This window comes from Candidatus Accumulibacter phosphatis (genome assembly GCF_012939955.1).
Classification (GTDB): Bacteria; Pseudomonadota; Gammaproteobacteria; order Burkholderiales; family Rhodocyclaceae; genus Accumulibacter; species Accumulibacter delftensis.
In genome coordinates this window covers 1-56,982 of sequence record NZ_SPMY01000061.1, presented here as the reverse complement: position 1 = coordinate 56,982, position 56,982 = coordinate 1, and the positions used below count along the sequence as shown (strand labels likewise).

The window sequence follows — 56,982 nt, the reverse complement described above, 5'->3', positions numbered from 1 at the left end:
CAGTACCGGTGCTGCGGCGATGACGTCGCCGGCGGCGTTGCGGGCGCGCCAGAGATCGGCCGGGCGGTCGATCTGCGCCACCTCAGCGGCGTAGTGGGCAGTGATGGCTGTGGCGTAGCGGGCGAGATTGGCGCGGCACAGCGACCCCGGATCGACCCAGCCTCCGCCGGGGAACCACCAGCCGCCGCTGGCCACCGGCCAGGCGGCGAGTTTCCGCGCCTGCTGACGATCGACGAAGTAGAGTTGATCGGCTGCCGCCTTCCGGATCTCGACGACCCGTTGCTGGGTGGCCGCGTGCGTTTCGTCGCGGGCCAGATGCAGGACGCCCGTCTGTCCCCAGCGCAGGGCTTGGCCGGCGGCGGTCAAGGCTGCGAAATGGCGGCAGGCGTGTTCGAAGCCGGCCCGGGTCAGGCGCGCCAGGCGGTTATCGTCGAGCGAGGGCAGCGGGCGCAAGACGCCGGCGACGTTGCCCGAGGCGCCCTGGGCGGGCGCGTGGGCGCGCTCGATGAGGTCGATTTTCCAGCCGCGCGCGGCCAGGCGTTCGGCGGCGCTGCTGCCGGCCAGGCCGGCGCCGATGACGATTGCGTGCTGGTTCATGGCCGGCTGGGCAGGCGATCTACTCGGGTCGCATTTGCGGGAAGAGGATCACGTCGCGAATGTTCGCCGAGTCGGTGAGCAGCATGATCAGGCGGTCGATGCCGATGCCGCAACCGGCGGTTGGCGGCAGGCCGTATTCGAGCGCGCGGACGTAGTCGGCGTCGTAGTACATCGCTTCCTCGTCGCCGGCGTCCTTGGCTTTGGCCTGTTCGAGAAAACGGGCTGCCTGATCCTCGGGGTCGTTCAGCTCGGAGAAGCCGTTGGCGATTTCGCGGCCGGCGATGAACAGCTCGAAGCGCTCGGCGATTTCCGGGTTGCTGTCGCTGCGTCGGGCCAGGGGGCTGACCTCGGCCGGGTAGTCGATGATGAACGTCGGGTCCCACAGGCCGGCTTCGGCGGTCTCTTCGAAGAGCAGTAGCTGCAGGGTGCCGAGGCCGGCGCTAGCAGCCACCTCGACTTTCATCGCGCTCAGCTTCGCGCGCAGCCAGGCGGCGTCGTTGAGCTGCTCGACGCTGTAGCCGGGATGGTCCTTGCGGATCGCCTCGATGATCGTCAGGCGCGCAAAAGGCTTGGCGAAGTCGAGGGTCCGGCCCTGGTAGGCGAAGATTTCGCTGCCCAGCGCCTCGCGCGCGCTGTGGCGCAACAGCCCTTCGGTGAAGTTCATCAGGCGGCGATACTCGGAGTACGCCTCGTAGAACTCCATCATCGTGAATTCGGGGTTGTGCCGCGGGCTGATGCCTTCGTTGCGGAAGTTGCGATTGATTTCGAAGACTTTTTCGAGCCCGCCGACGACCAGGCGCTTGAGGTATAGCTCCGGCGCGATGCGCAGGAAAAGCTCCATGTCGAGGGCGTTGTGGTGCGTCTTGAAGGGTTTCGCCGAGGCCCCGCCGGGGATCGGATGCATCATCGGCGTTTCGACTTCGAGGAACCCGTCGTTGACCATGTAGCTGCGGATCGACTGCACGATGCGACTGCGTACGGCGAAAGTGAAGCGTGAGCGCTCGTTGGTGATCAGGTCGACATAGCGCATGCGGTACTTCTGTTCCTGGTCGGTCAGGCCGTGGAACTTCTCCGGCAGCGGCCGCAGCGACTTGGCCAGTAGCCGTACTTGCGAGCATTCGACGGTCAGTTCGCCGCTGCGGGTGCGGAAGAGGGTGCCGACAGCGCCGACCATGTCGCCCATGTCCCAGCGTTTGAAAGCCGCGTAGGCTTCTTCGCCGATCAGGTCGCGGCTGACGTAGGCCTGGATGCGTCCCGAAAGGTCCTGCAGGGTGATGAACGAGGCCTTGCCCATCACCCGCTTGAGCATGATGCGACCGGCGACGCGTACTTCGACCGGCAAGGCGGCGAGCTCTTCGCGGTCTTTTTCCTCGTACAGTGCGATGATTTTGCCGGCGGTGTTCTCGCGCGCGAAGTCGTTCGGATAGGCGCTGCCGGTCTGCCGCCATTCGGCGAGCTTGGCGCGTCGTTCGGCAATGATGCGGTTTTCGTCGTGCTGCGCGGAGCTATCCTGCGCGGTATCGGTGTCGGGCATGATGGCGGTCGGTCTCGGGTGATCAGCGGGTTATCACTGTTTTACGGGGTTGGCCAGGGTCTGCGCATCGGTGGCTGCACGCTCGAGCAGGAAAGCGCCGATGGCCTGGGCCGTGGCCTTGTCGGCAGGCATGCCGTACCAGCGTGAAAACGCGGTACGCGTGTCGCCCGGATTGTCGCTCGCTGGCGGCAGGTAGAAAAGGCCGCTGGCGCGCCCGCTTTGCGGGTCGAAGAGGATGTAGAGGTGTTCGTCGAGGCAGCCGGCGGAGCTGCACGCCGAGGTCAAGATGTAGCCGGTGCCGTTGATGTCGACGCGCTCGGCGCGCTTGCCGGCAGCGAGTCGCTGCGTCCATGCCGGGAAGTCGAGTTCGCCGACCGCGCTGCGGTAGGCTTTGGCAAACTCCGGCTTCGCCTTGAGCAGCGCTTCCGGCTGCTGGCCGACATAGGCGTCGAGCGAGCTGTCGACCGCGGCGGCGAAGTTCGGCACGAAGCTTGGCACAAGCAGCAGGCTGGCCAGGGCGATGGTGAGGAAGGGTCGTGGCATGGGTCAGACTCCCTGTTTGAGGCTTGCTTCGATGAACTGATCGAGGTCGCCGTCGAGCACGCCCTGCGTATTGCCGACCTCGACGTTGGTCCGCAGGTCCTTGATTCGCGACTGGTCGAGAACGTAGGAGCGGATCTGGTGGCCCCAGCCGATATCGGACTTGGCGTCTTCGAGTTTCTGCTGCTCGGCCTGGCGATTGCGCATTTCAGCCTCGTAGATGCGCGACTTGAGCATGGCCATTGCTTCGGCCCGGTTGCGGTGCTGCGAGCGATCGTTCTGGCACTGGACAACGATATTCGTCGGCAGGTGGGTGATGCGTACCGCCGAATCGGTCTTGTTGATGTGCTGGCCGCCGGCGCCGGACGCCCGGTAGGTATCGATGCGCAGGTCGGACGGGTTGATGTCGACCTCGAAGGAATCGTCGATTTCCGGGTAGGCGGTTACCGAGCAAAAGCTGGTGTGGCGGCGGGCGTTCGAGTCGAAAGGCGACTTGCGCACCAGACGGTGAATGCCGGTCTCCGAGCGCAGCATGCCGTAGGCGTACTCCCCGTTGAGCTTGATGCTGGCCGTCTTGATGCCGGCAATGTCGCCTTCTGACTCCTCGAGCACTTCCACCGCGTAGCCTTTGCGTTCGCCGTAGCGCACATACATACGCAGCAGCATGGCCGCCCAGTCCTGCGCTTCGGTACCGCCGGCGCCGGCCTGGATGTCGACAAAACAATTGAGCGGGTCGGCGGGGTTGTTGAACATGCGCCGGAACTCAAGGCCGGCGACATCCTTCTCGATGCCGTCGATGTCGGCCGTAATCGCCAGCAGCGTTTCGTCATCATCTTCTTCGCGGGCCATGGCGAACAGTTCGCCGGCGTCGCGCAGGACCTTACCGACCGTATCCAGCGTCAGCACGATATTTTCGAGCGAGCGCTTCTCGCGGCCCAGTTCCTGCGCGCGCTCGGCGTCGTCCCAGACTTTCGGATCTTCGAGTTCTAGAGAGACGGCCTTGAGTTCATCGGCTTTCTGATCGTAGTCAAAGATACCTCCGCAGTTCGGCGGCCCGCTGACCGAGGTCGTCGAGTCGGTTTTCGATGAGGTTGAGCTGTTCGGCTTCCATGTTTTCTCTGATCGCTTGAAGAATGAACCGCCCATTATATACGTCCGCCGCCAGCTGCCGGGCGGCAGCTTCGGCGCGTGGGCGCGCGACAGCTTCGCCGCTGTTCACGAGTGGTGGTGCGTCAGGGCACGCTCGCCCTGCTTGGCCACTTCGCTTGCGCAGGGCAAAGCAAGCCCCGTCTTGTGCCTGGACGAATATGGTTTGAGTTCTGATATTAGTGGGATTTCTTGTTATCCTAAGGCGCGGGCCGAAGTCGGGACGTCTCGCTGTGGTCGGCTCCACCACGCTCTTGACGATGCACTACGAACTGCGTGCTCTGACATTCAGAGTGGTCAAGAAAAAGAAACTGATCTCGGGAGGAAAGCATGTTGATCTGGCTGATTGTTCTTTCTTGCGTGCTTGGCGTCGTCGCCTGGTCTCGACGCGCGCGCGCGCGACCGACGTCGACAAGGGAAAAGTCAGTGCCCTATTCCCAGCTGCCCTTCCGTGGCGTCGTGATAAGACAGGGGAGCCATACCTGTGCCGCGGTACGGAAACTTGCAGGGACACGATTTCTCGCCAAAGAGGCGCCGCGTTTGCCGTTAAATGACTGTAACGTGGTAGCTTGTCAATGCCGCTTCGCCCACTTCGACGACCGCCGTGAAGACGATCGCCGACGGACACACGCCTTGCAGCGCGGCTTCGTGGACGCCGTGGGAAAAAGCGAACGTCGCGCCGACACTGACCGCAGAAGCGCCGTGGAGTGCGCCTGAGCTGTAGCTATTGCTGCCTCGGCGGTCGCGGTCGCGTCGCGAGACCACGGGCAGACTGGGCCAGCGCGCCGCCGCGCCTGCTCGTCCGCGGCTGGTTCACGCCGAGGGGTTCTCGATATGCTCGATCATCAACTGCGGCGTCTGCACGCCGTTGTAGTCGTTGATGGCCAGCCGGTAGGCGGCGCGGATGGTGTTTCCCGGGGTGTGGGAAAAGTTGAACTGGATGGCGTCCAGCCTTTGTGCGCCTTTGCGCAGGCGCAGCTTGAGATGCTTGTCCTTGAGGATGCGCTGGCTTTCGACGACGAAATCGTCCTCGAACAGCGGTGGCGGGAAACCCTGGCCCCAGACTTCGGCTTCGAGCAGGCGGGCAGTGGCGATCGAGTAGTAGCCTGATTCGAGGCCGCCGTCGGTTTCCAGGGTGCGCGTGCGGTCGGCCGGGGCCAGCAACTCCTCGGCGACCTGCGCGAAGAGTTCGCGAAAACGCGGCAAATCGCACTCCTTGATGGTCACGCCGGCGGCCATGGCGTGGCCGCCGAAGCGTAGCAGCAGGCCGGGTGCGCGTTTGCCGACCAGGTCGAGCGCGTCGCGCAGATGCAGACCGGGGACCGAGCGGCCAGAGCCCTTGATTTCGCCACCGTCCCCCTCGCCGCGGGCGAAGGCGAAAACCGGTCGGTGCAGCCTTTCCTTGATGCGCGCGGCGACGATGCCGACGACTCCCTGGTGCCAGTCGGCGTCAAAAAGCGAAACGCCGACTGCTGCCGAGTGCGGGTCCGCAGGCATGGTGGCCGCGGCATCGGCGCCGGCTTTTTCGATCAGCAGCAGCGCCTGCTCCTGCATGCCGGCCTCGATTTCGCGGCGCTCGCGATTGAGGGCATCGAGTTGCTGGGCGATATTCATCGCCCGTCCCGGGTCGTCGGTGATCAGGCATTCGATGCCCAGCGACATGTCGGCAAGGCGACCGGCGGCGTTCAGGCGCGGGCCGATGATGAAACCGAGGTCGCTGCTCGAGGCCTGTGTCGGGGTGCGTCCGGCGGCACGAAAAATGGCCGCGATGCCGGGCGTCAGCCGACCCTGGCGGATGCGCTGCAGGCCCTGACTGACCAGCACGCGGTTGTTGTGGTCGAGCTTGACGACGTCGGCGACGGTGCCCAGCGCGACCAGGTCGAGCAGGGTCGCCAGCTTCGGTTCGCGGCGGCCGCTGGCTGCCGCGAACCAGTCGCGCTGGCGCAACTCGGCGCGCAGCGCCAGCATCACGTAGAACATTACGCCGACGCCGGCCAGTGCCTTGCTCGGGAAGTCGCAGCCGGGCTGGTTGGGGTTGACGATGCATGCGGCGGCGGGCAGTTCGTCACCTGGCAGGTGGTGATCGGTGATCAGCGTGGCAATGCCCAGTTCGCGGGCGCGGGCGACGCCGTCGACGCTGGCGATGCCGTTGTCGACGGTGACGATCAGGTCGGGACTGCTTTGCGCCGCCAGGTCGACAATGTCCGGCGACAGGCCGTAGCCGTAGGTGAAGCGGTTGGGGACCAGGTAATCGACGCGGGCGCCGAAGGCGCGCAGCGCGCGGATGCCGACCGCGCAGGCGGTCGCGCCGTCACAGTCGTAGTCGGCGACGATGAGAATTTTCGCTTGCCGGGCGATGGCGTCGGCGAGCAGGACCGCGGCCTGGGCCGCGTGCGTCAGGCGCGTGGGTGGCAGCAGCGACGGGAAGTCGTAGTCGAGTTCGCTGCGCATGACGATGCCGCGCGCCGCGTAGATGCGCGCCAACAGGGGGTGCAGGCCCTGTTGTTCGAGTTGCCACTGGACGCGCGGCGAGACGCGACGGCTGTGCAGGGTGGTCATCACTTGCCCCGGGCGAGCGCTTGCGCGGTTGCCGCCAGCGGCTGCGGACGACGCCACAGTTGCCATTGCTCGCCGCGGCCGCTTTCCCAGGCCAGCGCCGCGTAGGCGGTCGCGGCTTCAAGGCGCAGGCGTTTGAGCCTGCCGCTGGCGAGTGCTTTCTGCACGGGCGCAAACCAGTGTTTGTCGAGCCTGGCCAGTTCTTTGCCGTAGGCGTCGGCGTCTTCGTACTGCACGGGGCGTTGCAGCGTGTCGAGAATCACCAGTTGTCGGCTGCCGGCCGGTGCTTGCGCGAGCAGCGCGCCGAGGTCGGCGGGCAGTGGCTGCATCGGGATGCCGTAAGCGCGGCCCAGGCCGCAGGCCAGTACGTCTGCGCCCCAGATACCGGCGAAATTGCCGGCACCGGCGCTGCTGTTCGCTGCGGCTTGCGCGCCAGCGCCCCACAACCACAGGCTGTTGATCGTCGAGCGGCCGGCCTCCTCGCGTTTTTCGTTGGCCGGCTGCCCGTAGAGAACCATTTGCACTTCGTTGAGCAGTTGCCGCAGGTGGCGCGCCTCCGGGGTTTCCGGCAACTGCCGGCCAAGCTTGCGACCGGCGACGACCGACAGCGGCGGGACGTCGAAATGGCCCAGATCGGTTTCGCCAGCGAGCTGCAGATACCAGCGATCGGCCGTGGCGACATGGAAAGTGCCGACATCTGCGAACTGGCGATTGAGTTCGGCGATGAGTTCCCGCGCCTCGTCGAGGCTGATGTCGAGACTGCTACCGTCGGCAAGAATGAGTTTTTCCTGGTGCAGGCGCAGATGTACCGGGTCGGCACAAAGCCAGCACGGGTCGGCGCCGGCGGCGGGCGGTGCCTGACTCTCGCCGAGGATCCGGAAAGCCGCCCAGGGAACGCTGCCGCTGAGGCCGAAGGCGTCGCCGAGCGTTGCTTCGAAGGACTGTGGCGCCCGTCGCTGCAGGCGACTGCGCGCGATCAGCGTGTTCAGTCCGGGGCAGGCGAGGGCGTCGAAAGTTTCGCGGTCGTCGGGTTCGGGCCAGACGAGTTCGGGGACGACAAGAGTGAGCTGCATGCGGGTGGGCCGGAGGAGGCGAGACAGTGGAGGAAGCGCTGGGCGAGAAGGCGGGCGAGACAACGGACGGATGGCGTGAGCGCGGCCAGCGTAGCCCGAGGAGTGTGGAATGCTTGAATGCTTGAACGGGCAGCCGCTAGCCGAAAAAGTGTAGCATAGCGGCTTTGCCGTTTCGGCGCTTCGCAGCACCAACCTGAGATGAGTTCCCGCCGCTGATGGCCCTTCCTTACGAGCTGCTGATCGGCCTGCGCTACACGCGCGCCAAAAAGCACAATCACTTCATTTCCTTCATCTCGCTGATTTCCATGCTTGGCATCGCCCTCGGGGTCGCCGCGCTGATTGTCGTGCTGTCGGTGATGAACGGCTTTCAGACCGAGCTCCGCTCGCGCATTCTGGCCGTCGTCTCGCACGTCCAGATCACCGGCGGCAGCGGCGAAATGGCCGGCTGGCAAGCGGTCGCCGAGCAGGCAGCCGGACAGCCACACGTGCTCGCCAGCGCGCCCTTCGTGCAGGCACAGGCGATGCTTACCTCCGGGCAGGCAGTGCGCGGCGCCCTGGTGCGCGGCATTCTGCCCGACCAGGAAGACCGGGTCGCCGATTTTCGCCCGCACATGAAGAGCGGCAAGCTCGACGATCTGACTCCCGACAGCTTCAACATCGTCCTCGGCAGCGAACTGGCGCGCGCGCTCGACGTCCGCGTTGGCGACCGGGTGACGCTGATCGCACCGCAGGGCGTGGTGACGCCGGCCGGGGTGATCCCGCGGCTGAAGACTTTCAACGTCGTCGGCCTGTTCGAAGTTGGTATGTACGAGTACGACAGTGGCCTGGCGCTGATTGACCTCGCCGACGCACAGCGTCTGTATCGCATGGACGATCGTGTTTCCGGCGTGCGCCTGAAGCTCGACGATCTGTTCAAGGCGCCGCAGGTGTCGCGCGCCCTGGCCGGTTCCCTGCCGATCAACGCCTTCATCAGCGACTGGACGCGCAGCCACGCCAATTTCTTTCGCGCCGTACAAATCGAGAAAAACATGATGTTCATCATTCTCTCGCTGATCGTCGCCGTCGCGGCGTTCAACATCGTGTCGACGCTGGTCATGGCGGTGACCGACAAACAGGCCGACATTGCCATTCTGCGCACCCTCGGTGCCAGCCCGATGAGCATCATGATGGTGTTCATCGTGCAGGGCGCGCTGATCGGCTTCATTGGCCTCGGCCTTGGTGTCGCCGGCGGCGTTGCCCTGGCCCTCAACGTTGATGTCGTGGTGCCCTTCATCGAGCGCCTGCTCGGCACACAGTTTCTCGCCAAGGAGGTTTATTACATCTCGAACCTGCCCTCTGAACTACAGTGGAGCGATGTGACGACGATCGTCGGCGTTGCTTTCGTGCTCGCACTGGTGGCGACGATCTATCCGAGCTGGCGTGCGAGCCGGGTCAATCCAGCGGAAGCCCTGCGTTATGAGTGAGCCGGTTCTGGCCTGTCAAGGGCTGAGCAAGATCTATCGCCAGGGCGATAGCGAAGTCGAGGTGCTGCTCGGCGTCGATCTTGAGATCCAGGTCGGCGAACGCGTGGCCATCGTCGGCGCCTCCGGTTCGGGCAAGAGCACCCTGCTGCATCTCCTCGGTGGCCTGGACGCGCCGAGCGCTGGCAGCGTGCAGTTGATGGGTAAGGATCTGAACAGCATCAGCGACGCGCAACGAGGGACGCTGCGCAATCACCACCTTGGTTTCGTCTATCAGTTTCATCACCTGCTGGCCGAATTTACTGCCCTCGAGAACGTCGCCATGCCGCTGATCATTCGCCGCCTGCCGAGGGCGGAAGCAGAAGCGCGGGCCGCAGCGATACTCCGCGAAGTCGGTCTCGGCCACCGCTTGCAGCACACGCCCTCGGAACTGTCCGGGGGTGAGCGGCAGCGGGCGGCGATCGCCCGCGCGCTGGTTACCGAGCCGGCGTGCGTGCTCGCTGACGAGCCGACCGGCAACCTCGATCGGCAAACCGCCGCCGGCGTCTTCGAGCTGATGCTGGCGCTCAACCGCTCGCGGCAAACCAGTTTCGTCGTCGTCACCCATGACCCGGCACTTGCCGGCCGTGCCGAACGCATCCTGACCCTGAACGACGGCCGCTTGCAGCCCTCTGACGGCTGAGATTCTGCCTGGCGCGCCAATCGCCTAAAGTTTCGGCGCCTGCTGCCGTTAAGGGTCTTGCGGCACCTTTTGGAGACGGATCATCATGCAGACCCTGTTCGCCCCGGCCATTGCCCTGCTCAACCGCCTTGGTTATACGAAGAAGTTCACGGTGATGGGGATGCTGGCGTTGATCGCGATCGGTCTCCTCGGGGCGAATCTCTACCGTTCCGAGCAGCGGGTAATCGACCGTTCGCAGCAGGAGTTGGCCGGTCTTGAAACGATCAAGCCGATCGCCATTCTGGTGCAGCATCTGCAGGTCCATCGCGGGCTTTCGTCAGGGGTTCTCAATGGCGACGAGAGGATGGAATACCGGCGCGCAGGCAGGGAAACGGAAGTCAAGGAAGCGCTGCAGGCCGTCACTGCGAGCTTGCCGCCACAATCGGCCGCGTCTGCTTCATGGCAGAAGCTCGTCGCCGCGTGGGGGACCATCCAGCAAGGAGGCCTCAAGCTGGGGGTACGCGAGAATTTTCTGCGCCACACCGCGCTGATCGATGAACTTGCCCGCTTCCAGCGCGCCATCGCCGATCAGAATTCCCTGACCAACGATCCTGACATCGACTCCAGCTATCTCATTGATACACTGGTTGACGAGTTGCCGCTGGCGCTGGAGAACATGGGCCAGCTGCGCGCCATGGGCACCGGCGCCTTGGCCCGGAAAGAACCGCTGGCGATGGCGCAGCGGGTCGAACTGGCCGCAGCACTGGGCAGGCTCAATTCAGCCGTGGATGGTCTGCGGCGAAATATCGCCAAGACCTCGCACTACAATCCCGGCTTGCAGTCGGCGCTCGACGCTGCGGCTAAGGACATGGGCGCGGCGGCGGAAGAGTTCGGCACCATGGTGAACGACGACATCCTCAGCGAGCGCTACGAGATGCTGCCGGCGGTCTATTTTGCGGTGACGACGCGGGTGATCGAGAAGGGTTACAAGGAGATGTTCGACAGCCTTTTCCCGACCCTCGAACAAGTGCTGCAGCAGCGCCTACAGCGAGCACAGCGGGAATTGGGCATCAGTATTGCCGTTACCGCGCTCATTCTGCTGATCTACGCTTACGTGTCGATCGCTTTCTATTTGGCGACGATTGGCAGTATCAAGCGCCTGGCAGCGAATGCGCGAATGATTGCCACCGGCGATCTCAGCGTCAGGGTGGATCTCGGTACTCGTGACGAGCTGAGGCTGGTTGGCGACAGCCTGAACGAAATGACCGAGGGTTTTCGTGTCCTGATCCAAAAGGTCCAGCGCAGTGCCGGCGAGGTGCTCGGGGCCACCCAGAACCTTGCTGCCTCGGCGGGGAATATTACCAGCAGCAGCACACAGCAGAGCGATGCCGCTTCGGCAATGGCGGCGGCGGTGGAAGAAATGACGGTGGGCATCGAAAACCTCTCCGCCAGTGCCCAGGACGCCAATCAGCTGGCCAGCCGCGCTGGCGAGCTGGCGACCGACGGCAGTCGCGTCGTCGGTGACGTAGTGCACGAGATCGAGCGCATTGCGGAGATCGTGAACCACGCGGCGTCGGTCATCGCCGACTTGGGTGGGCGCTCGGAGAAGATCTCGGCGATCGTCAATGTGATCAAGGAAATTGCCGATCAGACCAACCTGCTGGCGCTCAACGCGGCGATCGAAGCGGCGCGCGCTGGCGAGTCGGGGCGCGGTTTCGCGGTCGTCGCCGACGAGGTGCGCAAGCTGGCCGAGCGGACGACGCGCTCGACGAAGGAGATCTCGAGCATGATTGACGCCATTCAGAACGGCTCTCGTGATGCCGTGAGCAGCATGCAGCTGGGCGTTAGCCGTGTCAGCGCGGGCGTCGCGCTGGCCACGCAGGCCGGCGACGCGATCGGCGAAATTGGCGGCAATGCCAGCAAGGTGGTGGACAGCGTGGCGCATATCTCGAGCGCACTGCGCGAACAGAGCGTCGCCAGCGCCGAGATTGCCCGCAACGTCGAGCGTGTTGCCCAGATGGCCGGGGAGAACTGCGCGGCGGTGGCTGGCAATGCCGGTACAGCGGCACAGCTGGAAAGCCTTTCGCAAGGCCTCGACGCCGAAGTTCGCCGCTTCAAACTCGCCTGACTCCCCTTGAAGTGCGCGCGTGACGGCAGTTTTCCGTTCTAATGGCGCATGCGCGCCAACATTCTCGCCTTCGCCATGGGGGTCGGGCTTCTCCAGACCCGGGGAAGTTTGCCGCCTTTCGCGCTGGTCGTGGCGATGTTTTTCGGCGCTTCCGCCTGGCTGATCTGGGCGGGTGCTCGTCGGCAGCTGGCACCGCTTGCCTGGCGGAGCATTTCGGTTCTGGCCTGCGCCGTGCTGGGTCTGGCGTGGGCAGCACTGCTCGCCGAGCAGCGCCTGCAGGAGCGCTTGCCGGCCGAGTGGGAAGGTCGTGACCTGCAGATCGTCGGGGTGGTCGCCGGCTTGGCACAGGACTTCGAGAACGGCGAGCGCTTCGCTTTTGTCGTCGAGTCGGTGGAGTCGGTGGAGTCGGTTGCCTCGCCGCAGGCACGGGTGCCGCCGCGAATCATGCTCTCCTGGTACCACGGCCAGCGCGCCGACGAGCGCTACGAAGCGCTGACCGCAGTGCCCGCCGCAGTGCCCAGCACTCGTCCGGGCGAGCGCTGGCGGTTCACCGTGCGCCTGAAAAAGCCGCACGGCAATGCCAATCCGCACGGTTTCGACTACGAGGCCTGGCTCTTCGAGCGCGGCCTGCGGGCGACAGGCTATGTGCGCCCGAAAGGCGTGGCGCAGCGCCTCGATGACTTCGTTGTCGGGCCGGGCTATGCGATCGAGCGCCTGCGCGAGCGGATTCGCCGCTCTTTCCGCGCGGCCTTGCCGGAGGCGCCCTACGTGGGGATTCTTGCCGCGCTGGCGATCGGCGATCAGCAGGCGATTTCGACAGAGCAGTGGCACGTCTTCCGGCAGACCGGCGTCACCCATTTGATGTCGATATCCGGGCTGCACGTGACCATGGTCGCCGCGCTCTTTGCGGCACTGGTCGGCTGGCTCTGGCGGCGCAGCGAAGGCTTGATGTTGTGGCTGCCGGCAGCGAAGGCAGCGATCGCCGCCGGCTGGCTGGCCGCTTTCGGCTACGCCCTGCTCGCCGGTTTTGCCGTACCGACGCAGCGCACGCTCTACATGTTGAGCGTGGTGGCGCTGGCGCTATGGTCGGGGCGTAACCTCGGCGCCAGCCGCAGCCTCCTGCTGGCCTTGTTGCTGGTACTGGTGCTTGATCCCTGGGCGGTTCTCGCGCCGGGTTTCTGGCTTTCGTTCGCGGCGGTGGGGGTGCTCTTTTTTGTCGGTACGGCGCGGCTCGGAGCGCGGCCTGGCTGGCGTGCGACACTGGCTCGCTGGGGGACGACGCAATGGGCGGTGACGGTCGGTACGCTGCCCTTGTTGTTGCTCCTCTTTCAGCAATTTTCGCTGCTCTCGCCGCTGGCCAATGCCCTGGCCATCCCGGTGGTCAGCTTCCTGATCACTCCGCTCGCCCTGATCTATGCCCTCGTCCCCTGGCCGCCGCTACTGCAGCTCGACCACTGGCTGTTGTCGCTGCTGATGATCGTTCTGGAATGGCTGGCGCGCTGGCCGCTCTGGCAACAGCCGGCACCGCCGCTGCTGGCCACGCTGCTGGCCCTGATCGGGGTGCTGTGCCTGCTGCTGCCGCGCGGCTTTCCGGCACGCTGGCTCGGTTTCTGCCTGCTGCTGCCGGCGGTGTTCTGGCCGGCAGCACGACCCGCGCCCGGCGACGCCTGGGTCGATGTGCTCGATGTCGGCCAGGGGCTGGCGGTTGTCGTGCGCACCGCCGAGCACACCCTGCTCTACGATACCGGGCCGCTGTACAGCGCCGAGTCCGACGCCGGGCAGCGCATCGTCCTCCCCTACCTGCGAGCGATCGGCGTCGACCGGCTCGATGCGCTGATCGTCACGCATCGCGACAAGGATCATTCGGGCGGCCTGGTCGCCATCCGGGAAGCCTTGCCGGTCGGCCGCCTGCTCAGCTCGCTGCCGGAACTGGACGGTGAGCGCTGTGCGGCCGGCCAGAGCTGGGAGTGGGATGGCGTTCGCTTCACGATGCTGCACCCTGACGCCGCCGCTTACCAACTCCAGAGCGCCAAAACCAACAACATGAGCTGCGTGCTGCGCCTGGAAAATGCCTCCGGGAGCATGTTGCTCAGCGCGGACATCGAGGCTCGCGACGAGCAGGAACTGCTTGATCGTGCGCCCGAGCTCTTGCGCAGCGAAGTCCTGCTGGTGCCGCATCACGGCAGCGGCACCTCGTCGACGCCGGCGTTCATTGCCGCCGTTGGCGCCCGTGACGTGATCATTCCCGTTGGCTACCGCAACCGCTACCAGCATCCACGGCCGGATGTCCTTGCGCGCTATGCCGGAAGTCGCGTGTGGCGCAGCGATGCCGACGGCGCGGTGCGCATCGAGCTTGCCGGCGGCGTGGCGCTTGCCGCGTATCGCAGCGAACATCGGCGTTACTGGTATGGACAGTGAGCAGAATGGGCAGCGCACAGCCAGCTGACCCACGGCTGCTTGTCGCCGACCTGCTTGCCAAGCCAGAGCACTGACCCCGGTAGGGTCTTGGCGGCTACAATGTGGCATGTCTGCGAGATCACCATTGCCCGGAGCGTGCGCGTCTGTTCGCTCACCCCGTAGCGCCGCCCGATGAAGCTGCTGGGGCTCTTGCTGCTCACCGTCACGGCGCTGCACGCCGACCCCCTGCTTCCCCTCAACGTCGACAATCCGCTGGCCGAGCCGCGTTTCGAGTCGGTGGGGGTCGGCATCATTCCGCGCGCTGTCGTGCCGACGATGGTCCAGGACCGGGCCGGGTTCTTGTGGGTGGCGACCGGCGACGGTCTGGTGCGCTTTGACGGTTATCGCTTTCGTGCGCAGGAGCGTGAGAGTGCGGACCCGGCGGCGCGCAACCTGGGCTGGATCCGCGCCCTGCTCGCCGGCAGCGATGGTCGTCTGTGGGTAGGTACCGAATGGGATGGCCTGGCGGTCTATGACCCGGCGACCGAGCGTGTCACTTCCTGGCGCGGCGACAGCAAGCAGAACGCCGGCGTGCTGCCGACCATCCGCGCCCTGGCCGAGGATCGCGACGGCAGTATCTGGGCGGGTAGCGAGGGCGGCGGCCTGGATCATTTCGAGCCGAGCAGCGGCCGTATCGTCAACTACCGACATTCGCCGCAGCCGGGAAGCCTGCCCGATGATCGCGTGCAGGCACTGCTGATCGACGACCAGGGCTCGCTATGGGTGGGTACCTGGGCCGGCTTGAGCCGCCGCAAGGCGGCTAGTGATCGCTTCGAGGCGGTCTTCTCAAGCGACGGGGACGGCCATGCGAGCCTCGCCGGGCGCATCGTGCAGGCCTTGTTCCAGGCATCGGACGGGCGTATATGGGTGGGCACGCAGCAGGGCGATGTGGCGATCGTCGACCCGGCGACGGACAAGGGCCTGTTCCTCGACTACGCGCAGGACATTGCCAACCAGGGCGCCGTTTCCAGTCTGGTCGAGGCTTCGGGCGGGCAAATGTGGGGTCGGTCGATCGACCGGCATCGATTTGCACACGGTCGCCGACGGCCGTCTTGTGCAGCGCTTGCGGCACGATGCGCGCCAGCGCTCGGGTCTGGCGGGCAACGAAGTGACGGCGCTGCTCCGCGATCAGGCCGGCCTGATCTGGGTGGGCGGTTTTGGTGTCGGTCTGCAGCGCCATGATCCGAATAACCAGAGCATCTGGTTGCGCGGCGCCGATGCGCAAGTCGGTAGCCCCTTTTTTCAGGCCGACGTGCGCAGCCTGCTGCAAGTCGATAATGGCGAAATCTGGGCGGCGACCAACAAGGGCGGCGTGGCGGTCATGGACAGCCTGCTGCGGGTGACCGGCGCGCTGTGGCCGCGGACGCCGAAACAGGCGCTGGCGGCCAGCCAGGCAGAAGGGCAGCCGTCGCCGCCGGTACGCGTCGAGGCCATGGCCCAGGCCGGCGATGGCAGCGTCTGGCTGGGGGCCGATTCAATGCTCTATCAGTTCGGCCAGGATCATCGGCAACTGCAAACGCTGCCGCATGCTGGCGGCCTGGTACGACGTTTGCTCGCCGCCAGAGATGGCTCACTTTGGGTGGCTACGCAGGATGGCGTCTTCCGCTGGCGGCCCGGTTCCGCCGAAGTCGTGCGCATCAGTCAGCCGCAGGGGCAAGCGTTGCGCGCCGATATCAATGCCCTTGCCGAGGCGTCTGATGGGAGCGTTTGGGTGGGTAGCGGCAAGGGGCTGTTTCGCGTTGCTGCTGGTGGCGACGAGCTGTTGCCGGTCGAAGCGCCCGCCGGCGCCGGCCTTGGCAACCCTAGTGTCATTGGACTTCTCTTCGACAGCCAGCAGACGCTGTGGGTGGACACGGCCGTGAGTGGCCTGCATCGGATGCGCAGTTGGGATGGCCGGCAGGCAGTTTTCGAGCGCGTCAGCGAACGCCATGGCATCGTCGGCCGGCCGTTTGGTGGCAATTTGCAGGAAGATGCGCGCGGACGCATCTGGACGCAGATGTACGTTTACGATCCCGCCAGCGACCGGCTCGACGAGTTGACTGCCGCCGACGGTGCCGATCTGGGCACCGGCTGGTTTCTATCACGGGCCAAGACGCTTGATGGGCGACTACTGTTTGGCGGCAGCAAGGGCATTCTGGTGGTCAGGCCCGAGCGCTTCGACGCCTCGGCCTACGCACCGCCGTTGTTGATCGCCGAGTTGACCATCAACGGCCAGCGCCAGTCGGCCGGAGGAATCCTCGACGGCATCGAACTGGCGCCCGAGCAGCGCAGCTTCAGCCTGGCCTTTACGGCGGTCGATTTCAGCGACTCGGGGCGTGTGCGCTATGCCTACCAACTGCAGGGTTTCGATCCTGACTGGATCGAAACTAGCGCCGATTCCCGGGTCGCCAGTTACAGCAATCTGTACCCTGGTGATTACCTTCTGCGCGTGCGCGCCAGTAATCGCAGCGGCGCCTGGAGTCCGCATGAACTGGCGATCAAGGTGCATGTGCTGCCCGCCTGGTGGCAAAGCTGGTGGTTTCGGCTGCTCGTGCTGGGCCTGCTGCTGGCCATGGTGAACGCGCTGGTGCGCTTGCGAACCCGTCATCTGCGCCTGCACGAGATGGAACTGACACAAATGGTGCACGCGCGCACGGCCGAACTGGAGGCCCTGGCGCTGGCGCTGCAGCGAAAGTCGGTCGCCCTGGAAGAATCGAGCCTGACCGACCCCTTGACCGGTTTGCGCAACCGCCGCTTCCTGACTCAGCACATCGAGGCCGATGCCGCCCTGGCGGTGCGCGAGTACGAGAGTCACTTCAAGTACGGAGCAAAGTTGCGGGAGGATGCCGGCTTGATATTCTTCCTGTTCGACATCGATTGCTTCAAGCACGTCAACGACCGCTATGGCCATGCCGCGGGCGACGCGGTGATCCGGGAAATGAGCGCGCGATTGGTGCGCGTATTTCGCGACACCGATTACCTGATTCGCTGGGGTGGTGAAGAGTTCCTCGTCGTGGCGCGAGCGACACCGCGCTCGCACGCGGCCGAACTTGCCGAGCGGGCGCGGGCGGCGGTGGCCGATCAGGCTTTCCAACTGGACGACGGCCGCTTCCTGTCGAAGACCTGCTCGATCGGCTTCTGCTGCTTTCCACTGTCAATCCAGCATGCCGCCACTCTGGACTGGGCTAGCGCCGTCAATATCGCCGATGCGGCGCTCTACGCCGTCAAGGGCGCGGGTCGCAATGGCTGGCTGGGAGCGCTCAGCGCCGGTGGTGAGTCGGCCGAAGCCTTGCTTGCCCGGTCGCGCAGGCCTCTGGCTGAGTGGACGCGCTCGGGTGGCTTGAAGCTCGTCTGCTCGCCGCATCACGACGGTCTGCGGGCAGCCGGTTTTCCGAACACGCTGTCCTCGACCGAGATCAACTCAGCTGCCGCCGTGGAGTGAGCCTGGGCTTGTCGGCGCGCTTGCGCAAGAGGGGACTAGTGGCTGCGATTGGATTGCATCTGGCGTCCGCCGCTTGCCGCCTGCAGGCGCCACTGCTGACGGTACTGCCCGGCGTTGGCCTCGATCCATGCCAGCGCCTGGGAGTCCCTCTCGTTTGCCGGGAAGTGCTCCACATACGCTTCGATCACGGCGTATTGCTGCTGGAGAAATTCCGCTTCCGAGAAATGCGGTTGCGAAAAATCGCGGACGAGATCGCGAAAGAACTGCAGTACGGCGTCATCTGAAATGTTCATGGGCTGCGCTCCTTGAGGAGAGTATTACTGGCCGCAATGATCTGGCTGATACCTCTGCAACGGCCATCCTGTGTCGTTCTTGAAGCGTTTCTTGGGTCCAGCGTTCGAGTTTCAGAGTCTATGAGGTGATAAGCGACTTTAACTGTAGTCGCTAAGCTTCTGTAAGCTCGGCTTATTGTTTTCCATGGCTGGGGGGTGTTGTCAAGCCTGATCCGACGCTGACAAGCGTTTGTCGCCACGCGTGGTACAAAACTGACACAGGTGCAGATTCGTGCAGGGTTGCTATGGTACTGACCGCGTTGGGTCCTTGGGCGCGGATTCCAGGCCTGTGCTAGAGTTTCGCCCTTCTCCCCGCAGCAAGCGCTGCAGGCGGCAGGCACGACGCAAGCTCGAGCGGCAGACTAGGCAGGGGAAATGAAACTTGCAGGGAGATTTACCAGATGAACATCCGCGCTGACTTCTCACCGTGGCTCATTGGGCCGACGCCGGGAATCGTTGAACGTGAGGTGTGCTGTGCCTCAGCCGCCGGCTTGCATCGCATGGCCTATACCGAGTGGGGTGAGCGCGACAATCCGAAGGTCCTGGTCTGCGCGCATGGCCTGACCCGCAATGGACGCGATTTCGACGCTCTGGCGCGGGCGATGGCTGCCGACTACCGCGTCATTTGCCCCGATGTTGTCGGGCGTGGGCGCAGCGATTGGTTACGCGACTCGGCGCACTACGTTTTTCCGCAGTACGTGGCCGACCTGATGGTTCTGCTCGCGCGCCTCGATGTCGACAGGGTCCATTGGCTGGGTACTTCGATGGGCGGGCTGCTCGGCATGTGGATTGCCAGCCAGGACGATTCGCCGATTTCCCGCCTGGTGCTCAACGATGTCGGCCCACTCATTCCCGTGGCCTCGCTACAACTGATTGGCGACTACGTCGGTCGGGCACCGAAGTTCGCGACCTACGAGGACGCCGAAAAGTATGTGCGCCTGGTCAGCGAGCCCTTTGGCCACCTGACTGACGCGCAGTGGCGCCATCTTACCGAGTACAGCCTGCAGCGGGCCGACGATGGCCGCCTCGAGATGCGCTACGACCCGGCAATCGGGGACCCGTTCCGGCGCCAGATCAGCGCTGGCGACGTCGACCTGTGGCCGCTCTACGATGCCATTCGCTGCCCGACACTGGTCGTTCGTGGCGCTGACTCGACTGTCCTGACGCACGCGACGCTGCAGGAAATGGCGAACCGCGGTCCGCGCCCGCAGACTGTCGAGATTCCCGGCGTCGGACACGCGCCGACCTTTCTCGACGCTCAGCAGATCGCTGCGGTGCGCGATTTCCTGCTGGTCGTCTGAGTCAGCTGAACCTGCCCTGCGTCGATCGCGCCGCTCGCGCGGAGAGGGCCTTGGGGTAGAACGCAGGCCCCGATCCCGGCAATCGCCATTCCAGCCGAGGCTTGCTCTTGTGGCCGATCGCCGATCAGCCGCCGATCACGCCACATGCGACGCGAGCGCCGCCGCCGCCGAGTGGCGCCGGGTGGTCCGAGTGATTGTCGCCGCCGGCGTGCACCATCAGCGAGCGATTGCGCACGTCAGAGAGCTTCAGCCTTGGTGCCAGCACCGGGGTGCTGGCCGTTCCGTCGGCGGCAACGTAGAGCGCTGGCAGATCGCCGAGGTGCCCGTCGCCCCACGGTTCGCCGTGCCGCTTCGTTTCTTGTGGGTCGAAGTGCCCACCCGCCGCCAGCGCTGCGACTGCCACGCCCTCCTTGTCCGCGGGGGTGCAGGCCGGCTTTTCGTGTACGTGGAAGCCATGCAGACCAGGCGGCAAGCCCTTGAGCTCGGGATAAAACGCCAGGCCGTACGCTGTTTCGACGATGCGCACCGTTCCCACGGCAGAGCCGACACCCTGGCTGCTGGCCAGGTTCAGAGTGACGCTTGTCTCGGCTGCGAAAACGAGAGCCGGGCACAGCAGACAGGCTACAACGCTAAGGGGAGCTTTCATGGGTGACTCCTTGGGTGGAAGAGCGGTTCACTCGGCGGGCAGTGCTTGTGAGCAGCCTTGTCGAACGCTTTGCGCCAGCAGCGGCGCGAAGGGATGGCGACCGGTCACGGTGCGTGAGGCCGCCAGGACTGGTCGTGCGGCCATGATAACGACTTGCTGAAGCCGAGCGCAAGCCCGCGCGGGGGCAGGTGCTTTTTCGGCCGCGCTTCAGTCCCTCTTAAGATTGGCCTTGCACTATCGTGCGCCAAGCTTTCTTGTCGAGGTATTCCGGTGACACAAACTCAGCGCGCACTGCGGCGCTTCTACCTGCTCATCTTCGTTGTGCTGTGCCTGCTGCTGGTGCAGTTCTGGCCGTACATCGAGGCTCCCGAGCCGACTGTTCTCCTCTTCGCTGCGCTCTCGTCGCTTACCTACGCGGCGATCTTTCTGTCGCCGGTGATGCTGACTGGCTGGTCGCTGGAAATGCTCGTTCGCCCCCGCGGCGAAGCCATTCCACGCTGGAAGCTGGCGCTGGTCTATGGGGTTGTCTGCTTGCTCGGCCTGATTGTCGTGTTGCTGGTGTTTATCGATCTACAACTCTTCAAGCTTTACGAGTACCACATCAACGCTTTCGTGTGGAATCTGGTGACCACGCCAGGGGGGCTTGCTGCGCTGGGAGCGAGCCAGGAAACGATCTCTACTGTCGTCGTCCTGGTCGCTGTCGCAGCACTTGTGCTCGCCGTTCTCCTGCTGTTGCTGCATCGCGTGGCGGCCAAATCGCCTGCCGAACCGGGACGTCCGGTGCCGCGCATGGCAGCAAGCCTGGCCGTGCTTCTATTCCTGACCTTGCTGGTGACCGAAGGGGTCTATGCCTTCAGCGCTTACACCGGCAAGGAGTCGTATTTGCAGGCAGCTTCAGTGCTGCCGTTACATCTGAATACCAGTGCCACCAGCTTGTTGCGCCGACTCGGCGTGGCGCCGGCGGAAAAATCAAATATCCTGAAACTGGCCGAGGGCAAGATCATCTATCCCTTGCAGCCGATCACCGCGACGGCCCGCGACAAGTACCCGAACATCATCTGGTTGACCGCTGAGTCGTTTCGTTGGGATCTTTTCAGCGCGGAGATTACGCCGAATCTCTGGGCGTTCGCCAAGACGTCGCTGAGCTTCAAACGTCACTACAGTGGCGGCAACCGTACGCGCATGGGTATGTTCTCGATGTTCTACGGCTTGCACGCACCCTATTGGTACGCTTTCCAGAAGCAGCGGGTGCGGCCGGTGCTGATCGACCTGCTGATCGATAAGGGCTACCTGTTCTCATTGCGTACCAGCCAGAGTTTTACCTATCCGGAGCTGGACGATACCGTTTTTGCCGACATGCCCGCGGGGACCCTGATGCAGGCTTTGAACGAGGGTGAGCCGTGGCGGCGTGACGAGCAGAATATCGATAACCTCCTCGCCGAACTGGCGGGCGCCGACGGCACCAGGCGGCGTTTCATGTTCATGTTTTTCGAGGCCACGCACGCCCCGTACACCTTCCCCGAGTCGGCGGTCATTCGCCCAGACTACCTGCACGAGGTGAACTACGCCAAGCTGGATTTGCTGACCAACGTCGATGCCATCCACCAGCGCTATATCAACGCCGCCCACTTCGTCGATGCGCAGGTCGGGCGCATCCTGGACGCCCTGCAGGCCAGCAAGCAGTTGGATAACACCGTGGTGCTGTTCACCGGCGACCACGGCGAGGAGTTCATGGAGAACGGCCATTGGGGGCATGGGCACGGCAACTATTTTCCCGAAGAGCAGATCCGGGTGCCGCTGCTGCTGCACCTTCCCGGTTACCCGGCGCAGTCCTTTGAACATCCCACCTCGCACCTGCAAATCCCGAAGACGCTGATGGAGTACCTGGGTGTCTCGACCCCGGCGCAAGCGTATACTCTGGCCGGCGACCTGTTCCAGAGCGAGGACTTCCTGGTCCTTGGCAACTACAACTTCATGGGCATCAAGAACGGTGACAGCAAGCTCGTCTTCCCTTTCACCGGCAGCGAGTTCTTCCGCTACGATGTCTATGATGGGCAGGACAAGAGGCTACCCAGAGATCAGCGCCAGCCGGTAATCGACGCCAGTAGCGCCGCACTCAAGCGAGTTATTGCGGAGGACCGTCGCTTTGTGCAGTAAAGGCCGGTATTTCGAGGGGCTGGTAGCGACGACGCAGCTGTTTCAAGGAGCAAGATGAAAATTGCAGTGATGGGCGCCGGTGCGGTTGGCTGTTACTACGGCGGCATGCTGGCCCGTGCGGGACATGCGGTGCTCTTGATTGGCAGGGCGCCGCATGTGGCTGCGGTGTCGCGCGACGGGCTGTTCATGGATACGCAGTCCTTTCAGGCGCAGGTGCCGATGCAGGCCAGTACCGACGCGAGTGCCGTACGCGGTGCGCGGCTGGTGCTCTGTTGCGTGAAGTCGCCCGATACCGCAAGCGCCGCCGCAGAAATGGCCCCACATCTGGACGCCGATGCTTTCGTGCTGAGTCTGCAGAATGGCGTCGACAACGCCGAGCGGCTGCAAGCCGCGCTGCGCCGGGAAGTCGCTCCGGCCGTCGTTTACGTGGCCACCGAAATGGCCGGCCCTGGCTGCGTCAAACATCATGGGCGAGGAGAGCTGGTCATCGGACCGTCGTCATTCAGCAAGAACCTGCTGAAGCTGTTCGCCGACGCTGCCGTGCCGGTCACCATTTCCGACAACGTGGCGGGTGCGCTATGGGCCAAGCTGATTCTCAACTGCGCCTACAATGCCCTGTCCGCGATCACGCAGATCCCCTATGGCCGCCTGGTACAGGGTGACGGTGTCGAGGGCGTGCTGCGCGACGTGTTGAGCGAGTGTCTCGCCGTGGCGCAGGCGGAAGGGATCAGCGTCGCCGGCGACACCTGGCACGCCGTCCAGCAGATCGCGCGCACCATGCCCGGCCAGCTCTCGTCAACGGCCCAGGACCTGGCGCGCAAAAAGCCCAGCGAGATCGACCATCTCAACGGCTACGTGCTGCGCAAAGGCGAGGCACTGGGCATCGCGACGCCGGTCAATCGCGCCCTGTACGCCATTGTCAAACTGCTTGAAGCACGATAGAGGCGCCCGTACTGTGAAAGTCGCGCAAGCGACTCACGAACCTCCATTCTCCCCTTGCCGGAGAAGGGCCGGGAGAAGAGGGGTGTCAGTAACGCGCATCCTTCGGTTTGCCGCCCTTGAGCCAATCGTTTTCCTTGCCGGCAAGGTCTGGGCGCGGTTGCGTGGTGAAGAAGGCGGCAACGTCGTAGGCTTCCTGGTCGGAGAGCGTGCCACCCTGAGCGAGCGGCATGTTGGCTTTCACAAACGCAGCCGCCGTGTTCAGTCGCGCCATGCCGGCGCCGATATTGAACGCCTTCGACCCCCACAGTGGGGGGAACATATAGCTGCCATCGGGCTTGTTGAGGCCGGCGCCGTCAGCAGCGTGGCAGGAGGCGCACTTCTGCGCATAGATGCTCTTGCCTCTGGCCTTGTCCGGCGTAGCAGGCGCAAGGATTTCCTTGAAGCCGCGCCCGGCGCTATCCATCCCGGTAGGGACGCCTTGCGAAAGCCACCACACATACGACAGCACGCCGATCATTTCGGGGCTTTCCTCGGGCAAAGCCTTGCCGTTCATCGAACGCTCGAAGCAATCGTTGATCCGCGTCTGCAGGGCGTTCACGCTGGCGCTGCGCGAGCGGTACTCGGGAAACACGCCCCACAGGCCGACAAAGGGTGCAGCCCCCGCAACCGTGCCGCCATTGAGGTGGCAAGAAGAGCAGTTCAGCCCGTTGCCGACGTAAGCCTTGGCATGGTTCTGGGTGTCGGTCACCACCTTCTGCCCAAGCTTGATCGCCTCGCCCAGCGGGCCGGCAGGGATGGTTGATTCGGCCGGGACGCTGAATGGCCAGGCCTGCGGCGCATCGGCAGCCTCTGCTCGCTGCAGTGGCGCAAAGGCCAGGAAAATCGCTACGGCGGTTAGTGCGAAAAGTCTGTTCATTCCTTGTTTCTCCTCTCGTTGAAGGGCAATCCGTGCGACTTTTCCAGCCGACTTTTCCAGCCATTCAACCTGGCTGTTGCTGTGGCGAAACTCGCAGGCAGCTACTGGTCAAGAGCTTCATGATAGGCGCTGTTGCGGCAGGTGATGAGCGTTGGGCAGGAAGAAATCGGCCGTCTCGAATACCTGACGAGGAAAGCGATGCCCCTTCCAGACCAGATTGCGTTTCAGCACCAGGTCGAAGAGCAGGGGGTTGTGTTTCTGGATCTCCGCGACGACGTCGGCCGTCTGTGGATCGAGTAGCCCAAGTCGCTCCAGTTGATGCAAGGAGAACAAGGGCAGGATACCGGTCAGGGGATAATCGGAGCCGTTGAGCAGACGGTGGTGCAGATCTTCGGCGAGCAGCAGCGTCTGTAGCGCCTCGGGCGCGCGGTTGATCTGGGTGACCGCGGACAGATCGCCAAACAGCAGTTTCTCGTACGCGGGCTCACGCATCATGCCCAGGAAAGCCTGGAAGTTGGTCAGGCCTCGGGAGGGTTTGCCGCTCTCGCCACCCTTCGCGGTTTCCCCCAGTGATGCGCAATGGGCGACGATCACGCGCACGCCCTGTTCCAGCGGGCGCCGCAGTCGCAGTGGATCGCCATAGTCCTGATGTCCGCCGCCCTCTGCCGCCAACTCATCACCGCCGTGTGTCAGCAAGGGCAGGTTCAGCCGCTGCAGGGCCTGGTAAAAGCGGTCGCAGCGCGGCGACGCGGGATCCATTCCCATCGCCGGTGGCAGCCATTTCACCGCCCGCGCACCGTGTGCGGCGGCCCAATCCAGGGCCTCGAGCGCGTCTTCACGATAGGGATGAACCGAGCAGATCCATTCCCAGTTGCTGCGCGCCGCCGCCACCGACTGGGTGTACTCATTGGCGACGAAAAAAGTACTCAATTCCGGGCGCCGCCGACCATCCACACCGTGGTTGTAATCGAAGGCGAGCAGCATCAGGCGCATCCCGCTTGCCGGGTCGATCAAGCTGGCCAGGCGTGCGAGGAAGGACGCGTCGCCGCCGACCGCCTCATCAACGCAGGCGGCGTTGGTGTACAGCCGTTTTTGCAGGAATTGGGAAGGGTGCCAGATGCTGTCGAGCGCTGGATTGACCCATACCTTTGCCGGATCCGAGTCGCCGGTGCCAACCAGATGCACATGGCAATCCCATAGCTTGGCCGGATCGAGACCGGCCAGGACATCCCTGACGACAGGGTGCTCGGCCAGTCGGTCGGGCAAGCGTGGCGCCAGGCAGGGATTGCGCAGGCCGCGCAATGGTAGCCAGTCGCGTCCCAACCACGCCGCACCGGCAGCGAAACTCAGGGCGCTAGCACCAAGAAACAGACGCCTGCTCATCCGGGATTCGATGATTTCCTGTCCATACTCACCGCGAGATCATAGCCGGCAGATTCCGGCAGTGTGTGCGGGCGGGGCTCGTAGCGGACCCAGGCGGACACGACGCTCGCGAACCTTGACCAGGTTGCGGCAAGCTTCCCGGGAACGATTTCGCCACGCCAGCCCGGGCGCTGGCAATGCTCACGGAGGGCAAACAGCGCTGCGCATTTACTGCAGGCGATTCGCCGGTAGCATGCGCGCTGCCGGGTCCTGGCGGTAGAAAGCTGCGAGCTGTTCGTAGAAGGCCGGAAATTGCGCGCGCAGGGCTGCCGGCATCTCGAAGAATGCCTCGCTCATGACGGCGAAGAACTCGCTCGGATTCTCTGCCGCGTAGGGATCGAAAACGGTGTCCTGTGCGCTGGCTTCCGCTTCGTCGACCTGCGCGCAGAAGTCTTCGTAACTGGCGAGCAGAATCTGCTGCCAAGCGGCTCGCGAGATTTCCGGTGGCAGGGCCGGGACACCGTTTGCTTCGCCACTGAGCATGTCCAGCTTGTGCGCGAACTCATGGATCACGACGTTGTAGCCGGCGCCGGCCATTTGCGCGTCGCGCCAGGAGATCAGCAGCGGCCCACCGGCCCAGGCTTCGCCCGAGGCCAGTTCCTGGTATTCATGGACAACGCCGAATTCGTCCTCGACGCTGCGCGGGATGACGAACTCGTCAGGGTACACGACGATGCCGACCCAGCCGCGGAAATAGTCGAGGCCAAGTTCGAGAATCGGCAGGCAGCCCTGAGCGGCAATCGAGACGCAGATCTCGTCGCTGAGTTGCAGGCCGCCGGCGACGGTGAACTCCTTCTCGGCGAGAAATTCCTGGGCCAAGGCGCGCAGCCGCTGCTGTTCGTCGGCGTCGAGCGCTCTGAGAAAAGGCAGCGCCGAAACGATTTCCTGCCACAGGGAATCGGGAATCTCGGCGGCCTGCGGTTGTTTTCGCAACCAGCCGATGAGCTTGCCGATCATGACGCTTTCGCCTTCCCGGGAGCTGCGGTGGTCAGGTAAATGCCGGTGAAGATGAGGGCAATGCCGAGGTAGTGGTAGGAGCGCGGAATCTCGGCGAGGAAGATGGCCGCCAGGAGAGTGCCGAAGACCGGCATCAGGTGGATGAACAGGCTGGCCTTGCTAGCGCCGACTTCACCGACGGCGCGGTTGTAGAAAACGTACCCGAGAAAGCCCGGGAAAACGCCGGTATAGGCGATAGCGGCCAGCGAGCTGGTCGAAATGTCGATCGTCTTGCCCTGGGAAATCTCCCAGGCATAGGCGGGGGCGAGGGCGATCAGGCCGACGACGATGAATGCGGCGAGGAGCAACATCGGGTCGACACCGACTGGCCGCCACTGTAGTCCGATGGTGTATAGCGCCCAGGTGAATACGGCCACCAGCATCCACAGGTCGCCGATGTTCAGACTGAGATTGGCCAGTGTCTGCACCTCGCCGCGACAGACGATGATCGTCACGCCGACGAACGAAAGCAGCACTCCGAGCCACTCGATGCCGCGCAGGTGCTTCTTGAGGAAGGCCCACGACAGGGCAATGGTGGCGATCGGGATGAACGAGTTGAGCAGTACGGCGTTGGTCGCCGCGGTGTAGTTCAAGGCCACGTAAGCCAGCGTGTTGTAGCTGCCGACGCCAAGCAGGCCAAGCACGACAACCGGCTTCCAGCCGCGCCGCAGCAGTGGCCACTGTGCGCGCAGATGCGGCAGGGCGAGCGGCAGGACCAGTGCCAGAGCAATCGCCCAGCGCCAGAACGCGAGTGACAGCGGCGGCACCTGGTCGCGGATGGCGCGGCCAAGAACCATGTTTCCGGACCAGAACAAGACGGTCAGCGTGAGTAGCAGGTAAGGGTTTTGCAGGCGGGCGAACATCGGCGGCAGGGGGCGACAAAGGCGCATTATGCCTGATGCGCGGGCGAGTCCATTATAATTGCCTTATGGTTTCAGTTACTCATTCGGTCGCCGCTCAGGGCGACTTCGAACATTCCCTGCAATCCCTGCTTGAGGGAGTGCCGGTCGCTGACGGTGAGCGAATTCGACGCGCGGTGGAGTTTGCCCGGTCGTCCTATGCCGTGCGCCAGTTGGGCAGTGGCGAAAGCGTCTGGGGGCACGCTCTGGGGATGGCTCTGATCGTTGCCGGCCTCAAGCTCGACGCCGATGCACGTTTGGCGGCGCTGCTCTTCGCGCTGCCGGCGCAGCAGGAGCATGGCCTGGCGCTGATCGAAAAAGAGTTCGGGCGCAGCGTTGCGCATCTGGTGGACGGTATTTCGCGTCTGAACCGCGTGCGACCGATCACTCGCGGTTTCGTCGCTCATTCGTCGGAAAGTGACGACAAGAAGCCGCAGGAAATGAAGGCGCAGGTCGAGGTGCTGCGCAAGATGCTGCTGGCGATGGTCGAAGATATTCGCGTCGTCTTGCTGCGCCTGGCCTCGCGCACGCAGACCCTGCGCTACTACGCCGTCGAGCCCGATCCGCTGCGTGCGGCGGTGGCGCGCGAGACGCTGGAACTGTATTCGCCCTTGGCCAATCGGCTCGGCCTCTGGGAGCTGAAGTGGGAGCTCGAGGATCTCTCCTTCCGTTTCATGCATCCGGCGATCTACAAGGATATTGCGCAACACCTGGACGAGAAGCGAACCGAGCGTGAGCAGTTCATCGTGGACGCGGTCGATCGCCTGAAGCGCGAGTTGGCTGACGCTGCTGTCGGCGATGCCGAGGTCTACGGCCGACCGAAGCACATCTTCAGCATCTGGAACAAGATGCGCAAGAAGGATGTCGCTTTCTCGGAGGTCTACGACGTGCGCGCGCTGCGCGTCATCGTCAAGGACGTCAAGGACTGCTACACGGCACTGGGCATCGTGCACCATATCTGGTCGCCGATCGCCAGTGAGTTCGACGACTACATTGCGCACCCGAAAGGCAACGACTATCGTTCGCTGCACACGGCCGTGCATTGCCCGGACGGACGCGCGCTCGAGGTGCAGATCCGGACTCCCGATATGCATAAGCATGCGGAGTTGGGAGTTGCCGCGCACTGGCGGTACAAGGAGGGCAGCCAGGCGACCCCGGAAGACCGCTACGACGAGAAGATCGCCTGGTTGCGGCAACTGCTCACCTGGCGGGACGAGTCCGTCGATTCGTCGGACTGGGTCAGGCACTACAAGAAAGCGGCCTTTGACGAGACGATCTACATCCTGACCCCACAGGGGCGCGTCGTCGACCTGCCGCGTGGTGCGACGCCGGTGGATTTTGCCTACCGCGTGCACACCGACATCGGCCATCGCTGCCGTGGCGCCAAGGTCGATGGCGCACTGGTGCCGCTGAATACGCAACTGGCCACCGGACAGCGCGTCGAAATCGTTCTTGCCAAGCACGGCGGCCCGTCACGCGACTGGCTCAACAGCGCGCTGGGCTACGTGTTCACCCATCGCTCGCGCGCCAAGGTCAGGCAGTGGTTTGCCAATTTGGCGCTCGAGGACATGCTCGCCGAGGGGCGGGTGGTGGTGACGCGCGAACTGCAGCGCATGGGGCAGTCGAGCGTCAGTCTCGACGAGCTTTCGGACCGGCTCGGCTTTGCCCGCCCTGACGACCTGTTCATTGCCGTTGCCCGGGCCAAGCTGAACATGCGCCAGTTGCAGCTGGCGGTGCGTGGCGGCGAGGCGCCGCTGGACGAAGACGATCCCGCCGAGTTGGCGGTGTCCAGGTTGCGGCCAAGCGATGACGCCGAGAAGGGGATTCTGATCGTCGGCATGGGGCGCTTGCTGACGCAGTTGGCGGGTTGCTGCAAGCCGGTGCCACCGGATCCGATTGTCGGCTTCGTCACCCGGGGCAAAGGCGTGTCGGTGCATCGCGCCGATTGCAGCAACTTTAGCAACATGCGCGCAATGAATCCCGAGCGGGTGATCGAAACCACCTGGGGTGGTGGCGAGGAGGAGGGCATTTTTGCCGTCGATATCGTCATCGACGCTCACGATCGCCAGGGGCTGTTGCGCGATGTCTCCGACGTGCTTGCCCGTGAAAAACTCAATGTCATCGCGGTCAATACGCAGTCCAGGCAGGGTAAGGCGCTGATGCGCTTCACCGCTGAAGTTGGCAGCATCCCACAGCTCAACCGCACGCTGAGCTTGCTGCACGGTGTCGAAGGCGTGGTGGCCGCAAGGCGCGCCTGAGTCGCACCGGCCTGGTGGGTTTCCCAGGCCGGCGCTTACGACGTCTCCAGCTGCTCGTCAGTCCTTCAGCAGTTCGATCAGTTCGGCTTGCGACGAATGTGGGCTGGTCCGTGAGCCGCGCCGCTGATGATAGCTGCCATCCGCTCCGAGTTCCCAGGCCAGGGTATTGTCGGTGAGGTAGATCTGCAGCCCCTCGGTGATTACCCGGCGCTTCAGCTTGCGGTCGAGGATCGGAAAGGCGAGTTCGATGCGGCGGAAGAAATTGCGGTCCATCCAGTCGGCGCTCGATAGATAGACTTTTTCTTCGCCGTCGGCGAAGAAATAGAACACCCGATGATGTTCGAGTTGCCGACCGATGATCGACCAGACGTTAATGTTCTCGGACAGGTCCTTGACGCCGGCACGCAAGCCGCAGACGCCGCGGACGATGAGGTCGATCTTGACGCCGGCCTGCGAGGCTTCGTAGAGCGCAGCGATGGTCTCCGGTTCGAGCAGCGAATTCATCTTGGCGATGATTCGTGAACGCTTGCCGGTGCGTGCTGCCTCGGCTTCGGCACGGATCCCGGCGACGACATTCGGTTGCAGCGAGAAAGGCGCTTGCCAGAGGTGCTTCAGGGTCTGCGCGCGGCCGAGGCCGGTAAGCTGCTTGAACACCTCGTTGGCATCGGCACCGATATCTTCGTTGCAGGTGAGCAGACCAAAATCGGAGTACAGGCGGGCCGTCTTGGGGTGGTAGTTGCCGGTACCGAGGTGCACGTAGCGGCGCAGGAGGCTGCCGCCGGCCTTGCTTTCCTCGCGGCGGACGATCATCAGCATCTTGGCGTGCGTCTTGTAGCCAACAACGCCGTAAATGACGTGCGCGCCGACTTCTTCAAGCTTGGTCGCCCAGCCGATGTTCGCTTCCTCGTCAAAGCGCGCCATCAGCTCGACGACCACCGTGACTTCCTTGCCGTTCTGTGCCGCGCGCAACAGCGACTGCATCAGCACCGAGTCAGTGCCGGTACGGTAAACGGTCATCTTGATGGCCACCACCTGCGGGTCGGCGGCTGACTGATCGAGTAATTCGATGACCGGATTGAAGCTCTGGTAGGGATGGTGCAGCAGGATGTCGCCGCCGCGGATGGCGTCGAACACGTTGGCATTCTTCTGCAGAACTTTCGGTGTGCCGGGTTTGAAGGGTTGGAACTTGAGGTTGTCGCGCAGTACCCAGTCGGGAACCTGCATCAGGCGGACCAGATTGACCGGCCCGGCGACGCGGAAGAGGTCGCGCTCGGTGAGGTCGAAGTGGCCGAGCAGGAACTCGGCCATTGCTTCCGAGCAGTTGTTGGCGACCTCGAGGCGAACCGCATTACCAAAGTGTCGCTGCGGCAATTCGCCCTGGATCTTGGCGCGCAGATTCTTGACCGCTTCTTCGTCGACGAACAGGTTGCTGTTGCGCGTGACGCGGAACTGGTAGCAGCCAAGGACTTTCATGCCGGCGAACAGCTCGTGGACGAACTCATGCAGGATCGACGACAGGAAGATGAAGCAGTATTCGCTGTCACCAAGTTCGCGTGGCAGCCGGATGACGCGTGGCAGAACACGTGGCGCCTGCACGATGGCCGCGTTCGAGCTGCGCCCGAAAGCATCACGACCTTCGAGTTCGACGGCAAAGTTGAGGCTCTTGTTGAGCACGCGCGGGAAGGGGTGCGAGGGGTCGAGGCCGATCGGGGTGATCACCGGCATCACTTCGCGGAAGAAGAAGGCGCTGATCCATTCGCGCTGGGCGGGGCTCCAGTCGCCGCGCTTGAGGAAGCGAATGCCTTCACTCGCCAGCTGCGGCAGGATCTCTTCATTAAACAGTGCGTACTGTTCCTTGACCAGGGCGTGCGTTTCGTCGCTGACCAGAGAGTAGACTTCGCGTGCCGTCTTGCCGTCGGTGGTGAGCGCTACCGATCCCAGTTTGAGTTGCTCCTTGACGCCGGCAACCCGGATTTCGAAGAACTCGTCGAGGTTGCTGCTGACGATGCACAAGAAGCGCAAACGTTCCAGCAGTGGGGTTTTGTGGTTCTTGGCCTGCCACAACACGCGCCGATTGAAAGCAAGCAGCCCCATCTCGCGATTCTGAAAGTAGTCCGACGGGAAGCCGTCAGTGGCCTTGGAGGGAGGGGTTTCGGTGGGTGTGGCGGCGGTGTTCATGGGTTCCTTCCGTAAAAATTGATGGATCAGGCAGGCGTGCTGACGACAGCAAACATATTACAACCATCACCCTGCCGCTGCTCGGTAAAAGCCCTATTTTGTCCTTACAAAGCTACTGTGCGATCGGCTGTCGCGCGCTGCTCGGGCGGCCGGCGGTGGTAACATGGGCGTTCTGAAAATTGCCTTTGCCGTGCGGCGAGAAAAAGAACGGGCATGAGTTACGAGCTAATTGCCGGCGTCGATCTGGGTTCCAACAGCTTTCGTCTGCAACTTGGGCGTATCGTTGGCGATCGGATTCACCCGCTTGAACACCTGAAAGAGCGCGTTGGCCTTGCTTCCGGCCTGACCAGCGAGAGAATTCTCGACCATGCCTCGCAGCAACGCGCGCTCGCCGCCCTGCACCGCTTTGGTGAGCAGCTGCGGGGCTTTGCGCCGGAGCAGGTGCGCGCGGTGGCCACCGACGCGATGCGCGTGGCGCGCAATGCCGACCTCGTTCTGCAGCAAGCCGAGGCCGCGCTCGGTTTCCCGATCGAAATCATCGGCGGGCGCGAGGAAGCCCGCCTGATCTTCATCGGTGCCGCGAACGCGCTACCGCCTGCGACGCATCGGCGTCTGGTGGTCGATATCGGCGGTGGCTCGACCGAGTTGGTCATTGGCCAGGGAATCGAACCCCTGCTGATGGAGTCGCTATTCATCGGGGGGATCAACTTTCGCCAGCGCTTTTTCCCGGATGGCAAGGTGGACGGGAAGCGCTTCCGCGCTGCCGAAGTGGCGGCGGCTCGGCAAATCGAAGCGGTGGTTACCGACTACCAGCGCTGCGGTTGGCACGAGGCCGTCGGCTCGTCGGGTTCGGCGCAGGAACTTGCTGGCGTGCTCGAGCTGAACGGTCTTAACCCTGAGTGCGGCGCTGGCATCACTCGCCAGGGGCTGGCCCGTCTGCGGGCGATGATCATTGCCGCTGGCGCGGCGGAACGGCTGCCGCTGAAAGGCCTGCGCAGCGACCGCCTGCACATCTTCCCCGGTGCTCTGGCCATCATGTCGGCGGTGTTTTCCTCGCTCGAACTCGAACAAATGACCTATTCGGAGGGGGCTTTGCCACTCGGTGTCCTGCACGATCTGCGCGGCCGCTTCGAGCATCATGACACGCGCGACGTGACGGTCGTCCAGTTCATGCGCCGTTATCAGGTCGCCGAGGAGCAGGTCAGGCGTGTCGAGCGCACCGCCCTGGCCCTGCTCGGACAACTCATCCAGCTCGATTCTCCTGAGCACGAGCGGGAAGTTCACTTCCTGCGCTGGGCCGTCTCCCTGCACGAGATCGGCATTTCGGTGGCGCACGGCGGTTTCCACAAGCATGGTGCGTATCTGGTGACCAACGCCGACATGCCGGGTTTTTCGCAGCGCGATCAGTCGCGTCTGGCGCTGTTGCTTCTCGGTCAGCGCGGCAGGCTGCAGAAACTGGCCTCGCTGCCGGCCGGCGATGCGAACTGGCGGCTACTCTTCTGTTTTCGGCTGGCAGTCTTGCTGCATCGTTCGCGTGACGATCAGGCGCCCCCAGAACTGGCGATCCGTGAGTCGCCTGTGGGTTTCCAGCTCGATGTTTCGGCTGCCTGGCTGGACGGCAATCCGCTGGCTCGCGCCGCTTTGCGCGAAGAGTCGCTGCTCTGGGAGCGTATCGGCAGCCAGCTGCAGCTCAGAGCCCTGCCGTCTGGACGGATGTGGCAGTGAGGCCGGGGTGAGCGTCGCCGCGATCGAGCTGCAGCAGCAGCCAGGTGTACGGCAACTGCGCCTGTCCGGGGATTGGACGCTGGCGACCATGCCGCAGCCGATTGTCAGCTTTGAGCGGCGCCTGCGCGAGCTGGCAGCCGGCAATCCGGCGTGGGACCTGCAGTCGATTGCACGCCTGGACAGCGCCGGCGGGATTCTGCTGTGGCGCGCCTGGGGCCAACAGTGGCCGGCGTCGCTGGCCATTTCCAGCCGCCATCGGGCGGTGATTGCGCGTATCGAGATGATGCCGCTTGAGCGGCCGTCGGAGCGCTCGAGAGAACGTTTGTCGCTACTGCTCGTCATCGGTCGGCCGGCTCTCGCCGTGGCCAGTCACTTCACTGGCCTGGTGGCCTTGATCGGCCAACTGATCCTGGACCTGATTTACCTCTGCCGACATCCAGGGGACATACCCTGGCGAGAGTTTTCGGCAAACCTCTTCAAGAGCGGCGCGCAGGCCCTGCCGGTGACGGCCTTGATCGGTTTCCTGATCGGTGTCGTTCTTTCCTACCTTTCGGCCTTGCAGTTGGCGAACTTCGGTGCCGACGTCTTCATCGTCAACCTGCTCGGCATCAGTATCGTTCGCGAACTGGGCCCGGTGCTGGTCGCCGTTCTCGTCGCCGGTCGTTCGGGGTCGGCAATGACCGCCCAGATCGGCGTCATGCGCGTCACCGATGAGATTGATGCGCTGGCCACGATGGGCGTTTCGCAAAGCCAGCGCCTGGTCTTGCCCAAGGTCGCCGCGCTCGCCGTGGCGATGCCGCTGCTGGTGCTCTGGTGTTCAGCGGCGGGGATCATCGGCGGCATGGTTTCGGCCAATCTGCAGATGGACCTGTCGTATGGCTTTTTCATTGATACGCTGCCCAAGGTGGTGCCGGTCGCCAATCTGTGGATTGGCATGGGCAAGGGCGTTGTTTTCGGTTTTCTGATTGCCTTGATTGCCTGTCATTTTGGTCTCAGAGTCAAGCCAAATACCGAAAGTCTGTCCGCGCAGACGACCGCTTCGGTGGTGACGGCCATCACGGTGGCGATTCTGGTCGATGCCGTTGCTGCGATTCTGACCCGCAGAATCGGACTGCCGCTGTGAGCGCGGCCGCAGAGGTGGCCCGAACAAGGGTGCCGGCCATTGAAATTCGCGGCTTGTGTACGCGCTTCGATGAGGTGGTGATTCATCGCGACATCGATCTTGAGGTCGAAGCCGGGCAGATGCTGGGTCTGGTCGGCGGCTCGGGCAGCGGCAAGACGACTTTGTTACGCGCGATCGTCGGTCTGTTGCGGCCCAGCGCGGGGACGCTTAAACTCTTTGGCCAGACGCTGTTCGACGGCGATCACGAGCAGGGGCGAGCGCTTCGCCGTCGCTTCGGAATGCTCTTTCAGCAAGGCGCACTCTTTTCGGCGTTTTCGGTCTTTGACAATATCGCCTTTCCGCTGCGCGAACTGCGCACACTCGACGAAGCCATGATCCGTGATCTGGTCTTGCTCAAGTTGGCGATGGTCGAACTTGAGCCACGCCATGGCCGGCTGATGCCCGCGGAATTGTCTGGCGGGATGATCAAGCGCGTGGCACTGGCGCGTGCGCTGTCCCTGGAGCCCGAACTGCTGGTCCTCGACGAACCGACGGCCGGGCTCGACCCCGATCGTAGCGAGAACTTCATCAAGTTGCTCAAGCTGCTGCAGCGGGAACTCGGCTTCACCGTGGTCATGGTGACGCACGAGCTCGATACCCTGCTCGGCCTGGCGACGCGTCTGGCAGTTCTCGCGGATCAACAGATCGTTGCCTGCGGCACGCCGGCCGAAGTGCTGGCCGTCGATCATCCCTTCGTGCGCAACTTCTTTGCTCCGAAGCGCGCCGCGGCAGCGATTCGACACGAGGCGAGCTAGCCATGGAAAACCGTTCGCACGCGCTGCTAGCCGGATTGTTCACCCTGTTGCTGGGAGTTGCGGTAGTGCTCTCGGTGTGGTGGATCGGCGGCAAGCACGAGAGCAGCCGCGACTACACCGTTGTTACGCGGCAGAACGTTACGGGACTGAGCCTGCAAGGACAGGTCCGCTACCGCGGCATTCGCGTCGGCAAAGTGCAGACCATTGAGCTCGACCCGGATGATGTGCGCAACATCCTCGTTCGCATCAGCGTAAACGATTCGGTACCGGTGACCCGTGGGACGGTTGCCAAGATGGGCTATCAGGGAGTGACCGGCATTGCGCATGTCCTGCTCGAAGAAAGCGGCGCCGATCCGCAGCCACTGCCGGGTAATGCCGGGGAGGCCTCGCGAATTCTCATGCGGCCATCGCTGATCGAGGAACTGTCCGATGCCGGCGGTGCCACCTTGCGCGCGGCGGGCGAGTTTCTGGGCAATGCCAACAAGCTGCTCGGCAGCGACAACCAGCAACGTTTCGCGAGTATTCTCGGCAATCTCGAAGCGACCACCGCGAACGCCAACGAAGCCATCAGCCAGTTTCGTCAGCTGTTGGCGCAAACTCCCGAAAGCCTGCGCCTGCTCAACGCCACGCTGGCTCGCGCCGAGCAGGCGGCGGGCCATGCGACGCCCTTGCTGCTCGAAACACGTGAACTGGTCGTGCGTCTGCAGGCGGTCAGCGAGCGCGTCGATGGCTTGCTTGGCGACCCGTCGCCGAGCGGGGTCGCCGCACTCGCGCCACGCCTCAACGAACTCGGTAGCGAGTTGTCGGCCAACTCGCGACAATTGCAGCGGGTGTTGCAGATGCTCGAGGATGCGCCACAAAGTTTCGTTTTTGGCTCGCCAAAGCATTCTCCCGGACCCGGCGAAGCCGGTTTCGTAGCCCCACCAAAGCGTGAAGGATCTCCATGAAGAGACTGTCGATCTGCCTTGCAGCGTGCCTGTTGCTCGCCGCCTGCGCGGGCGGAGCACGCACCGCCACCCAAGCCGAGGTCTATGACTTCGGTTTGCCGGCCGCGCGTCTGGCCGAAGGCCCCGGCTGGTCGAAGCTGGCTCTCGAGATTCGCGCACCGTACTGGTTTGACTCGCTGAGTATCGAATATCGCCTGCTCTACGACGACCCTCTGAAGTTGCGTAGCTACGCAGCCAGCCGCTGGGCTGGCGCGCCCGGACTGCTGCTCGCGCAGCACCTGCGGCAGCAGCTGGGTGTGCTCAGCGGCAGCGGGCGCACGGCGGTTGGCTGCCTGCTGCGTCTGGAACTGCAGGAGTTCTCGCAGCTTTTCGATACGCCGCTGCTGAGTCGTGGCGTGCTGCAGGGAACGGCCAGCGTGCTCGACGCCAGGCGGCAGATCGTCGCCGAACGCTGGCTCAGCATCGAGCAGCCGGCAGCCAGTGCCGATGCCCCCGGTGGCGTGCGCGCCCTGGTTGCGGCCAGCAACGAACTCGGGCGGCAACTCGCTGGCTGGTTGCAGGAAATCGAGCGAGATGGCCAGCTGAAGCGCTGCCCGGCAACGATTGCTGGTTGAGGGGCGCCGCCCGTAGCCGCGCAGAACCGGTTTTTTTTTGGTAGTGATAGATCAAGGAGGCAAGAATGAGCACCGAGATGCCGATTCAGGACGACCCTTACGTTGTGCGCAGCGACAAGCAGGGCGTCGCCACGCTGACTCTGAACCGTCCGCAGCAGTTCAACTCGCTGTCACAGGCGATGATCGCCGCCCTGCAGGCGCAGATTGACGCCATCGCGCCTGATCCCGCCGTGCGCGTGCTGGTCATTGCCGGGGCCGGCAAGGCCTTCTGTGCCGGACACGACCTCAAGGAGATGCGTGCCAATCACAACAAGGCTTTCATGCAGGACCTGTTCAAGCGTTGCGGCCGGATGATGATGGCCCTGACCCAGATGCCGCAGCCGGTGATCGCGCGCGTGCATGGCATTGCCACCGCGGCTGGCTGTCAGCTGGTCTCGATGTGCGACCTCGCGGTTGCCGCCGACAGCGCGCGCTTTGCGACTTCGGGAATCAATGTTGGCCTGTTCTGCGCGACGCCGGGTGTCGGTCTGTCGCGCAACCTGGGTCGCAAGCAGGCGTTGGAGATGTTGCTCACCGGTGATTTCATCGATGCACGGGCCGCTCTACAGCAGGGGCTGGTTAATCGCGTGGTGGCTGGCGACGTGCTCGATGCCGAGATCGACAAGCTTGCCGGCTCGATCATCGCCAAATCGTCGGTGGCCATTGGCATGGGCAAGCAGATGTTTTACAAACAGCTCGAAATGGGTCTCGAAGGCGCTTACCAGTACGCTTCCGAAGTGATGGCCTGCAACATGATGACCGAAGACGCGGGCGAGGGAATCGATGCCTTTATCGGCAAACGCAAGGCGGAGTGGACGGGCCGCTAGTGTAGTTTTGCGTCACAGGGCCCTGGCGCTGGCCAGAGCACCTGCCGCCGCGAAAAGGGCTTGCTGGCCGGAGGCCCCTGGCGACTCAGACGACTGCCAGTTGATCGGGGCCGCTGGCTCGGGCAGCGTGCAGTGCCTCGATGGCCCGCTTCAGGACGTCCTCGAACGAGTGGTCCGTGGCACCGGCCTGGCTGGCACCGACACTGACCGTAAAGTGGACGGTGCCGTTCTCGGTCGGGATCGAGATGTCGGCAACCGCCGTGCGGATGCGCTCGGCCACCGCGATCGCTGCGCTGATATCGGTGTCGAGCAGGAGCATGGCAAACTCACCGGCACCGAGTCGCCCGATCATATCCGCGCCGCGTAGACAGGTGGTGGCCACCTCGGCAAACGAGATCAGCGCCTGGTCACCGGTGGCGTGGCCATAACCATCGTTGATGCGCTTGAAGAAATCGATATCGACCAAGAGGATCGAGAGCGGTCTCTGCGCAGGGTCTGCTTGCTGCAATTGCGCGTGGAACGCCGCGACGAAGTGCTGCCGGCTACTGACGCCGGTCAGCCGATCGGTGGTCGCCAGATGTTGCAGCGCGGCGTCTTGATTGGCCAGCGCGCGCAGCAGTTGCAAGGATCGAAAAGCCACCACGGCCAGCGGCACGGTGACGCTGATGGCCAGCATGAGGACCCACAGGGTTTGTTTGTGCCACGGCGCAAGCGCCTCATCGTAGGGCACTGAGACGGTCACCAGCAAGGGGAAATCGGGGACCGACGAGTAGCTGGCGAACTGTCGCCGCTGCTTGTCGCCGCCCTCCTCGAACACCACCGCCTGTCCTTGCGGCAAGAGCTGCGCGCCGGGAAGCGTGACGCCGGTGATCGCTTGGCCGAGCAGTCGCGGGTCGTCGGGCGCTCGCGCCAGAATTGTGCCGTCAGAGCGGAGGAGGGTGATTACCCCGCCCGGCTTGCGGCGCTGCTTCTCGTAAACGGTCGTCAGCTTGCCGAGGTCAATCACCGCGACCAGGATTGGGAAAGCCTGCGTGGGCAGACGGCTGGCGATGGGTAGTTCGGAATTTCCTGCCGGCGTTCTGCGTGTCGGGGCGCCGATGAACAGGCCGCCTGCCGGCGTGTTTCTGAAGTAGTCGCTGTCGGCGACGTTTGCCAATGGCTCGGAGGAGTCGGAAAGTGGGTCTATCGCCGTGCCGTCGGCAGCCAGCAGACGGATCTCGATGGTGGCGGCAGTGCGGTCGCGAAAGTCCGCGAGCAAGCGCCGAAAACCGGGGGCGCTGGCTGGGTCGAGGTCGGGGTTGGCCGCCAGCCAATTGGCACACACGGCAAGAATGACCTCGGCCAGACGAAACTGCCGGCGCGTCTGGTCTTCGACGGCGTGGGTCATGCGCTGCAGGGATTCGCGAGTCGCAGCGACGCGTTCATCGCGAGCCGAGTCGATCCAGAAGCTCACGGCAGCCCACAAGGCCGCGACGAACAGCAGCGAGAAGACGATGACCGTTCGCGGGCTCGCCCATTCCTCAAGATGTTTGCTGGTGGCCTTGACCATGCTGTCTGCCCCTGTCACACATGGAGAGTCATTCTAGCAGCGTAGTCGCGCTGACGGACAAGCGAGCTGGCGCAGTGGCTGTGCTAACGGTCATGACATGTCGAGATACCCCGGATCATGAAAGTCATGACCGTTTCCCCCTCACTTGCAGTGCGCATTCCGGCTTACACGCCGGAATCGTTCGCCGGGCAGGGAGCATGCTCCCCGAATTCCCCGTCTCACCCCCGGCCCTTCTCCCGCGAGGGGAGAAGGGCGTTTCGTGAGTCGCTGGCGCGACTTTCACATTAACGCCGCCAGCGGCGCTCGTCGTCGACGTCCCACTCGGCACGGTCGCTGCCCACCTGGGCGTCCTCGGCCTCAACATCGATGACACCGGCGAAGAACTCGATCGCCGTGTCGGCAACCTGCGCGGTGTCGTAGTAAGCGTAGGCGCCAGCGCCAAGCGCGCCAAATACCGGTATCCAGCGCGAAATCCCCTTGCCGATCAGCCTTTGCGCGATGTGCATGCCGATCTTCAGCACCACCGCCTGGACCTGCGGGCGGGAGGCGCGTTGAACGACAAAACGCTGGCCGATCTGGGCGACCAGATCGCGAACCGCTTGCGCGTCGGTATGCCTGAAAAGGCAGTAGATCATCTCCTCGCGGCCCAACTCGGCAGTTTTTCCATAACAACCGGCGATGTCGGCGACCAGCTGGGTCTGCAGTTGCCACAGCGAGCGCAGTTCCGGAAGCAGGGTCAGCCAGCCGAGCGGGCCGGGCGGCAGGCTGAGTCCGCTGGAGGTCACAGCCGCGCGTCGTGCTGCGGTGGCGGCAATCGCGCGCGCGCGAAGTTCCGGTTTGCGTGCTTCAAGTTCCGTACTGACCGGTGTCTGGCCGACGAAGTCGAGAATCGCCTCGGCGATTCGGGGCCCTGCCTTGAGCTGCGCGTTGCGTTTCGAGAAGCGTCTATCTTGCATGGTCAGAGTGCCATTTAATGTGAAAGTCGCGCAGGCGACTCACGAACCTCCCTTCTCCCCTCGCGGGAGAAGGGCCGGGGGTGAGACGGGGAATTCGGGGAGCATGCTCCCTGCCCGGCGAACGATTCCGGCGTGTAAGCCGGAATGCGCACTGCAAGTGAGGGGGAAACGGTCATGACTTTCATGATCCGGGGTCTCCCGACGTGTCATGACCGTTACCGTGAAAGTCGCGTGCGCGACTCACGGACAGAAAAGTGCCCGTCTGCCGTTTTACGGAAGAAAGCGCCATTTTGCTTCATGCGCTGGTCCGACGCCAGACGCTCGCCAGCCAGGGTTGCTGCGCGCACGGCAGGCCGGGCGGACGATAATAGTGTTCGATCTCCACATAGCCTGCCGCCGCCATGTGTTCGCGCCAGGCGGCGAGGTCGTGGTAGCTGGCGTAGCGGCCACTGCTCCAGCCTTCCTCGTTGTTGCCACGCGGGTTTGAGCAGAACAAGACGCCGGCGGGCTTGAGGGTGGCGCGCAATTGCCGCAGGACGCGTAGCAGTTCCTGGCGTGGGATGTGGAACAGCGAGGCATTGGCGTAGACCCCGTCAAAGTGTGCTTCAGGCAGATCGAGCTTGAGGAAGTCCTGCTGCCAGACTGTACAGCCGCTGTCCTGGCGTGCCATGTCTACGAAGTTCTGCGAGCCGTCGAGTCCGATCGCCCGATGGCCTAGCTGGGTAAGCGCTTTGAGGTCGCGGCCCGGCCCACAGCCGAAGTCGAGAACCGTGAAGGGTGCCTGGCCGTGGATATGGCGCAACAGTGCGGCGATGTTTTGCGTCACGTCGTGCTCGCGAGTGCCGGCACGGAAGTCCTCGGCGCGCTGGTCGTAATGGGCCAGGGTCTGCGTCGTGATAAGCTCGAGATCGTCAGGGCGTAATGGCATGGCTGGTTGGGGCGGCTGGGTTTTCGGCAGCGGGCAAGATGGCGGAACGGAGGTGGTGTGTTCACTGATGGTAAACCATAGGCCCGCCATTCGGCTCGACAAGCTGCGTTTGCGGGCCGACCAGGTCACATTGGCGCGGCCGGCCGCCGGAAACAGGAAAAGAAATACTCCTGTGCTAATCTACGTGACGGCGCGCGGCCATGCCGGGCTCGTTGCAGCAGGAGCGATGACGGGCTGGCGCCAGGGGAGACGACATAATATGACCCGGGGAAGGCATGCCTTTCCCGCCACGAGGGTTCGCCATGGCCACTGAAACCGAAATGAAGCTATCGCTGTCGGCGCGCGCGGCCAGCCAGTTGCGCCGCCATGTCTTGCTGTCGGGCGTGCCGTCGCAGCGGCAACTGCTGATCAATACCTACTACGATACGCCCGATTGCCGCCTGCGCAGCGAGCGGCTGATCGTGCGCTATCGTCAGCAAGGGGGCGACTGGCTGTTGGGCGTCAAGACTGCTGCTCAACTCAGCGGTGGGCTGGCCGAGCGCCAGGAGTGGGAGTGCCCTGGTCGGCCCGGCGAGTTCGACTTTTCGCATGTCGACCAAAGCGCTGTTCGCGATCTTCTCGAGTCCTTGCGAGATCAGTTGCAGCCGGCGTTTGTCACCCGCTTCCAGCGCCACGCCTGGCTGCTGGAACCGCGCGCGGGCGTGCGCATCGAACTGGCGCTCGACTGCGGGACGATTGAGGCCAGCGGTCGTCGCCAGCCAATCCGTGAGGTCGAGCTTGAGCTGCTGTCCGGCGCCGTTGGCGATCTCTTCGACCTGGCCGTTGCGCTGCAGGCCAGCCTGCCTTTGCATCCGGAAGCTCGCAGCAAGTCCGATCGCGCCTATCGCCTGATGCTCGACACGCCGATGACCGCGGCCAAAGCGCTGCCGGTTGCGATCGACGCCAGCTTGGCGAGCATCAGCGCATTTCGTCGCATTGCCCTGTCCTGCGTCAACCAGTTGCAGAGCAATGAGCAAGGAATTCTCGCGACCGATGCTCCCGAGTTTGCGCACCAGGCGCGCGTCGCAATTCGCCGCCTGCGGTCGGCCATACGTGTCTGGCAGCGCCACCTCCCGGCGCCATTCGTGGCCCGTTTTGATCCCCTCTGGCAAGAGCTCGCCAGGCGTCTGGGGGGAGTGCGCAACTGGGACGTCTTCCTGGCCGATACCGCGCCGCTATTGAGTGCGGCCTTTGCCGACCGGGCAGAAGATCAGGCGAAAGTCGAGTCCTTGTTCCGCTACGCCCGGCGGCGCTGCACAAGCAATCGCCGGGCCGCGCGAGCCGCCTTCAAGTCGGCTACCTATTCGCGTCTGTTGCTCGACTTCTCGGCAGCTCTTCAGGCCTTGCCCGAAGCCAAGCGCGGTTCGCTGGGAGACTTTGTTCCCGCCTGGCTCGACAAGTGTACCCAGCGCGTCAACCAGCGCGCCGCAGAGGCACAGCAGGGCGGCGACGAGGCTCGTCACCGTCTGCGCCTGGCGTTCAAGCAATTGCGCTACGCGCTCGAATTCTTTTCGCCAATCTTCGCCGGGCCCGTGTTGCAGAACTTCCATCAGTCGCTTACCGCCCTGCAGGAACAGCTCGGGCACCAGAACGACCTGGCGGTCGCCATGCAACTGGTTGTTGAAGCGCTGCCGGGGCGTAGAGCCGAGGGCGTCCATGGCTGGCTGGCGGTGCAAAGCGAGGCACTGCTACCAGAGCTGGAAATGCTGTTGGAGGCTTTTCGACGTCAAGATGCGCCGTGGTCAGCGCCGTCGTCGTGAACGGGTGGGTTTGCGGCGCGTTTGTTTCCGGCTTGGCAGTTGTTACAGGTTTACAGCAAGCGGTACTGAGGTCGTTTCAGCTTTCCTTTGCCGTGCGGTCCTTTTGCCCCTCGACGTAACCGGTAAGTTGCGACTCGAGTTCGTTGAAACCTGAAGGCGCTTGCTGGCTCAAACGCGACAGCCTTCGCATCAGGCGCTGCTGCGCAAAAGTTTCCGCCGGGTCGGGCTTGCCCAGTAGATACTCCGAGCCGCGTTTGGTCATTACGACCATCGAATTGGACTCGAATCGGTGGCCAGTGAGTGGCGATGTCCTGATGTGCGAGGACGAGGGAAAGCGCGGATTAGTGCCATACACGCGCCCTTCGATGCACACCAGTCTCTCGCCCTCACGGGTGATCAGTTCCAGCGTTTTCCAGTTATTGAGGATATTCATAGTGCCCCCACCCCCGTTCTCGATGCGAAGTAGCCAAGCGACTCACCATTCTAGCCGACAAATCAGTGCTGCGCTGCCTTTCGGAAGTGGGCCGGATGCCGTGATTCGGTTCGTCGATAGTCATCTTCGCGGATTTTGTCATGTGTTAATTCAGGGATTTGCAAGCCAAGAAAGCTTGTTAAGAGCCCTGCCCGTAGGTGGGAAGCTAGCTGCCGGCCGCTACTGTCCAAGGCGATCCGTCGCGAGACCCTGCTAGCGATCGCACCAAGCAGACGTATCTGAGTAGAAGCAAGAACCTTGCCACTTTTTCATCAATCAAGTGATTTCATTAAAGCAATGGCTTAGGGTTTTTGCATGTTAACGGCAAAAATGCCGTGTAAAATTTACCGACACTTTTGCCGCGTGCGAGTGCCATTTGCTGCTTCGATTGACGGCTTGCTGCCGATACTGCTTTCAAGCCTCCACCGCACTCTGCAACAGGCAGTTGCTTTCCTCGGCCGCGAGTGCTTCTATCCTGGCCAGCTGTTGCGTCAGTACGGCCAGTGTCGCCTCGGAGGCGTCACGACCTTTGCGCAGGCGGCCGAGGATGCGCGCGCGCAACACCGCTGGCCTTGCCTGTGGCGCGACGATAAAGAAAGCGACTGCCGCCTGCGCGGCCAGGGCTCGGAAGCTGTCGCGCCGGGCGCGTTCTAGAAAGGCGGCGTCGACGATCACCGACCAGTTGGCTGTCAGCAGCTCCTCGGCCAGTTCGTACAGGCGGCGGTAGGTCAGTTCGCTGGCGTTCCTGGCATAGAGGCCACCATCGACCGGCGAGCCACTGCGCGCGGCGGCGTCGAGGTCGAACAGGCGCTTGCGTTCGACGTCGGAGCGCAGGCGGAGCGTCGCCGCTGCGGGATCGTGCAGCAAGACTCGGCGTGCGGCGCGACTCTTGCCGCAAGCGGAGACTCCGTGGGTGATGATCAGTCGTGCCGGTGGCGGGTTGACCAGGCGTTCGGCGAGCGCCAGGTAATGGTTGGCGTGGCCGCCATCACTGCTCGTCTGCGTGGCCCGCAGCGCCGCCACTTTGGCGCGCACCAGTGCGCGATAGACAGCGTAGAAGCGCAGCACCTGCACGGCGTCGTAGTCGCCACTGCAGGACAGCCACTCGTTGAGCAGCCAGGCGGCCAGACCGGGCTGATCGTGGTCGAGGAGATCGATGAAGGTGAACGCGATCTCGCTGGCGACGTCAATCCAGCGCAGGTCTTCACTGAATTCGATGCAGTCGAAGAGGCGCACGCTGCCGTCAATCAAAACCAGGTTGCCCAGATGCAGGTCGCCGTGACACTCGCGCACCCGGCCGGCCGCTTTGCGGGCGGCGAAGCGGGGGGCCAGCCGCTCGAATTCGCGGTGCGTCCACGCGGCGAGCCGTGCCAGCCGTGCCTGTTCTTCGCGGCCTGGCAGCAGCGGTGCCAGCTCGGCGAAATTGGCGAGGGCCGGCGCCAGCACCTGCTCGGGTTCGCCGAAATGCGTGCCGGCCGGTGCCACTGCCGCCTGCTCGTGAAACTCGGCAATCGTGGCGGCCAGGGCGGACATCTGTTTCGCATGCAGTTTTTTGGCGTCCGCACAGGCGATCGAGTCGACCTGCTTCCGCGAAGCGGCGCATTTTGACGGCGAACTCGATGGCCTCGCCGCTGCCGCCGATCTGCGGGTCGGCCGCCGTGCCGGCAATGGCGACGACTTGCAGGTAGAGGTCTGGCGCGAAGCGACGGTTCAGGCGCAGCTCCGCCTCGCAGCAGGCTTGGCGCTTGGCGAGCGTGCTGTAGTCGAGGAAGGGCAGGAGCACCGGCTTCTTGATCTTGTAGGCGAAGGCTCCGGCCAGGAGCAGCCATGAGGCGTGCGTTTCGATGACTTCGACGCCGCTTGCCGGGTCCGGATAGCGGTCGGCTTCGAGCAGGGCGGCGATCAGCGGGGGGGGGCACTTGCGGCATTTTTCAGTCCTTGTGTGCGCGTCGCAGGGAGGCGCTGCGCAGTTCTTGCGGCGACCACCTCTGCGGCGCGCAGCCAATCGCCAGCAGCCCGTTCGTGGTCGGGTCACTGATCGGCGTGCTGCCGAGCAGGCAGTTTGCGGCGGCTGTGGAGGGCATGTGCGCGATTGGCGTCAGTGCGGCGGCGATCAGTGGCCGACTTCGGCCAACAGCGAGGCGATCATCGCTTCAGCCTGGCGCAGGTAGCTGCTGCCGAACAGGTGCAGGTGGTTGAGTACGTGGTAGAGCTGGTACAGCGTTCGCCGCTGTTGGTAGCCGTCGGGCACTGGCCAGGCCTCGCGGTAGGCGGCGTAGAAGCGCTCCGGAAAGCCGCCGAACAGTTCGCTCATTGCCAGGTCGCATTCACGGTCGCCGAAATGTACTGCCGGGTCGAACAGCGCCAGCATGCCCGTTTCGTCGATGGCTGCATTGCCGGACCACAGGTCACCATGCAGCAGGCTGGCGCTTGGCCGATGATCGGCGAAGAGGGTGGCAAGATTCTCCGCCAGCCGTTCACCGTCGGTGATCAGTCTGCTGCGGTAGCCAGCAGCTGCGGCGAGTGCAAGCTGTGGCTGCAGTCGCTGCGTGGCAAAGAATGCCGGCCAGCTAGTCCGTCCGGTGTTCAGTTGCGGTGTGCTGCCGATGAAGTTGTCGCGGTGCCAGCCGTACTGTGGGCCGCTGATGCGATGCAGTGCGGCGAGCGAGCGGCCCGCCGCCGCCACCTGCTCGCCTTCTCGCAGAGCGTGCAGGTGCAGGTGTTCAAGGACCAGGTAGGCCTGCCCGCCAGCGCTGCCGTGGCCGACGACGCGTGGCACGCGCAGCGCCGAACAGGCCGCCAGTGCCCGCAGGCCGTCTGCTTCGGCGACGAACATGTCGAGCAGGCTGGCGTCATTCAGCTTGACGAAGCAGCGCCGCTGGCCGCTCCCGACCAGCAGCGTGCGCGAGATCGAAGCACCGCCAATCGGTGTAGCGGCGTCGATCGCGGTGGGCTGTGCTTCGCTGTCGCCATCGATCAGCGCACGCAGCGCGTCGCCCAGCGCAGCATTCGTGGCCAAGCTCGATTTCATGTGCTTCCCGCCAGGGCCGAGGCTGGCGTCAGCTCACTTGTTGACCACGGCAGGCTGCGGGCGCGGTGCCAGATTGACACGATTGCGACCCTCGCCCTTGGCCGCGTAGAGCGCTTGATCGGCGCGTGCGATGAACTCTGCGGCCGACTCGCCAGCGACGTAATCGGCGATACCGATGGAAACGGTAATCTTGCCAATCAAGAGTTGCTTGCCGCCGCCGGTCTTGATACGGCTGGCAGCGACCAGCGCGCGCAAGGCCTCGGCCAGGCCGACGGCGCCGCCGCGCGGCGTTCGTGGCAGGATGACGGCAAACTCTTCGCCACCATAACGAGCAGCTGAGTCCTTGCCTTTCACGTTGGCCCTGAGCATTTCGCCGACGCCGGCCAGCACCTTGTCGCCGAACAGGTGACCGTGGGTATCGTTGAGCCGTTTGAAACGGTCCAGATCGATCATCAGCAGGCATGGTCCGGGGCCGGAAGGGATGTTTTGTTGCAGGCTGGCGGCCAGGGCCAGATCGAAGCCCCGGCGATTGGCCAGCCCGGTCAGGCCGTCGACCAGGGCTTCTTCGCGGGCACGCGCGACCTCGTGTCGCAGCTCCTGCGCTTCACGACTGCTGTTCTCCAGGCGCGCCTGCAGGTCCCCGATCGCCTTCTGCATGTCGCGTGTACCGCGCAGGATCTCGGCGAGACCGGGTGGCGGCGGCTGTGCCCCCTTGGCATTTGTCGGGTGCTGCAGCGTCTCGCCCCAACGTTCCAGCGAGTCGCTGTAATGTGAGGCCTGATCGCCGGCATGAGTTGCCGAGTCGGCGACCTGGTCGACCAGATGGCCGACGCTGTCGCCGATACTCAGCGCGGTTTTCGAGTCCAGGTCGGCGACGTGTTTGTAATACAGCGCGCAGGCGGTGGGGTCGTCGAGCTTGCCTTCCGTCGTGAGGCACGCGTCGAGCGCTATTTGCAGGTCGCGATTGATGCCCGACACATATTCGTACCAGATCGCGTAGCTGAACGGGTGCAGGCCGGCCTCCTGCTGGCCCATCCGTTTCACTGCCTGGCGCAGAAACACGGCGCTTTGCGCGAAAGTGTGCTCGTACCTCATTGTTGTTCTCTCTTGTCCGGTTGGTCTGCAAGCTGTCTTTGCAATTTGTCGTCTGCCCGGGTTGCTTGCGGCGGCAGTTCGATGCTGCCCTGTCGCAGCAGCTGCTCGACCTCGCCGGGTGGCCGCGGTCGGCTGAACAAATAACCCTGCATCTTCGGGCAGTTGGCCTGGCGCAGGAATTCAAGCTGCGCGTGGGTTTCGACCCCTTCCGCGATCACCTCCAGCCCGAGGCTGTGCGCCATGGCGATGATGGCGGTGGTGATGCCGGCATCATCGGCGTTGTCCGGCAGGCCGCGGACGAAGCTCTGGTCGATCTTCAACATGCCGATCGGAAAGCGCTTGACGTACGACAGCGATGAATAGCCGGTGCCGAAATCGTCGATCGAAAAATGCACGCCGAGTGCGCGCAGACGATGAAAGCCGTCGATTCGTCGGGCCTCCGGCTCCATCAGAATGCTCTCGGTCAGTTCCAGTTCGACCTGGCTGGGTTCAATCCCCGTCTCGGCGATGATTGTCGCAACCGAGCCCAGGAAGTCGTGCGTGCGCAACTGGCGGGCTGAAACGTTCACCGCCACTCGTGGCGTCGCCAGACCCATCGCCTGCCAGCTGCGCAACTGTTGGCAGGCGGTGCGCAGCACCCAATCGCCGAGGGCCACGATCAGACCACTGTCTTCGGCGACGGGAATGAACTGTGCCGGCGAGACCAGGCCGTGTTCCGGGTGCTGCCAGCGAATCAGCGCCTCGAGGCCGACGATGCTGCCGTCGTCGGCGCTGACCTGTGGCTGGTAGAAGAGGCGAAACTCGTCGCGCTGCAGGCCCTTGCGCAGGTCGTCCTCGAGCCGGATGCGAGTCATCGTCTCGGCAGTGAGCGACCTGTCGTAGAGCTGCCAGTTGTTGCGGCCCTGGTCCTTGGCGTGGTACATCGCGGTATCGGCGTGCTTGAGTAGCGTCGCAGCGTCATCACCGTCTTCCGGGAAGATGGCGATGCCGATGCTGGCGGTGACGGTGATATCCTGACTGCTGATCCTGAAAGGTCGGGTGAGGAGCGCCTGCAGGCGTTCGGCGACCATGCTGACCGTCTGAGTGTTCTCGAGGTTGGGCAGGACGACCGTAAACTCGTCGCCGCCCAGGCGGGCGAGGTGCAGACCGCCTTCTACCAGGGCCGGCCGGGTGACCACGTCACCGGCGCGCAGCTTTTCTTTCAGTCGTGCGGCGACGGCCTGCAGAAGATAGTCGCCGGCGCTATGCCCGAGGGTGTCGTTGACCCGCTTGAAACCGTCGAGATCGAGGAACAGCAGCGCCACCTGACGCCGTGCGCGGCTTGCCCGCAGCAGTTCCAGGTCGAGCTTTTCGAGAAAATTCTCGCGGTTGGGCATACCGGTCAGGGTGTCGAAGTATGCCAGGCGCCTTATTCTCTCGTCGCTGCGCTTCTGCAGGGTAATGTCACGTACGACCATGACCACTGCTTCCGGGCCACACGGTGCGATGCGGCCTTCGTAGTGATGGACGCCGTCGGGCATCGTCAGCTTGTACACCACGGACTGCAGGTCGCCGTGCTCGCTGGCGCGCTCGACGCCAAGCAGAATGACCGCGGCAACGTCGCTGGGCAAGACTTCCGACAGCTTGCGGCCGAGAAATTCGTTCGCCGGGACATAGGGCTCGGCGCCGAAACCTGCCTTGTAGTCGAGGTGGACTCCGTAGCGATCCATCAGGAAGATCATGTCAGGCATGGCGCGCACGATCGCTGCCTGCTTTTCCTCCAGTTTGCGCAACTGTCGCGCCTCCTGCGCCGAACGCAACACGTAGCGCGCCCGGTGGCCGAGAATCGGCCAGTTGATCGGCTTGGAGATAAAGTCGTTGGCACCCGACTCGTAGGCCTGGTTGATCGACTCGATATCATCCATGCCGGTGACCATGATCACCGGCAGCTCGCTCATGTCCCAGCGTTGGCGAATGTGTCTACAAACGGCAAAGCCATCGACTCCCGGCATGTCGACGTCGAGCAGGACCAGCGCAGGCGGTGGCCCTGCCAGCAGTTCGATCGCTTCTTCACCGTCGGCCGCGATGCTGACTTCGAAGTCGAACTGCACCAGCGTCTCCTCTTCGAGCATGCGCATCACAGGGTCGTCGTCGACGATCAGGACTCTCGGTCGTGTGGCCGCCTCAGGCAGCTGCATGGTCTGGACTTTCGGCAAGGATGGTCGCCAGTGAGGCGAGTACGCGCGGGATCTCGAATTCTACTACTTCGAGCAGTGGCTTCGCGCCGTCCACGGTTTCTTTGCGAGCGAGTGTTTCGAGTTCCCTGCATAGCGTTGCCAGTTGTTCGGCGCCGACATTTGCGCTGCTGGATTTCAGCGCATGCGCGGCCTTGCGCAAGGTTTCGGCGTCGCCTGCTGCGGCAGCAGCGTGCATCTGCGCGAGACGCCGGGGCGTATCGGCCAGGTAGGCGCCGACCACCTTGTTGACCAGCGCGGCACCATTGGGTCCTGGCAAGCGGCGGATGGCGTCGAGTGCGCGCGGGTTTATCGGCCCCTCGCCGCTCGCGGCGGTCGTCTGTTCGGCCGTGACGGGTTTTGCAACGGGCGTTGCCGACGGAGCGGCTGGGGTCTCGGTGCTTGTTGCCAGCGGCAGCCAGCGCCGCAAGGTGGCGAGCAGGCGCTCACGCGAGAAGGGTTTGCTCAGGTAATCGTCCATTCCCGCCGCCAGGCAGCGCTCGCGGTCACCGTCGACGGCGTTGGCGGTGAGGGCAACGATCGGCAAGCGGCCGCGCAGGCGGCCGTCGCCCTGCCGGGCACGGATCTCGGCGGTGGCCTCGAAGCCGTCCATTTCGGGCATCTGGCAATCCATCAGCACGAGGTCGAAAGCTTCCTCCTGTAGCCGTTCGACGGCCAGGCGGCCGTTGTCGGCCAGGCTACAACGCAGCCCCAGCGACTCGAGCATGGCCAGGGCCACCTGCTGATTGACCGGGTTGTCTTCGGCGATCAGGACGCGGCCGACCAGACTGGTGGGTCCGTCGTCGGCGAGCGAGTGTGGTGATTGCGGCGAGTGCACCGAAAGCAGGGAGCGCTCCTGTGTACCGGCCAGCGACGGTTGCGCCATCGCCGTGGCGATGGCGTCGTAGAGGTCCGACTGGCGCACCGGCTTGCTCAGGTAGTAATCGATTGGGGCCTGCCGCCGGCGCGCGTGATCGTTGGCGATGCTCACCGACGACAGCATTACCAGTGGCAAGCCCTGCCAGCGGGTTTCCGTTTTGATCGCCTGGGCGAGCGTAAAACCGTCCATTTCAGGCATGTGCAGATCGAGGATGGCGAGGTCGAAAGGCGCGCCGCTCGCTTGCTGCAGGGTCTGCAGCGCCTCGCGTCCGCTGGCCGCATCGGTGGTATGCATTGACCAGCCGGCGAGCTGGTGGGCGAGAATCTCACGGTTGGTGGCGTTGTCATCGACGACCAGCACGCGCAAGCCGCGCAGGCGTACGGCCATATCGACTACCGCGCGCGCGTGCGCATCCTGCTTGAGCAGCGGGATCTCGAACCAGAACAGTGTGCCGCGTCCGGGCTTGCTGTGCAGGCCAATCTCGCCGTCCATGGTCTCGACCAGGCGCTTGGCGATAGCCAGGCCCAGGCCGCTGCCGCCGTACTGGCGGGTGGTCGAACTGTCGGCCTGGATGAAGGCGCTGAACACGCGCTCCTGCGCCCGCTGGTCGATGCCGATGCCGCTATCCTCGACTTCGAAGCGGAAGCGGGCCTGCGCGGCATTCTCTTCGCGCAGGGTGACGCGAACGACGACCTCGCCATCGGCGGTGAACTTGATCGCGTTGCTGACCAGGTTGGTCATGATCTGGCGGATGCGTACCGGATCGCCACGCACCGCCACCGGCAGGTCGTGCGGCACGCTGCAGGCCATCTCCAGGCCCTTGCTCTCGGCCGCCTGGGCGAACAGGCAGCCGACGTCCTCGACCAACTGACGGAGGTTGAAATTGATGCTTTCGATCTCCAGCCGGCCGGCTTCGATCTTCGAGAAATCGAGGATGTCGTTGATGATGTTCAGCAGATGCTCGCCGGACTCGTAGACGGCGTCGGTGAAGCGGCGTTGCCGGGCGTCGAGCGTGGTGCTGCGCAGCAGTTCGGTCATCCCGAGAACGCCGTTCATCGGGGTGCGGATCTCGTGGCTCATGGTGGCCAGGAACTCGCTCTTGGCGCGGCTGCCGGCTTCGGCCTGCTCCTTGGCCTGGCGCAGCTCGGCGGTGCGCAGCTCGATTTCGTTCTCCAGGACATCGCGGTGCGCCGCCAGGCGCTGCTCGCGATCCTCGATCTGTTCGAGTATGACGTTGAAGCCCCTGGCCAGGGCGCCGATCTCGTCATTCGACTCGATCGCCGCGTGCGCGCCGTAGTTGCCGCTTTGCGAGACCTCGCGTATGACCCCGACCAGGCTTGATATTGGCCGCATGATGCCGCGGTAAGCCCAGACGAAGGCCGCCAGCAGAGCGAAGGTCATGAACACCACACCGGCTGTCGCCAGACTGCGCAGACGCTCGGCCTCGTCTTCAGCCGACGCCCTGGCAGCGACGCGCAGTTCGTCGAGCTCACGGCTCAACAGTTCGGCCTGGCTGATCAATCTGCCGAAGGCGATCATGGCTTCGTCGTTGTCGGGTCCCGGCAGGCGAATTGCCAAAAAGCTGTCGACGCCATCGCGGAACTCTCGCCAGCGGGGCTGCAAGACGCTTGTGAGCTGCACTTGCTGAGCCGGGTCATCGCTTTGCGTAATCAATGTTGGCCACGTTCGGGCGAAATTGCGCATGTTCTCGGCGACCAGCCGCCGGGGGGCAGCGGTGCCTTCCGTGAGGACCGTCTCATGAAGCCCGCGCAAGGCCAGCTGCAAGCTGATGAACTGCTCGGCAGCGGCATCGGCCATTGCCGATTTGCGTTCGATTGTGCGATAGCCGTGCACCACCGCCGCGATCAGAAAGCTGACCATGGCCAGTGAAAGCAGGACGATAGCGAGCAGCCGGGCACGTAGCGTCATGGGCGTCCTTGTCACTGACAGCGCGTCGCGCCGCCTACTCGACCGGTAGACCCTTTGCTGTCCATCCGGCAAAGCCCTCGCGCATCCAGAGTACGTTCCTGTATCCCGCCCTGGCCGACAGCACGGCCGCCTTGTACGACTTCCAGCCTTGCGGGCCGTGACTGTAAATGATGATCGTGGCGTCCTTGTCGGCCGGCAACTTGCTGAGGTCGAAAGAGTCCTGCGCCGCGTCGAAGTCGGTTGCGAACTCGCTTTTTTCCTTGTAAGCGAGGAGGGAGGCACCGGGGACGTGGCCCTTGCCGAAGTTGAGCGCGTTGCGGGTATCGAAGAAGCGGGCTGCTTTCGTGTCGAGCAAGCTCCTGGCTTCGCCGACGGCGATGATTTTTGCGTTGTTGATGGTGGTCGGCGTGTCAGGCCTCGAATCGACAGCGCTGCTCGGCGTGCTGGCGAGGGTCAGGGCAGCGACGAGGCTTAATAACAGTCTTGCAAACAAAGTGATTCCTCCTGCAAGGGGTAAAAAAATTATGTCGCGGCCATGGTTTTGCCGCGATTCATGTCATGGAACGGCAATCTGAGCGGAAACTTTATGGCTAGATGCAGTGGTCTGCGCGCTTCGCTGCCGGATTGGCTCGGGTCGGTGTGTGGAGCGGACCCGGACCATCCCTACTCCTGGCCGCAAGGGGTAGTGGGCCAGGCGGGGAAAAGTGCCGTGCGGGCGTATTCACCAGCGGAAGACGCCGACTGCAGCGGTCAACTCGTTGGCCATCGTTTTCAAGTCTGCCACCGCGACGCTCGAAGCCTGTACTGCACCGAAGTTCTCCTGCGCGAGGTCGGCGATGGCTTCGACGTGCCTGACAATCGGCGCGCCGCTTTCCTTGCTTGCCGCCGCTGCCTGTGCGATCGCATCGACCACGGTGATCACCTGCAGGCCCGTGCTGCACACCTGCGCCATCGATTCCCCGGCGCGGGCGGCTTCGATGGCTGCGTTCAGGGCAAGCAGATTGGTCTGTTCCGCAATCTGCTTGATCGCGGCAACGATTGCGCCGATTTCGCGCGAGCGCCGGTCGAGGCCATCGAGTTCGTCGGAAACCGCGCTTACCGCTTCGGCTGTTGCCTGCATTTCCTGTGCCGTCTGCATCACGATCTGGCCACTGCCGTCGCTTCGCCCGATGAATGTTCCTGCCGGGCCGATCCGGTGCGCACGGACTCCGAGGTTTCGGCGAGGGGTATTGCCGAAGCCTTGATCTTGGCCTTGAAGTCGAGCTCAGCGGCCACAGCCTGAGAGGAAGCGAACCAATATGGTTGGCGCTTGTGGCGGATCGCTGAATTACGCGTCGCCTGGAGCCCGGTTTTTTGAACTTCTCCCCAATTCCTGGCTGGCCACCGCCATGAACAGGGAATGGGACCAGAAACCCGGATAGTCGAAAGCGACGCACGAGCCCTTGAGAGACTGGTCGACCAGCAAGCAGGCAATTCGCAGGTGGCCACGGCCGGTGATGATTGGCGCACGGGCTGTGCATGACATGGCGGGGTCGGCAAAGGGCACCATGATGGCTAAGCTGCCGGCGATCATCCGGCAGTGGCGGCTACGCCTTCACCGCTTGTACGGCGCGCCGCAGCAGGTAGCCGAGCAGAATCGACGCCAGGGTCAGACCAAGCAGCGAGGCCAGCCAGAAGCCGGCGGCGCCCATTGCCTGTCCGGCATGAAAGGCTAGCCACCAGCCACCGAACAGGCCGACGCCCCAGAAGCAGAAGACGTGTACCAGCATCGGCACGAACGTAATCTTGTAGCCGCGCAGGGCGTGCGCGGCAATTGTCTGTACAGCGTCGAAGACCTGGTACAGGGCGACGTAGCCGATCAGCGCCAGGGCCACCGCCTGTACCGCCGGATCGTCGGTGTAGGCGGCGATCAGCGGCTTCGCGATCAGCCACAGCAAGAGGCCGAGCAGCGTCGACAGCACACCGGCAAGCAGCAGTCCGGCGCTGATCGACAGTTCGGCCCGCCGCCAGTCGCGTGCACCGGCGGCATGTCCGACCTGGGCCAGCGTGGCGATGGCCAGCGCCAGTGGCAGCATGTAGCAGATTGCGGCGAGGTTGGCGACGATGCGGTGACCGGCGACCACCGTCGCGCCGAGTTGGGCGACGAACAAGGCCATCAGCGTGAATGAGGAAATCTCGACGAAGCTCGAGAAACCCATCGGCAGGCCGAGACGCAGCAGTTCTGCCAGCGGGCGGCGGCGTGGCAACTGCCAGTCGGCGAGCAGCTGGTAAGGCTGCAGCGCCTTGGCGAAGAGCAGGTAGCCGGCAGCAGCGAGCATCGAGAACCAGCCGACGACGGCGTTCGAGACGCCGCAGCCAAGGACGCCGAGCGCTTCGCCGCCCCAGCGCCCGGTGACCAGAAACCATGCCAGCAGCGCGTGCAGGAGGGTGCTGGCGACGCTGATGACCAGCAGTGGACGGGGTTTTCCGAGGGCGTTGCAGAAGGCGTGGAAAGTTCGGTAGAGGAGCACGCCCGGCAGTCCGACGGCGAGCAGGCTGAGGTAGGCGCGCGCCTTTTCTTCGACGCCCGGGTCGATCCTCGAGAGCGCGAACAGCGGCTCGGGGTGGAGCAGGATCAGTACGCCGGGGATGGCCAGCAGCAGCGCCAGCCAGAAGGCCTGCTGCAGGGTGCCGGCGATCTCCTGCTCGCGGCGGGCGCCGCGCAGGTGGGCAACGCTTGGCGCGACGGCCTGCAGGATGCCGGCGAAGGCAAAGAGCACCGAGATGTAGATGCCGCCGCCCACGGCCACCGCCGCCAGATCTTCGGTCCCGTAGTGGCCGAGAAGGGCGGTGTCGATGATCATCATGCCCATCGACGTCAGCTGCGCGATCAGCATTGGCGTCGCGTGCGCGACAATCAGGCGGGACTGCTGGGCGAGCATCGGTGGCGGAAGCGAAGAGGGCCGCCAAGGCTACCCGATTTTTCCCGCGCGCGGGTCGGCGGCGGCCGCCATGCGGGTTCGTGGCGATCATTCGCGTGCTCGCCAAAAGACCGCCTGAGTGAATGAACGGAATGAACGCGCGAGTGAATGCCTTGGCGAGGCTTTGCCCGGCAGCCGGGAGGGAGGCATCGAGCGGCGCAGCGAAGGGCTGCGATGATCTTCCGAAAATGGACAGCTGCGCCGCAAATCGGCCATAATCTCGGGATATTTTTGCGGCGTTCCTGATGAAGTTTCTCTTCGACCTTTTCCCGGTCATCCTTTTCTTCGTTGCTTACAAGCTTGCGGACCTTTATGTCGCGACCGGAGTGGCGATCGCTGCCACTTTTGCGCAGATCGCCTGGCTGTTGTTCCGGGGCCGCAAGATCGACACCATGCTCTGGGTCAGCCTGGTGGTGATCACCGTCTTCGGAGGAATGACCCTGCTGCTGCACGATGAAGCCTTCATCAAGTGGAAGCCGACCATCCTCTACTGGGGGTTTGCCGCGATCTTGCTGGGTGGCGTGCTTTTTCGGCGCAAGAACCTGATTCGCATCCTGATGGCCGGGCAGATGGATCTGCCGGAGGCTGCCTGGGACAAACTCAACTGGGCCTGGATGGGATTCTTCGTATTCATGGGAATCATCAATCTGCTGGTCGCTTTCAATTTCTCGACGGACGACTGGGTCAACTTCAAGTTGTTTGGTGCCACTGGCCTGACGCTGGTCTTCGTGCTCGCGCAAGGTTTGCTGCTGTCGAAACATATCGAGGAGAAATAATGATGCTTTACGCCATCGTCGGTGAAGATCGCCCGGACTCGCTCGCCGACCGTCTCGCGGCCCGGCCGGCGCACCTCGACCGTCTCAAGGCGCTGCAGGCAGAAGGCCGCCTCCTCCTGGCCGGTCCCTTTCCAGCGATCGATTCCCCGGATCCCGGGCCGGCTGGCTTCTCGGGCAGCCTGATCGTTGCCGAGTTTTCCTCGCTGGCAGCGGCGCGCAGCTGGGCTGATGCCGACCCCTACGTGGCCAGCGGCGTCTACCAGGCGGTCAGCGTCAAGCCGTTCAAGAAAGCGCTGCCGGCGTGAGCGATCAGTATGCGGCCGCCAAGCGGGAAGCGGTCATCCAGCAGCGCCTGGCCGTGCTGCTTCCGCAGCGTTGCGAACTGATCGACGACTCGGCTCGACACGCCGGTCACGAAGGTGCCCGCGGCGGCGGCGCCCACTATCGCTTGTTGATTGTTTCGCCGGCCTTTCTCGGTCACAGCCGTGTCGCCAGGCACCGCATGGTTCATGAGGCCCTTGGCGATCTGCTGCGCAGTGCGATTCACGCCCTGAGCATCAGGGCGATGACTCCCGAGGAAGCGGCCTTGACGTCGGCGATCGATTCCTGATCGCGCTTGTTTCACCCCCAAGATCAAACTCACACCACAGAAGACACAGACATGCACAACCTCTCCAAGCTGGCTAGCGCACTGCTGCTCGGCGC

The 56,982-nt window shown here is 63.9% G+C and carries 47 protein-coding genes (1 of these 47 only partly in view); 21 read left to right on the top strand and 26 right to left on the bottom strand.

Going from position 1 to position 56,982, the window contains the following annotated elements; all coding sequences use genetic code 11:
- From mnmC to E4Q23_RS18750, 6 genes are all read right to left on the bottom strand, one after another.
- A protein-coding gene (gene mnmC, locus E4Q23_RS18775; RefSeq protein ID WP_248595580.1) for an FAD-dependent 5-carboxymethylaminomethyl-2-thiouridine(34) oxidoreductase MnmC crosses the window boundary here: on the bottom strand, positions 1-597 show its 5' portion. Its footprint begins 531 nt before the window's first position; only the first 597 of its 1,128 coding nucleotides appear in the window; the start codon lies at positions 595-597; its stop codon lies beyond the left edge, outside the window.
- Positions 598-616: 19 nt separating this feature from the next.
- Positions 617-2,131: a lysine--tRNA ligase gene (lysS, locus tag E4Q23_RS18770; RefSeq protein WP_169068057.1), complete on the bottom strand. Its 1,515-nt coding sequence runs from the start codon at positions 2,129-2,131 to the stop codon at positions 617-619.
- A 33-nt stretch (positions 2,132-2,164) separates the two neighbouring features.
- Positions 2,165-2,674 (bottom strand): Ivy family c-type lysozyme inhibitor, encoded by a 510-nt coding sequence (locus tag E4Q23_RS18765; RefSeq protein ID WP_169068056.1) that lies wholly within the window; start codon positions 2,672-2,674, stop codon positions 2,165-2,167.
- Positions 2,675-2,677: 3 nt separating this feature from the next.
- Positions 2,678-3,782 (bottom strand): peptide chain release factor 2 gene (gene prfB / locus E4Q23_RS18760; RefSeq protein ID WP_169068055.1). Its coding sequence is split into 2 segments (ribosomal slippage): positions 2,678-3,700 and positions 3,702-3,782, totalling 1,104 coding nucleotides; the frame shifts between segments, so codons are not numbered across the junction.
- Between the two features lie 848 nt (positions 3,783-4,630).
- Positions 4,631-6,376 carry a single-stranded-DNA-specific exonuclease RecJ gene (recJ, locus tag E4Q23_RS18755; protein WP_169068054.1) on the bottom strand — a complete coding sequence of 582 codons (1,746 nt, stop codon included), beginning with the start codon at positions 6,374-6,376 and terminating at the stop codon, positions 4,631-4,633.
- Entirely contained in the window at positions 6,376-7,446 is a 1,071-nt protein-coding gene (locus E4Q23_RS18750) for a hypothetical protein (RefSeq protein ID WP_169068053.1), read from the bottom strand. Before E4Q23_RS18750 ends, recJ begins: the two co-directional genes overlap by 1 nt.
- Before the next feature lie 215 nt (positions 7,447-7,661).
- On the opposite strand from E4Q23_RS18750, the gene E4Q23_RS18745 reads away from it, so the two are divergent.
- The 6 genes from E4Q23_RS18745 to E4Q23_RS18720 all read left to right on the top strand — a co-directional run bounded on the left by E4Q23_RS18745 (position 7,662) and on the right by E4Q23_RS18720 (position 17,573).
- A complete protein-coding gene (locus E4Q23_RS18745) occupies positions 7,662-8,909 on the top strand; it encodes a lipoprotein-releasing ABC transporter permease subunit (protein ID WP_169068052.1) in 1,248 nt (415 codons plus the stop codon).
- The gene (gene lolD / locus E4Q23_RS18740; RefSeq protein ID WP_169068051.1) at positions 8,902-9,588 is read left to right on the top strand and encodes a lipoprotein-releasing ABC transporter ATP-binding protein LolD; all 687 of its coding nucleotides are present in this window, start codon (positions 8,902-8,904) and stop codon (positions 9,586-9,588) included. The genes E4Q23_RS18745 and lolD overlap by 8 nt, the downstream gene beginning before the upstream one ends.
- A gap of 85 nt (positions 9,589-9,673) precedes the next feature.
- Positions 9,674-11,695 (top strand): methyl-accepting chemotaxis protein, encoded by a 2,022-nt coding sequence (locus E4Q23_RS18735; RefSeq protein WP_169068050.1) that lies wholly within the window; start codon positions 9,674-9,676, stop codon positions 11,693-11,695.
- A 48-nt stretch (positions 11,696-11,743) separates the two neighbouring features.
- On the top strand, positions 11,744-14,113 hold the full coding sequence (locus E4Q23_RS18730; RefSeq protein ID WP_169068049.1) for a DNA internalization-related competence protein ComEC/Rec2: 2,370 nt from the start codon (positions 11,744-11,746) through the stop codon (positions 14,111-14,113).
- A gap of 171 nt (positions 14,114-14,284) precedes the next feature.
- Positions 14,285-15,334 carry a ligand-binding sensor domain-containing protein gene (locus tag E4Q23_RS18725; protein WP_169068048.1) on the top strand — a complete coding sequence of 350 codons (1,050 nt, stop codon included), beginning with the start codon at positions 14,285-14,287 and terminating at the stop codon, positions 15,332-15,334.
- Complete coding sequence (locus E4Q23_RS18720) at positions 15,261-17,573, top strand: diguanylate cyclase (RefSeq protein WP_169068047.1); 2,313 nt, start codon at positions 15,261-15,263, stop codon at positions 17,571-17,573. The genes E4Q23_RS18725 and E4Q23_RS18720 overlap by 74 nt, the downstream gene beginning before the upstream one ends.
- A 35-nt stretch (positions 17,574-17,608) precedes the next feature.
- On the opposite strand, the gene E4Q23_RS18715 is transcribed toward E4Q23_RS18720, so the two are convergent.
- Complete coding sequence (locus E4Q23_RS18715; RefSeq protein ID WP_169068046.1) at positions 17,609-17,866, bottom strand: hypothetical protein; 258 nt, start codon at positions 17,864-17,866, stop codon at positions 17,609-17,611.
- Between the two features lie 440 nt (positions 17,867-18,306).
- Between E4Q23_RS18715 and E4Q23_RS18710 the strand changes: the two genes are divergently transcribed.
- Complete coding sequence (locus E4Q23_RS18710; protein WP_169068045.1) at positions 18,307-19,206, top strand: alpha/beta fold hydrolase; 900 nt, start codon at positions 18,307-18,309, stop codon at positions 19,204-19,206.
- Between the two features lie 124 nt (positions 19,207-19,330).
- Here E4Q23_RS18710 and sodC read toward each other — a convergent pair whose 3' ends face one another.
- Positions 19,331-19,852: a superoxide dismutase family protein gene (gene sodC, locus E4Q23_RS18705; protein WP_169068044.1), complete on the bottom strand. Its 522-nt coding sequence runs from the start codon at positions 19,850-19,852 to the stop codon at positions 19,331-19,333.
- Between the two features lie 270 nt (positions 19,853-20,122).
- On the opposite strand from sodC, the gene E4Q23_RS18700 reads away from it, so the two are divergent.
- On the top strand, positions 20,123-22,009 hold the full coding sequence (locus E4Q23_RS18700; protein WP_211203836.1) for a sulfatase-like hydrolase/transferase: 1,887 nt from the start codon (positions 20,123-20,125) through the stop codon (positions 22,007-22,009).
- A gap of 54 nt (positions 22,010-22,063) precedes the next feature.
- Entirely contained in the window at positions 22,064-22,951 is an 888-nt protein-coding gene (locus E4Q23_RS18695) for a ketopantoate reductase family protein (protein WP_169068043.1), read from the top strand.
- 85 nt (positions 22,952-23,036) lie between these two features.
- Here the strand turns inward: E4Q23_RS18695 and E4Q23_RS18690 are convergent, their stop codons facing one another.
- From E4Q23_RS18690 to E4Q23_RS18675, 4 genes are all read right to left on the bottom strand, one after another.
- Positions 23,037-23,867, bottom strand: a complete 831-nt coding sequence (locus tag E4Q23_RS18690) for a c-type cytochrome (RefSeq protein ID WP_169068042.1) — start codon at positions 23,865-23,867, stop codon at positions 23,037-23,039.
- 117 nt (positions 23,868-23,984) lie between these two features.
- Positions 23,985-25,250, bottom strand: a complete 1,266-nt coding sequence (locus tag E4Q23_RS18685) for an amidohydrolase family protein (RefSeq protein ID WP_248595578.1) — start codon at positions 25,248-25,250, stop codon at positions 23,985-23,987.
- 207 nt (positions 25,251-25,457) lie between these two features.
- Positions 25,458-26,246, bottom strand: coding sequence for a zinc-dependent peptidase (locus tag E4Q23_RS18680; RefSeq protein ID WP_169068041.1), 789 nt, complete (start codon positions 26,244-26,246; stop codon positions 25,458-25,460).
- Entirely contained in the window at positions 26,243-27,175 is a 933-nt protein-coding gene (locus E4Q23_RS18675) for a DMT family transporter (protein WP_248595577.1), read from the bottom strand. Before E4Q23_RS18675 ends, E4Q23_RS18680 begins: the two co-directional genes overlap by 4 nt.
- Positions 27,176-27,213: 38 nt before the next feature.
- Between E4Q23_RS18675 and E4Q23_RS18670 the strand changes: the two genes are divergently transcribed.
- A complete protein-coding gene (locus tag E4Q23_RS18670) occupies positions 27,214-29,442 on the top strand; it encodes a RelA/SpoT family protein (RefSeq protein WP_169068040.1) in 2,229 nt (742 codons plus the stop codon).
- Positions 29,443-29,499: 57 nt separating this feature from the next.
- On the opposite strand, the gene ppk1 is transcribed toward E4Q23_RS18670, so the two are convergent.
- Positions 29,500-31,620 carry a polyphosphate kinase 1 gene (gene ppk1 / locus E4Q23_RS18665; RefSeq protein WP_169068039.1) on the bottom strand — a complete coding sequence of 707 codons (2,121 nt, stop codon included), beginning with the start codon at positions 31,618-31,620 and terminating at the stop codon, positions 29,500-29,502.
- Between the two features lie 213 nt (positions 31,621-31,833).
- Between ppk1 and E4Q23_RS18660 the strand changes: the two genes are divergently transcribed.
- The 6 genes from E4Q23_RS18660 (at position 31,834) to E4Q23_RS18635 (ending at position 37,689) form a co-directional block, all read left to right on the top strand.
- Entirely contained in the window at positions 31,834-33,345 is a 1,512-nt protein-coding gene (locus tag E4Q23_RS18660) for a Ppx/GppA phosphatase family protein (RefSeq protein WP_169068038.1), read from the top strand.
- Between the two features lie 7 nt (positions 33,346-33,352).
- Positions 33,353-34,468, top strand: coding sequence for an MlaE family ABC transporter permease (locus E4Q23_RS18655; protein ID WP_291997669.1), 1,116 nt, complete (start codon positions 33,353-33,355; stop codon positions 34,466-34,468).
- 29 nt (positions 34,469-34,497) lie between these two features.
- The gene (locus E4Q23_RS18650) at positions 34,498-35,262 is read left to right on the top strand and encodes an ABC transporter ATP-binding protein (RefSeq protein ID WP_169068037.1); all 765 of its coding nucleotides are present in this window, start codon (positions 34,498-34,500) and stop codon (positions 35,260-35,262) included.
- A gap of 2 nt (positions 35,263-35,264) precedes the next feature.
- Positions 35,265-36,209, top strand: coding sequence for an MlaD family protein (locus tag E4Q23_RS18645; RefSeq protein WP_169068036.1), 945 nt, complete (start codon positions 35,265-35,267; stop codon positions 36,207-36,209).
- The gene (locus E4Q23_RS18640) at positions 36,206-36,823 is read left to right on the top strand and encodes an ABC-type transport auxiliary lipoprotein family protein (protein WP_169068035.1); all 618 of its coding nucleotides are present in this window, start codon (positions 36,206-36,208) and stop codon (positions 36,821-36,823) included. The genes E4Q23_RS18645 and E4Q23_RS18640 overlap by 4 nt, the downstream gene beginning before the upstream one ends.
- A 65-nt stretch (positions 36,824-36,888) precedes the next feature.
- Positions 36,889-37,689: an enoyl-CoA hydratase gene (locus E4Q23_RS18635; protein WP_169068034.1), complete on the top strand. Its 801-nt coding sequence runs from the start codon at positions 36,889-36,891 to the stop codon at positions 37,687-37,689.
- Between the two features lie 85 nt (positions 37,690-37,774).
- Here the strand turns inward: E4Q23_RS18635 and E4Q23_RS18630 are convergent, their stop codons facing one another.
- From E4Q23_RS18630 to E4Q23_RS18620, 3 genes are all read right to left on the bottom strand, one after another.
- Positions 37,775-39,238, bottom strand: coding sequence for a sensor domain-containing diguanylate cyclase (locus tag E4Q23_RS18630; protein WP_169068033.1), 1,464 nt, complete (start codon positions 39,236-39,238; stop codon positions 37,775-37,777).
- A gap of 284 nt (positions 39,239-39,522) precedes the next feature.
- Positions 39,523-40,194, bottom strand: coding sequence for a hypothetical protein (locus E4Q23_RS18625; RefSeq protein WP_169068032.1), 672 nt, complete (start codon positions 40,192-40,194; stop codon positions 39,523-39,525).
- Between the two features lie 295 nt (positions 40,195-40,489).
- A complete protein-coding gene (locus E4Q23_RS18620) occupies positions 40,490-41,122 on the bottom strand; it encodes a class I SAM-dependent methyltransferase (protein WP_169068031.1) in 633 nt (210 codons plus the stop codon).
- 302 nt (positions 41,123-41,424) lie between these two features.
- Between E4Q23_RS18620 and E4Q23_RS18615 the strand changes: the two genes are divergently transcribed.
- Positions 41,425-42,921: a CYTH and CHAD domain-containing protein gene (locus tag E4Q23_RS18615; RefSeq protein WP_169068030.1), complete on the top strand. Its 1,497-nt coding sequence runs from the start codon at positions 41,425-41,427 to the stop codon at positions 42,919-42,921.
- Between the two features lie 76 nt (positions 42,922-42,997).
- On the opposite strand, the gene E4Q23_RS18610 is transcribed toward E4Q23_RS18615, so the two are convergent.
- Positions 42,998-43,354: a hypothetical protein gene (locus E4Q23_RS18610; RefSeq protein ID WP_169068029.1), complete on the bottom strand. Its 357-nt coding sequence runs from the start codon at positions 43,352-43,354 to the stop codon at positions 42,998-43,000.
- 453 nt (positions 43,355-43,807) lie between these two features.
- Positions 43,808-44,926 (bottom strand): bifunctional aminoglycoside phosphotransferase/ATP-binding protein, encoded by a 1,119-nt coding sequence (locus E4Q23_RS18605; RefSeq protein WP_248595576.1) that lies wholly within the window; start codon positions 44,924-44,926, stop codon positions 43,808-43,810.
- 19 nt (positions 44,927-44,945) lie between these two features.
- Here E4Q23_RS18605 and E4Q23_RS24170 point away from each other — a divergent pair, with 19 nt between their 5' ends.
- A complete protein-coding gene (locus tag E4Q23_RS24170; protein WP_248595575.1) occupies positions 44,946-45,224 on the top strand; it encodes a hypothetical protein in 279 nt (92 codons plus the stop codon).
- Between the two features lie 282 nt (positions 45,225-45,506).
- Here E4Q23_RS24170 and E4Q23_RS18600 read toward each other — a convergent pair whose 3' ends face one another.
- The 8 genes from E4Q23_RS18600 to E4Q23_RS18565 form a co-directional block, all read right to left on the bottom strand.
- Positions 45,507-46,424 carry a fructosamine kinase family protein gene (locus E4Q23_RS18600; RefSeq protein WP_169068028.1) on the bottom strand — a complete coding sequence of 306 codons (918 nt, stop codon included), beginning with the start codon at positions 46,422-46,424 and terminating at the stop codon, positions 45,507-45,509.
- Positions 46,425-46,457: 33 nt separating this feature from the next.
- A complete protein-coding gene (locus E4Q23_RS18595; protein WP_169068027.1) occupies positions 46,458-47,519 on the bottom strand; it encodes a GGDEF domain-containing protein in 1,062 nt (353 codons plus the stop codon).
- Positions 47,516-49,696, bottom strand: coding sequence for a putative bifunctional diguanylate cyclase/phosphodiesterase (locus tag E4Q23_RS18590; protein ID WP_169068026.1), 2,181 nt, complete (start codon positions 49,694-49,696; stop codon positions 47,516-47,518). The genes E4Q23_RS18595 and E4Q23_RS18590 overlap by 4 nt, the downstream gene beginning before the upstream one ends.
- Complete coding sequence (locus E4Q23_RS18585) at positions 49,683-52,541, bottom strand: response regulator (protein WP_169068025.1); 2,859 nt, start codon at positions 52,539-52,541, stop codon at positions 49,683-49,685. Before E4Q23_RS18585 ends, E4Q23_RS18590 begins: the two co-directional genes overlap by 14 nt.
- Positions 52,542-52,575: 34 nt before the next feature.
- On the bottom strand, positions 52,576-53,034 hold the full coding sequence (locus tag E4Q23_RS18580; protein ID WP_169068024.1) for a rhodanese-like domain-containing protein: 459 nt from the start codon (positions 53,032-53,034) through the stop codon (positions 52,576-52,578).
- Positions 53,035-53,262: 228 nt separating this feature from the next.
- Positions 53,263-53,679: a methyl-accepting chemotaxis protein gene (locus tag E4Q23_RS18575; RefSeq protein WP_272873714.1), complete on the bottom strand. Its 417-nt coding sequence runs from the start codon at positions 53,677-53,679 to the stop codon at positions 53,263-53,265.
- 189 nt (positions 53,680-53,868) lie between these two features.
- Positions 53,869-54,114 carry a hypothetical protein gene (locus tag E4Q23_RS18570; protein WP_169068019.1) on the bottom strand — a complete coding sequence of 82 codons (246 nt, stop codon included), beginning with the start codon at positions 54,112-54,114 and terminating at the stop codon, positions 53,869-53,871.
- Positions 54,115-54,127: 13 nt separating this feature from the next.
- Positions 54,128-55,462, bottom strand: a complete 1,335-nt coding sequence (locus E4Q23_RS18565) for an MATE family efflux transporter (protein ID WP_169068022.1) — start codon at positions 55,460-55,462, stop codon at positions 54,128-54,130.
- A 284-nt stretch (positions 55,463-55,746) separates the two neighbouring features.
- On the opposite strand from E4Q23_RS18565, the gene E4Q23_RS18560 reads away from it, so the two are divergent.
- Genes E4Q23_RS18560 through E4Q23_RS18550 form a run of 3 tightly spaced genes read left to right on the top strand, consistent with a single transcriptional unit; the run spans position 55,747 to position 56,887 of the window.
- Positions 55,747-56,277, top strand: a complete 531-nt coding sequence (locus E4Q23_RS18560; protein ID WP_169068021.1) for a septation protein A — start codon at positions 55,747-55,749, stop codon at positions 56,275-56,277.
- A 2-nt stretch (positions 56,278-56,279) separates the two neighbouring features.
- Positions 56,280-56,582: a YciI family protein gene (locus E4Q23_RS18555; RefSeq protein ID WP_169068061.1), complete on the top strand. Its 303-nt coding sequence runs from the start codon at positions 56,280-56,282 to the stop codon at positions 56,580-56,582.
- A complete protein-coding gene (locus E4Q23_RS18550) occupies positions 56,579-56,887 on the top strand; it encodes a BolA/IbaG family iron-sulfur metabolism protein (protein ID WP_169068020.1) in 309 nt (102 codons plus the stop codon). Before E4Q23_RS18555 ends, E4Q23_RS18550 begins: the two co-directional genes overlap by 4 nt.
- Positions 56,888-56,982 lie beyond the last annotated feature (95 nt).

What these genes read in the sequence shown, in the direction of transcription:
- lysS (WP_169068057.1), bottom strand. Translation starts at nt 2,131, where the DNA reads ATGCCCGACACCGATACCGCGCAGGATAGCTCCGCGCAGCACGACGAA.
- E4Q23_RS18765 (WP_169068056.1), bottom strand. Translation starts at nt 2,674, where the DNA reads ATGCCACGACCCTTCCTCACCATCGCCCTGGCCAGCCTGCTGCTTGTG.
- recJ (WP_169068054.1), bottom strand. Translation starts at nt 6,376, where the DNA reads ATGACCACCCTGCACAGCCGTCGCGTCTCGCCGCGCGTCCAGTGGCAA.
- E4Q23_RS18750 (WP_169068053.1), bottom strand. Translation starts at nt 7,446, where the DNA reads ATGCAGCTCACTCTTGTCGTCCCCGAACTCGTCTGGCCCGAACCCGAC.
- E4Q23_RS18745 (WP_169068052.1), top strand. Translation starts at nt 7,662, where the DNA reads ATGGCCCTTCCTTACGAGCTGCTGATCGGCCTGCGCTACACGCGCGCC.
- lolD (WP_169068051.1), top strand. Translation starts at nt 8,902, where the DNA reads ATGAGTGAGCCGGTTCTGGCCTGTCAAGGGCTGAGCAAGATCTATCGC.
- E4Q23_RS18735 (WP_169068050.1), top strand. Translation starts at nt 9,674, where the DNA reads ATGCAGACCCTGTTCGCCCCGGCCATTGCCCTGCTCAACCGCCTTGGT.
- E4Q23_RS18730 (WP_169068049.1), top strand. Translation starts at nt 11,744, where the DNA reads ATGCGCGCCAACATTCTCGCCTTCGCCATGGGGGTCGGGCTTCTCCAG.
- E4Q23_RS18725 (WP_169068048.1), top strand. Translation starts at nt 14,285, where the DNA reads ATGAAGCTGCTGGGGCTCTTGCTGCTCACCGTCACGGCGCTGCACGCC.
- E4Q23_RS18715 (WP_169068046.1), bottom strand. Translation starts at nt 17,866, where the DNA reads ATGAACATTTCAGATGACGCCGTACTGCAGTTCTTTCGCGATCTCGTC.
- E4Q23_RS18710 (WP_169068045.1), top strand. Translation starts at nt 18,307, where the DNA reads ATGAACATCCGCGCTGACTTCTCACCGTGGCTCATTGGGCCGACGCCG.
- sodC (WP_169068044.1), bottom strand. Translation starts at nt 19,852, where the DNA reads ATGAAAGCTCCCCTTAGCGTTGTAGCCTGTCTGCTGTGCCCGGCTCTC.
- E4Q23_RS18695 (WP_169068043.1), top strand. Translation starts at nt 22,064, where the DNA reads ATGAAAATTGCAGTGATGGGCGCCGGTGCGGTTGGCTGTTACTACGGC.
- E4Q23_RS18690 (WP_169068042.1), bottom strand. Translation starts at nt 23,867, where the DNA reads ATGAACAGACTTTTCGCACTAACCGCCGTAGCGATTTTCCTGGCCTTT.
- E4Q23_RS18685 (WP_248595578.1), bottom strand. Translation starts at nt 25,250, where the DNA reads ATGAGCAGGCGTCTGTTTCTTGGTGCTAGCGCCCTGAGTTTCGCTGCC.
- E4Q23_RS18680 (WP_169068041.1), bottom strand. Translation starts at nt 26,246, where the DNA reads ATGATCGGCAAGCTCATCGGCTGGTTGCGAAAACAACCGCAGGCCGCC.
- E4Q23_RS18675 (WP_248595577.1), bottom strand. Translation starts at nt 27,175, where the DNA reads ATGCGCCTTTGTCGCCCCCTGCCGCCGATGTTCGCCCGCCTGCAAAAC.
- E4Q23_RS18670 (WP_169068040.1), top strand. Translation starts at nt 27,214, where the DNA reads ATGGTTTCAGTTACTCATTCGGTCGCCGCTCAGGGCGACTTCGAACAT.
- ppk1 (WP_169068039.1), bottom strand. Translation starts at nt 31,620, where the DNA reads ATGAACACCGCCGCCACACCCACCGAAACCCCTCCCTCCAAGGCCACT.
- E4Q23_RS18660 (WP_169068038.1), top strand. Translation starts at nt 31,834, where the DNA reads ATGAGTTACGAGCTAATTGCCGGCGTCGATCTGGGTTCCAACAGCTTT.
- E4Q23_RS18645 (WP_169068036.1), top strand. Translation starts at nt 35,265, where the DNA reads ATGGAAAACCGTTCGCACGCGCTGCTAGCCGGATTGTTCACCCTGTTG.
- E4Q23_RS18640 (WP_169068035.1), top strand. Translation starts at nt 36,206, where the DNA reads ATGAAGAGACTGTCGATCTGCCTTGCAGCGTGCCTGTTGCTCGCCGCC.
- E4Q23_RS18635 (WP_169068034.1), top strand. Translation starts at nt 36,889, where the DNA reads ATGAGCACCGAGATGCCGATTCAGGACGACCCTTACGTTGTGCGCAGC.
- E4Q23_RS18630 (WP_169068033.1), bottom strand. Translation starts at nt 39,238, where the DNA reads ATGGTCAAGGCCACCAGCAAACATCTTGAGGAATGGGCGAGCCCGCGA.
- E4Q23_RS18625 (WP_169068032.1), bottom strand. Translation starts at nt 40,194, where the DNA reads ATGCAAGATAGACGCTTCTCGAAACGCAACGCGCAGCTCAAGGCAGGG.
- E4Q23_RS18620 (WP_169068031.1), bottom strand. Translation starts at nt 41,122, where the DNA reads ATGCCATTACGCCCTGACGATCTCGAGCTTATCACGACGCAGACCCTG.
- E4Q23_RS18615 (WP_169068030.1), top strand. Translation starts at nt 41,425, where the DNA reads ATGGCCACTGAAACCGAAATGAAGCTATCGCTGTCGGCGCGCGCGGCC.
- E4Q23_RS18610 (WP_169068029.1), bottom strand. Translation starts at nt 43,354, where the DNA reads ATGAATATCCTCAATAACTGGAAAACGCTGGAACTGATCACCCGTGAG.
- E4Q23_RS18605 (WP_248595576.1), bottom strand. Translation starts at nt 44,926, where the DNA reads ATGTCCGCCCTGGCCGCCACGATTGCCGAGTTTCACGAGCAGGCGGCA.
- E4Q23_RS18600 (WP_169068028.1), bottom strand. Translation starts at nt 46,424, where the DNA reads ATGAAATCGAGCTTGGCCACGAATGCTGCGCTGGGCGACGCGCTGCGT.
- E4Q23_RS18595 (WP_169068027.1), bottom strand. Translation starts at nt 47,519, where the DNA reads ATGAGGTACGAGCACACTTTCGCGCAAAGCGCCGTGTTTCTGCGCCAG.
- E4Q23_RS18590 (WP_169068026.1), bottom strand. Translation starts at nt 49,696, where the DNA reads ATGCAGCTGCCTGAGGCGGCCACACGACCGAGAGTCCTGATCGTCGAC.
- E4Q23_RS18585 (WP_169068025.1), bottom strand. Translation starts at nt 52,541, where the DNA reads ATGACGCTACGTGCCCGGCTGCTCGCTATCGTCCTGCTTTCACTGGCC.
- E4Q23_RS18575 (WP_272873714.1), bottom strand. Translation starts at nt 53,679, where the DNA reads ATGCAGACGGCACAGGAAATGCAGGCAACAGCCGAAGCGGTAAGCGCG.
- E4Q23_RS18570 (WP_169068019.1), bottom strand. Translation starts at nt 54,114, where the DNA reads ATGATCGCCGGCAGCTTAGCCATCATGGTGCCCTTTGCCGACCCCGCC.
- E4Q23_RS18565 (WP_169068022.1), bottom strand. Translation starts at nt 55,462, where the DNA reads ATGCTCGCCCAGCAGTCCCGCCTGATTGTCGCGCACGCGACGCCAATG.
- E4Q23_RS18560 (WP_169068021.1), top strand. Translation starts at nt 55,747, where the DNA reads ATGAAGTTTCTCTTCGACCTTTTCCCGGTCATCCTTTTCTTCGTTGCT.
- E4Q23_RS18555 (WP_169068061.1), top strand. Translation starts at nt 56,280, where the DNA reads ATGCTTTACGCCATCGTCGGTGAAGATCGCCCGGACTCGCTCGCCGAC.